46 protein-coding genes and 3 pseudogenes (1 of these 49 running past the window's edge) are annotated in these 57671 nt (G+C 71.4%); 21 read left to right on the plus strand and 28 right to left on the minus strand.

Going from position 1 to position 57671, the window contains the following annotated elements; translation table 11 throughout:
- Window positions 1–134 precede the first annotated feature (134 nt).
- The 6 genes from ACZ4VI_RS23095 to ACZ4VI_RS23120 form a co-directional block, all read right to left on the minus strand.
- The gene (locus ACZ4VI_RS23095; RefSeq protein ID WP_468001908.1) at window positions 135–1907 is read right to left on the minus strand and encodes an IucA/IucC family protein; all 1773 of its coding nucleotides are present in this window, start codon (window positions 1905–1907) and stop codon (window positions 135–137) included.
- Window positions 1904–2527: a GNAT family N-acetyltransferase gene (locus ACZ4VI_RS23100; RefSeq protein ID WP_468001910.1), complete on the minus strand. Its 624-nt coding sequence runs from the start codon at window positions 2525–2527 to the stop codon at window positions 1904–1906. Before ACZ4VI_RS23100 ends, ACZ4VI_RS23095 begins: the two co-directional genes overlap by 4 nt.
- Window positions 2524–3795, minus strand: a complete 1272-nt coding sequence (locus tag ACZ4VI_RS23105; protein WP_468001912.1) for a lysine N(6)-hydroxylase/L-ornithine N(5)-oxygenase family protein — start codon at window positions 3793–3795, stop codon at window positions 2524–2526. The genes ACZ4VI_RS23100 and ACZ4VI_RS23105 overlap by 4 nt, the downstream gene beginning before the upstream one ends.
- Window positions 3776–5236 carry a pyridoxal phosphate-dependent decarboxylase family protein gene (locus tag ACZ4VI_RS23110; RefSeq protein WP_468001914.1) on the minus strand — a complete coding sequence of 487 codons (1461 nt, stop codon included), beginning with the start codon at window positions 5234–5236 and terminating at the stop codon, window positions 3776–3778. Before ACZ4VI_RS23110 ends, ACZ4VI_RS23105 begins: the two co-directional genes overlap by 20 nt.
- Before the next feature lie 128 nt (window positions 5237–5364).
- Complete coding sequence (locus tag ACZ4VI_RS23115) at window positions 5365–6216, minus strand: siderophore-interacting protein (protein WP_468001916.1); 852 nt, start codon at window positions 6214–6216, stop codon at window positions 5365–5367.
- A 4-nt stretch (window positions 6217–6220) separates the two neighbouring features.
- Window positions 6221–7273 (minus strand): ABC transporter substrate-binding protein, encoded by a 1053-nt coding sequence (locus tag ACZ4VI_RS23120; protein ID WP_468001918.1) that lies wholly within the window; start codon window positions 7271–7273, stop codon window positions 6221–6223.
- Window positions 7274–7490: 217 nt separating this feature from the next.
- On the opposite strand from ACZ4VI_RS23120, the gene ACZ4VI_RS23125 reads away from it, so the two are divergent.
- Together ACZ4VI_RS23125 and ACZ4VI_RS23130 are read left to right on the plus strand one after the other, a co-directional pair.
- Complete coding sequence (locus ACZ4VI_RS23125) at window positions 7491–9089, plus strand: hypothetical protein (protein ID WP_468001920.1); 1599 nt, start codon at window positions 7491–7493, stop codon at window positions 9087–9089.
- Window positions 9086–9853, plus strand: a complete 768-nt coding sequence (locus ACZ4VI_RS23130) for a class I SAM-dependent methyltransferase (RefSeq protein WP_468001922.1) — start codon at window positions 9086–9088, stop codon at window positions 9851–9853. The genes ACZ4VI_RS23125 and ACZ4VI_RS23130 overlap by 4 nt, the downstream gene beginning before the upstream one ends.
- Before the next feature lie 81 nt (window positions 9854–9934).
- Here the strand turns inward: ACZ4VI_RS23130 and ACZ4VI_RS23135 are convergent, their stop codons facing one another.
- From ACZ4VI_RS23135 to ACZ4VI_RS23150, 4 genes are read right to left on the minus strand one after another with little or no spacing between them, the layout of a single operon-like run.
- On the minus strand, window positions 9935–11095 hold the full coding sequence (locus tag ACZ4VI_RS23135; RefSeq protein WP_468001924.1) for an acyl-CoA dehydrogenase family protein: 1161 nt from the start codon (window positions 11093–11095) through the stop codon (window positions 9935–9937).
- 8 nt (window positions 11096–11103) lie between these two features.
- Complete coding sequence (locus ACZ4VI_RS23140; RefSeq protein WP_468001926.1) at window positions 11104–12048, minus strand: hydroxymethylglutaryl-CoA lyase; 945 nt, start codon at window positions 12046–12048, stop codon at window positions 11104–11106.
- The gene (locus ACZ4VI_RS23145) at window positions 12045–13976 is read right to left on the minus strand and encodes an acetyl/propionyl/methylcrotonyl-CoA carboxylase subunit alpha (protein WP_468001928.1); all 1932 of its coding nucleotides are present in this window, start codon (window positions 13974–13976) and stop codon (window positions 12045–12047) included. The genes ACZ4VI_RS23140 and ACZ4VI_RS23145 overlap by 4 nt, the downstream gene beginning before the upstream one ends.
- A 14-nt stretch (window positions 13977–13990) precedes the next feature.
- Window positions 13991–15598, minus strand: a complete 1608-nt coding sequence (locus ACZ4VI_RS23150; protein WP_468001930.1) for a carboxyl transferase domain-containing protein — start codon at window positions 15596–15598, stop codon at window positions 13991–13993.
- Between the two features lie 98 nt (window positions 15599–15696).
- On the opposite strand from ACZ4VI_RS23150, the gene ACZ4VI_RS23155 reads away from it, so the two are divergent.
- Entirely contained in the window at window positions 15697–16287 is a 591-nt protein-coding gene (locus ACZ4VI_RS23155; protein ID WP_468001932.1) for an SACE_7040 family transcriptional regulator, read from the plus strand.
- Between the two features lie 68 nt (window positions 16288–16355).
- On the opposite strand, the gene ACZ4VI_RS23160 is transcribed toward ACZ4VI_RS23155, so the two are convergent.
- The 6 genes from ACZ4VI_RS23160 to ACZ4VI_RS23185 all read right to left on the minus strand — a co-directional run bounded on the left by ACZ4VI_RS23160 (window position 16356) and on the right by ACZ4VI_RS23185 (window position 22704).
- Window positions 16356–17396, minus strand: coding sequence for a TauD/TfdA family dioxygenase (locus ACZ4VI_RS23160; protein WP_468001934.1), 1041 nt, complete (start codon window positions 17394–17396; stop codon window positions 16356–16358).
- Window positions 17397–17465: 69 nt separating this feature from the next.
- Window positions 17466–18440, minus strand: a complete 975-nt coding sequence (locus ACZ4VI_RS23165; RefSeq protein WP_468001936.1) for a ThiF family adenylyltransferase — start codon at window positions 18438–18440, stop codon at window positions 17466–17468.
- Window positions 18437–19315: a hypothetical protein gene (locus ACZ4VI_RS23170; RefSeq protein WP_468001938.1), complete on the minus strand. Its 879-nt coding sequence runs from the start codon at window positions 19313–19315 to the stop codon at window positions 18437–18439. Before ACZ4VI_RS23170 ends, ACZ4VI_RS23165 begins: the two co-directional genes overlap by 4 nt.
- Entirely contained in the window at window positions 19312–20526 is a 1215-nt protein-coding gene (locus ACZ4VI_RS23175; RefSeq protein ID WP_468001939.1) for an acyl-CoA dehydrogenase family protein, read from the minus strand. The genes ACZ4VI_RS23170 and ACZ4VI_RS23175 overlap by 4 nt, the downstream gene beginning before the upstream one ends.
- A gap of 77 nt (window positions 20527–20603) precedes the next feature.
- Entirely contained in the window at window positions 20604–20924 is a 321-nt protein-coding gene (locus tag ACZ4VI_RS23180; RefSeq protein WP_468001941.1) for a hypothetical protein, read from the minus strand.
- A 334-nt stretch (window positions 20925–21258) separates the two neighbouring features.
- A complete protein-coding gene (locus tag ACZ4VI_RS23185) occupies window positions 21259–22704 on the minus strand; it encodes an MFS transporter (RefSeq protein ID WP_468001943.1) in 1446 nt (481 codons plus the stop codon).
- Between the two features lie 112 nt (window positions 22705–22816).
- On the opposite strand from ACZ4VI_RS23185, the gene ACZ4VI_RS23190 reads away from it, so the two are divergent.
- The 3 genes from ACZ4VI_RS23190 to ACZ4VI_RS23200 all read left to right on the plus strand — a co-directional run bounded on the left by ACZ4VI_RS23190 (window position 22817) and on the right by ACZ4VI_RS23200 (window position 25843).
- Complete coding sequence (locus ACZ4VI_RS23190) at window positions 22817–23239, plus strand: MarR family winged helix-turn-helix transcriptional regulator (RefSeq protein WP_468001945.1); 423 nt, start codon at window positions 22817–22819, stop codon at window positions 23237–23239.
- Window positions 23240–23562: 323 nt separating this feature from the next.
- Window positions 23563–24909, plus strand: a complete 1347-nt coding sequence (locus ACZ4VI_RS23195; RefSeq protein ID WP_468001948.1) for an AfsR/SARP family transcriptional regulator — start codon at window positions 23563–23565, stop codon at window positions 24907–24909.
- A gap of 142 nt (window positions 24910–25051) precedes the next feature.
- Entirely contained in the window at window positions 25052–25843 is a 792-nt protein-coding gene (locus tag ACZ4VI_RS23200; RefSeq protein WP_468001950.1) for a phosphatase, read from the plus strand.
- 4 nt (window positions 25844–25847) lie between these two features.
- Here ACZ4VI_RS23200 and ACZ4VI_RS23205 read toward each other — a convergent pair whose 3' ends face one another.
- From ACZ4VI_RS23205 to ACZ4VI_RS23220, 4 genes are all read right to left on the minus strand, one after another.
- Entirely contained in the window at window positions 25848–27026 is a 1179-nt protein-coding gene (locus ACZ4VI_RS23205) for a carboxylate-amine ligase (protein ID WP_468001952.1), read from the minus strand.
- Window positions 27027–27165: 139 nt separating this feature from the next.
- Window positions 27166–28029, minus strand: a complete 864-nt coding sequence (gene tesB / locus ACZ4VI_RS23210; protein WP_468001954.1) for an acyl-CoA thioesterase II — start codon at window positions 28027–28029, stop codon at window positions 27166–27168.
- Between the two features lie 3 nt (window positions 28030–28032).
- A complete protein-coding gene (locus ACZ4VI_RS23215) occupies window positions 28033–29190 on the minus strand; it encodes an acyl-CoA dehydrogenase family protein (RefSeq protein WP_468001956.1) in 1158 nt (385 codons plus the stop codon).
- A gap of 139 nt (window positions 29191–29329) precedes the next feature.
- On the minus strand, window positions 29330–30757 hold the full coding sequence (locus tag ACZ4VI_RS23220) for a PucR family transcriptional regulator (RefSeq protein WP_468001958.1): 1428 nt from the start codon (window positions 30755–30757) through the stop codon (window positions 29330–29332).
- Window positions 30758–30942: 185 nt separating this feature from the next.
- Between ACZ4VI_RS23220 and ACZ4VI_RS23225 the strand changes: the two genes are divergently transcribed.
- From ACZ4VI_RS23225 to ACZ4VI_RS23250, 6 genes are all read left to right on the plus strand, one after another.
- Window positions 30943–32439, plus strand: a complete 1497-nt coding sequence (locus ACZ4VI_RS23225) for a sodium:solute symporter family protein (protein WP_468001960.1) — start codon at window positions 30943–30945, stop codon at window positions 32437–32439.
- A gap of 85 nt (window positions 32440–32524) precedes the next feature.
- Entirely contained in the window at window positions 32525–33502 is a 978-nt protein-coding gene (speB, locus tag ACZ4VI_RS23230) for an agmatinase (RefSeq protein WP_468001962.1), read from the plus strand.
- 436 nt (window positions 33503–33938) lie between these two features.
- The gene (locus ACZ4VI_RS23235) at window positions 33939–35621 is read left to right on the plus strand and encodes a thiamine pyrophosphate-binding protein (protein WP_468001964.1); all 1683 of its coding nucleotides are present in this window, start codon (window positions 33939–33941) and stop codon (window positions 35619–35621) included.
- A 193-nt stretch (window positions 35622–35814) separates the two neighbouring features.
- Entirely contained in the window at window positions 35815–36240 is a 426-nt protein-coding gene (locus ACZ4VI_RS23240; protein WP_468001966.1) for a hypothetical protein, read from the plus strand.
- Window positions 36241–36317: 77 nt separating this feature from the next.
- Window positions 36318–40043 (plus strand): ABC transporter ATP-binding protein, encoded by a 3726-nt coding sequence (locus tag ACZ4VI_RS23245; RefSeq protein WP_468001968.1) that lies wholly within the window; start codon window positions 36318–36320, stop codon window positions 40041–40043.
- A 116-nt stretch (window positions 40044–40159) separates the two neighbouring features.
- The gene (locus tag ACZ4VI_RS23250) at window positions 40160–40567 is read left to right on the plus strand and encodes a hypothetical protein (protein WP_468001970.1); all 408 of its coding nucleotides are present in this window, start codon (window positions 40160–40162) and stop codon (window positions 40565–40567) included.
- A 103-nt stretch (window positions 40568–40670) separates the two neighbouring features.
- Here ACZ4VI_RS23250 and ACZ4VI_RS23255 read toward each other — a convergent pair whose 3' ends face one another.
- Window positions 40671–42140, minus strand: coding sequence for a hypothetical protein (locus ACZ4VI_RS23255; RefSeq protein WP_468001972.1), 1470 nt, complete (start codon window positions 42138–42140; stop codon window positions 40671–40673).
- Window positions 42141–42331: 191 nt separating this feature from the next.
- Here ACZ4VI_RS23255 and ACZ4VI_RS23260 point away from each other — a divergent pair, with 191 nt between their 5' ends.
- Window positions 42332–43783, plus strand: coding sequence for an aminopeptidase (locus ACZ4VI_RS23260; protein ID WP_468001974.1), 1452 nt, complete (start codon window positions 42332–42334; stop codon window positions 43781–43783).
- Between the two features lie 83 nt (window positions 43784–43866).
- Here the strand turns inward: ACZ4VI_RS23260 and ACZ4VI_RS23265 are convergent, their stop codons facing one another.
- The 3 genes from ACZ4VI_RS23265 to ACZ4VI_RS23275 all read right to left on the minus strand — a co-directional run bounded on the left by ACZ4VI_RS23265 (window position 43867) and on the right by ACZ4VI_RS23275 (window position 47380).
- Window positions 43867–44451, minus strand: a complete 585-nt coding sequence (locus ACZ4VI_RS23265; protein WP_468001976.1) for a hypothetical protein — start codon at window positions 44449–44451, stop codon at window positions 43867–43869.
- Window positions 44452–44538: 87 nt separating this feature from the next.
- Window positions 44539–46362 (minus strand): glycoside hydrolase family 3 protein, encoded by a 1824-nt coding sequence (locus tag ACZ4VI_RS23270; protein ID WP_468001978.1) that lies wholly within the window; start codon window positions 46360–46362, stop codon window positions 44539–44541.
- 106 nt (window positions 46363–46468) lie between these two features.
- The gene (locus ACZ4VI_RS23275; protein ID WP_468001980.1) at window positions 46469–47380 is read right to left on the minus strand and encodes a LysR family transcriptional regulator; all 912 of its coding nucleotides are present in this window, start codon (window positions 47378–47380) and stop codon (window positions 46469–46471) included.
- Window positions 47381–47481: 101 nt separating this feature from the next.
- Here ACZ4VI_RS23275 and ACZ4VI_RS23280 point away from each other — a divergent pair, with 101 nt between their 5' ends.
- Together ACZ4VI_RS23280 and ACZ4VI_RS23285 are read left to right on the plus strand one after the other, a co-directional pair.
- Window positions 47482–48402: an EamA family transporter gene (locus ACZ4VI_RS23280; protein WP_468001982.1), complete on the plus strand. Its 921-nt coding sequence runs from the start codon at window positions 47482–47484 to the stop codon at window positions 48400–48402.
- Between the two features lie 11 nt (window positions 48403–48413).
- Entirely contained in the window at window positions 48414–48974 is a 561-nt protein-coding gene (locus ACZ4VI_RS23285) for an AAA family ATPase (RefSeq protein WP_468001984.1), read from the plus strand.
- 210 nt (window positions 48975–49184) lie between these two features.
- On the opposite strand, the gene ACZ4VI_RS23290 is transcribed toward ACZ4VI_RS23285, so the two are convergent.
- Window positions 49185–50231: a LacI family DNA-binding transcriptional regulator gene (locus ACZ4VI_RS23290; protein ID WP_468001986.1), complete on the minus strand. Its 1047-nt coding sequence runs from the start codon at window positions 50229–50231 to the stop codon at window positions 49185–49187.
- A 157-nt stretch (window positions 50232–50388) separates the two neighbouring features.
- Here ACZ4VI_RS23290 and ACZ4VI_RS23295 point away from each other — a divergent pair, with 157 nt between their 5' ends.
- The 4 genes and pseudogenes from ACZ4VI_RS23295 to ACZ4VI_RS23310 form a co-directional block, all read left to right on the plus strand.
- On the plus strand, window positions 50389–51540 hold the full coding sequence (locus tag ACZ4VI_RS23295) for a Gfo/Idh/MocA family protein (RefSeq protein ID WP_468001988.1): 1152 nt from the start codon (window positions 50389–50391) through the stop codon (window positions 51538–51540).
- Window positions 51537–52688 (plus strand): dihydrodipicolinate synthase family protein, encoded by a 1152-nt coding sequence (locus ACZ4VI_RS23300; RefSeq protein ID WP_468001990.1) that lies wholly within the window; start codon window positions 51537–51539, stop codon window positions 52686–52688. The genes ACZ4VI_RS23295 and ACZ4VI_RS23300 overlap by 4 nt, the downstream gene beginning before the upstream one ends.
- The gene (locus tag ACZ4VI_RS23305) at window positions 52685–53521 is read left to right on the plus strand and encodes a sugar phosphate isomerase/epimerase family protein (RefSeq protein WP_468001992.1); all 837 of its coding nucleotides are present in this window, start codon (window positions 52685–52687) and stop codon (window positions 53519–53521) included. The genes ACZ4VI_RS23300 and ACZ4VI_RS23305 overlap by 4 nt, the downstream gene beginning before the upstream one ends.
- A 33-nt stretch (window positions 53522–53554) precedes the next feature.
- A pseudogene (locus tag ACZ4VI_RS23310) lies at window positions 53555–53629 on the plus strand (signal peptidase I); the annotation flags it as partial.
- 109 nt (window positions 53630–53738) lie between these two features.
- Here ACZ4VI_RS23310 and ACZ4VI_RS23315 read toward each other — a convergent pair.
- Entirely contained in the window at window positions 53739–55862 is a 2124-nt protein-coding gene (locus ACZ4VI_RS23315; RefSeq protein ID WP_468001993.1) for a calcium-binding protein, read from the minus strand.
- A gap of 491 nt (window positions 55863–56353) precedes the next feature.
- On the opposite strand from ACZ4VI_RS23315, the gene ACZ4VI_RS23320 reads away from it, so the two are divergent.
- Together ACZ4VI_RS23320 and ACZ4VI_RS23325 are read left to right on the plus strand one after the other, a co-directional pair.
- Window positions 56354–56575, plus strand: coding sequence for a hypothetical protein (locus ACZ4VI_RS23320; RefSeq protein WP_468002287.1), 222 nt, complete (start codon window positions 56354–56356; stop codon window positions 56573–56575).
- Window positions 56576–56624: 49 nt separating this feature from the next.
- Window positions 56625–56762, plus strand: a pseudogene (locus ACZ4VI_RS23325) (IS5 family transposase); the annotation flags it as partial.
- Window positions 56763–56825: 63 nt separating this feature from the next.
- Here the strand turns inward: ACZ4VI_RS23325 and ACZ4VI_RS23330 are convergent.
- A pseudogene (locus ACZ4VI_RS23330) lies at window positions 56826–57087 on the minus strand (signal peptidase I); the annotation flags it as partial.
- Window positions 57088–57220: 133 nt separating this feature from the next.
- Window positions 57221–57671, minus strand: partial view of an FAD-binding oxidoreductase gene (locus ACZ4VI_RS23335; RefSeq protein WP_468001995.1) — the end only. 950 nt of this gene lie beyond the right edge of the window; the window shows 451 of its 1401 coding nt (coding positions 951–1401); its start codon lies beyond the right edge, outside the window; the stop codon is at window positions 57221–57223.

Consider the following 57671-nt stretch of genomic DNA (forward strand, 5'->3'; position numbering starts at 1 on the left):
GTGCGCCCGGCTCTTTGCCGCCCGGGCCCGGGGGGGGAGGGGGGCGAGCCGAGGGGGGGCCCCCCGGGCCCCCCCCCCCCCCCCCCCCCCCCCCCCCCCCCCCCCCCCCCCCCCCCCCCGGACTGTGGGACGAACTACCTGGTGAACCGCGCGATCGGGTTCACCAGGTCGCCGACGAGCTGGAGGGCCGCCGACGGGTCCGCCAGGTCGACCATCTGCTTGTTGTTGCGCAGCTGGAGGCGGTTGAGCGCGGAGAGCGCGAAGGTCTCCGCGAACATGTCGTACTGCGCGAACTTCTCCGCCAGCTCCGGCTTCGACTCCTGGTAGGCGCGCACGCACGCCGCGACCGTCCGCCAGAAGTCGTCCTCGTCGAGCACGCCCTCCGCCGCCAGCGTGGCCGCGAAGAAGCGGAAGAAGCAGTCGAAGACGTCCGTGAAGATCGAGAGCAGCTTCATGTCCTCCGGGACCTCGGCGCGGATCCGCTCCACCGCCGGCGGCAGGACCGCGGCCGGGTCCATCACGCAGATCTCCTCGGCGATGTCCTTGAAGACCGCCCGCGCCACCGCGCCCCGCTCGTCGAGAACCAGGATCACGTTCTCGCCGTGCGGCATGTAGACCAGGTCGTACGCGTAGAAGCTGTGCAGCAGCGGCACCAAGTACGCGTCCAGATAGCCGCGCAGCCACTCCGTCGGAGCGAGCCCCGAGTCCTTGATCAGGGCGCCCGCGAACGACGCGCCCGCGTGGTCGACATGGAGCAGCGAGGCCATCGTCGCGAGCCGCTCGCCCGGCGCCAGGGAGGCCACCGGCGACTCGCGCCAGAGCGCGGCCAGCATCTTGCGGTAGGGCGAGTAGCGGTCGGTGGCCGCCTCGTACTCCAGGTGCCGGTAGCCGACCGCCGCCCGCTCGCGGATGATCGAGAAGCGCGCCGCGGCGAAGACGGAGTCGGCCTCGATCAGCCCGGCCAGCCAGTCGTTGATCGCCGGGGTCGCCTCCATGTACGCAGCCGAGAGCCCGCGCATGAAGCCCATGTTGATGACCGACAGCGCCGTCTTGACGTAGTGCTTGGCCGGATCCGCGGTGTTGAAGAAGGTACGGATCGACTGCTGCGCCAGATAGGCGTCGTCGCCCTCGCCCAGGTAGACCAGGCGCTCCTGCGCGACCTCGGCGGCGAAGGTGACCGACAGCTTGTTCCACCACTGCCAGGGGTGGGCGGGCATCAGCAGGTAGTCGGCCAGGTCCAGGCCCCGCTCGGCGAGCCTCTCGGCAAAGCCGTCGACGGCCTTGTCGCCCAGCTCGGCGCGGATGAACGCGTCGTACTCGATGTCCGTGCCGGCCGTGAAGGTGGTGCGGTCGCGGCGCGCGGCCAGCCAGATCAGGTGGACCGGGGTGGCGGCCTCGGGGGCGTAGGCGTGGTACTCGTCGACGCCGAAGCCGAGCCGGCCGTTGTTGGCGACGAAGCACGGGTGGCCCTCGGTCATCCCGGTCTCGATCGCCTGGAAGTCCGCGTTCGCCAGCTCGGCGGCGGTGACCCGGGGCTTGGCCGACTTGAACGCCGTACCGGACAGGGTGGAGGAGATCTCCTCCAGGTACACCGGCAGGATCTCGTCGCTCAGGCCGAGCGAGCCGCGCAGCTCGGTGATGAACCGCAGGGCGTCGAGCGGGAGGTGCTCGTCGCCGCGGTGGCAGCTGATCGACTCGGCGTGCACCTGCCAGTGGTCGAGCGCGTACCGGTCGGCGGTGAAGCGGTACTCGACGGTGCCGTCGTCGCTGAGGACCCGGTACCGGCTCTCCCCGAGCTCCTGCGGGTCGAGCAGGCGCTCGTGGGCGAACTCGGCGAGACCCTTGCGGATCAGCGCGCGGTTGGCCTCGGCCCAGCGGGCCGGGGTGAGGTGGGCGACGGGGTTCACTTGGACGCACCTCCGGCGAGCGAGCTCGTCAGGCCCGACCGGCTGTCTTTCGCGCCGGGGGTCCGGGGGTCGTCCCCCGGGAATTCGCTGTATATGCGCACTCCCACGGCGGCTTCGAACTGGGCCCGGGTGCAGAAGCTCAGCAGGGCCTTCTTCTCCGGCTTCTGGATCTCGCGCTCGGGCACGAAGCCGACGGCCTCGTTGAGCGCGTGCACGGCCGTGTTCCGCACGTCCGGCTCGACGACGACCCGCCGGGTCGCCGGATCGGCGAACAGCTCGCGCATCACGGCGGTGATGACCGTGCGGGTGAAGCCGTGCACGGGGGTGTCGGTGGGCGCGACGAGGAAGTGCATGCCGACGTCGCCCGGCTGCGGCTCGTACAGGCCGACCAGCTCCAGCTGGGAGGGGTCGTACTGCTCCATCAGGAAGGCGGGCACTTCGTCGACCAGGCCGATGAAGGCGTTGTGGTGCGGGTGGGCGGCGATCGCCATGTACTCGCGCTCGACGTCCTCCAGTTTCGCGTCCTGCATCATCCAGAAGGCGGCCTTGGGGTGCGTGACCCAGGGGTGGATCAGTTCGGCGTCCGCGAGCGGATCGAGGGGGCGGAAGCTGATGCTCATACGGCGAACTCCTGGAACGCGATGGTCTTCTCGACGGGGTAGTACTCGCGGCCCAGCATCGCTCCGATGATGTACGCGTTGCGGTACGCACCCATGCCCAGGTCGGGCGAGGTGATGGAGTGGGTGTGGACGCTCGCGTTCTGCAGGAAGACGCGGTTTCCCGTCGTGTCGATCGAGTAGTTGCGGGCCACGTCGAAGCGGCCCTGAGCGTCCCAGTTGAACCGGTCGCGGACCGGATCGAGGAAGGCGGGGACGGCGTACTTGTACCCGGTGGCGAGGATCAGGCCCTCGGTCTCCACCGTGAAGTCCTTCTCCTGCTCCTCCTGGTGGAAGCCGAGCGTGTACGTGCCGCTCGTGTCGTCGTACGCGGCCGAGTGCAGGGCCGAGTTGGTGAGCAGTCGGGTGGGAACCGGGCCGGCCAGGTTCTTCTGGTAGAGCAGATCGAAGATGGCGTCGATCAGCTCGCCGTCGATGCCCTTGAACAGGCCCTTCTGCTGGGTCTCCAGGCGGTGGCGGGTCTGCTCGGGCAGCGCGTGGAAGTAGTCCACGTACTCCGGCGAGGTCATCTCCAGGGTGAGCTTGGTGTACTCCAGCGGGAAGAAGCGCGGGGAGCGGGTCACCCAGTTGAGCCGGTAGCCGTGGACGTCGATCTCGGAGAGGAGGTCGTAGTAGATCTCCGCCGCGCTCTGGCCGCTGCCGACCAGGGTGATCGACTTCTTCTTCTGGAGCGCCTCCTTGTTCGGGAGGTAGCGCGAGTTGTGGATCAGGTCGCCGCCGAGGCCCTGGCAGGAGTCGGGGACGTACGGCGGGGTGCCGGTGCCGAGCACGAGGCGGCGGGCGCGGTACGTCTCCCCGGCCTCGGTCGTCACCACGTACTCCTCGCCGGCCTCGTCGTACGAGACGGAGGCGACGGTCGTGGAGAAGCGGATGCTGCGCAGCTTCCCGGCGGCCCAGCGGCAGTAGTCGTCGTACTCCGTGCGCAGCGGGTAGAAGTTCTCGCGGATGTAGAAGGAGTAGAGCCGGCCCTTCTCCTTCAGGTAGTTGAGGAAGGAGTACGGCGAGGTCGGGTCCGCCATCGTGACGAGGTCCGACATGAACGGCGTCTGGAGGTGGGCGCCTTCGAGGAACATCCCCGCGTGCCATGCGAAGTCCGGCTTGGACTCCAGGAAGAGGCCGTTCAGCTCGTCGATGGGCTCGGTGAGGCAGGCGAGGCCGAGGTTGAACGGACCGAGCCCGATGCCGACGAAATCAAGAGGCTGCGTGGACAAGGTTCTCTCCCAGGTACTGCTCGGCGTGGCCGGCGATCAGATCGAGGACGGCGGCGATGTCGGCCACGGTCGTCTCGGGGTTGAGCAAGGTGAACTTCAGGTACTGGCGGCCGTCGACCTTGGTGCCGGCGACGACGGCCTCGCCGGAGGCGAAGAGCGCCTTGCGGGCGTAGAGGTTGGCGCGGTCGATGTCCGCGGGCGAGGTGACGGCCTCGGGGATGTAGCGGTAGACGAGGGTGGAGAGCTGCGGCTCGACGACCACGTCGTAGCGGGGGTCGGCGGCGAGCAGCTCGAAGCCGGCGGCGGCCAGGTCGCAGACCTCGTCGAAGAGCTCGCCGACCCCGTCGGCGCCCATGACGCGCAGGGTCATCCACAGCTTGAGCGCGTCGAAGCGGCGGGTGGTCTGGAGGGATTTGTCGACCTGGTTGGGGATCTGCTCGGCGATCGTCCGACGCGGGTTGAGGTAGTCCGCGTGGTACGTCGCGTGGCGCAGGGTGGACCCGTCCCGGACCAGCACGGCGGAGGAACTCACCGGCTGGAAGAAGGACTTGTGGTAGTCGACGGTGACCGAGTCGGCCAGCTCGATGCCGTCCAGGAGGTGGCGGCGGGTGCGTGAGGCGAGGAGTCCGCAGCCGTAGGCCGCGTCGACGTGCATCCAGGCGCCGTACTCGGCGGCCAGGGCGGCGATCTCGTGCAGCGGGTCGATGGAGCCGAAGTCGGTGGTGCCGGCGGTGGCGACGATCGCCATCGGGGTCAGGCCCTCGGCGCGGCAGGCCTCCAGCTCGGCGGCGAGGACGACGGACTGCATCCGCTTGGTCCGGTCGACCGGGATGGAGATGACGGCGTCGGCGCCGAGGCCGAGGAGACCGGCGGACTTCTGGACGCTGAAGTGGCTGCAGTCGGAGGTGAAGACGCGGAGTTTCGTCAGATCCGTCGTCCTGGCCTCCTGCGTCCTGGCCTCCTGGCGGGCGAGGAGCAGGGCCTGGAGGTTGGACTGCGAACCGCCGCTGGTGAACACGCCGTCGGCGCCCGGGGCGAAGCCGATGCGGCCGGTGGTCCAGTCGATCAGCCTGCGCTCGATGAGGGTGCCGCCGGCGCTCTGGTCCCAGGTGTCGAGCGAGGAGTTGACCGCCGAGAGGACCGCCTCGCCGAGGACGGCGGGGATCACGACCGGGCAGTTGAGGTGGCCCAGGTAGCGGGGGTGGTGGAAGTAGACGGCGTCGCGGAGGTAGACGCTCTCCAGCTCGTCGAGGGCGGCGGAGGAGTCGCCCAGCGGCTTGTCGAGGTCGACGGCGGCGATGGTGGGGGCCAGCGCGGCGGGGGTGACGCCGGTGAACGGGCGTCGCGTCGTGGCGAGTTTCCTCGCCACCCGCTCGACTCCTTCGGTGACGGAGCGCCGGTAGCTCTCCGCCGTGGCGTCGTTGAGCAGGTGCGAGCGCATGGGGATGGTCCTCCGGACGGAAGAGGGGGCGAGGGGGGTTGCGATGCGTTAGTTAGGTTAGCCTAACCTAACTTCACGTCGCAATGACCCCCTCGCCCCCTCAGGGCACGGTGGTTACCGCGGCTCGGTCACTCCTCGGAGCCCTCCGGTTCGGGCGTCTCGCGCAGGGCGTCCTCGGACAGGCCCTTGCGCCAGTAGCCGACGAACGTGACCCGGCGGCGGTCGAGTTGACGGTCGCGTACAAAGTGGCGGCGCAGCTCCTTCACGGAACCGGACTCGCCCGCGATCCAGACGTACGGGGCCTCGCCGGGCAGCTCGGCGGCGCGCACCGCGTCCACGGCGGACGGCGCGCCCTCCTCCCGTACCAGCCAGGTGATGGTGGCGTCGGCCTCGGTCGCGAGCTCCATGCGGTCGCCGGAGTAGGGGACTTCGAGGTAGACGTGGGCGCGGGTCTCGGCCGGCAGCCACTCCAGGATGGCTGAGGCGGCCGGAAGCGCCGTCTCGTCCGCCCAGATCAGGACGGAGTCGGCGTCGTCCGGCAGTTGGAAGCGGACACCGGTGTTCGCGGGCGTCGCCGGGCCGAGGACGACCGCGCGGTCGCCGGGCTTGGCGGCCTGGGCCCAGCGGCAGGCGGGGCCGCCGTCCTCGTGCAGTGCGAAGTCGATGTCGACCTCGGCGGCGGGCTCGGTGCGCTGCTTGCGGACGGTGTACGAGCGCATCACGGCCCGCTCGTCGTCCGGCATCGCGCGCCAGGCGCCCAGGATCGCGTACATGTCCGGGTCGTCCAGCGGCGGCAGGACGGGGGCCTCCTGGCCGGGGTGCGGCAGGAAGAGGGAGAGCGACTGGTCGCGTCCGCCGGAGGCGAAGGACTTCAGGTCCTCTCCCGTGAAGGTGACACGGACCAGAGACGGGCCGAGCCGCCTCGTCCTGTCGACCTGGAGGGAGAAGAACTGGAACGGGGCGGTCTCGGCGTTCGTCATCGGGTCAGGACACCTTCTTCGCGTTCTCCAGGGCCTTGGCCAGGTCCTCCAGGAGCGGGGCGCACTTGGCGTACGAGTAGATCGGCTCGGTCACCCGCGGGATGACCTGGCCGGCCTTGACGGCGGGCAGCGCGGCCCAGGTCGGCTTGGCCTTCAGCGCCTCGGGCTGAAGGGCCGAGGTGCGGTTGTCGAGCATGATGATGTCGGCCTGGTACTTGTCGACGTTCTCCCAGCTCAGGCCCTCGAACCAGCCGCCCTGGTCCAGCTTCGTGGGCGTGACGACGGTGACGCCCAGCTCCTGGAAGTAGAGCGTGTCGGTCGGCCGGACCGGGGTGGAGACGTAGAACAGGTCGGGGGAGCCGGAGCCGATCAGGACCTTGATGTCCTTCTTGCCCTTGGCGGCCTGGCGGACGCGCTCGGCGGCGGCCTCGAAGCGGGCCTTGTCGTCCAGGATCTGCTTGGTCTTCACATCGGCGCCGAGGGCGGCGGCGAGGTCGGCGTGGCGCTGGAGCACCGCCGGCATGGACTTGTCGGCGGCCCACAGGGCGACGCTCGGGGCGACCTTGAGGATCTTGTCCTTCTGCTCGGCCGGGACGTACCAGAGGTCGTTCTTCTCCCACATGTCGGTGATGAGAAGGTCGGGGTTGAGCTTGAGGTACTCCTCGATCTTGAACTCGCCCCAGACGTTGCCGATGATCTTGACCTTCTTGACGTCGAGGTCGCCGGCCTGGACGTCGGGCGTCACCTCGCCCGTCTTCGGGTCCTTGACCGTGGTCGGGCCGAAGACGCCCTTGACCTCGATGCCGAAGTCCTTGAGGGCGGCGGCCGTACCGGTGAAGGCGACGATGTTCTTCGGGGTGGACTTCACCTCGACGGCCGTGCCGCGGTCGTCGGTGAACTTCCACGGTCCGGACTTCTCGTTGGCCGCGGCTCCGGCGGAGGAGCCGCCCTTGGTCTCGGTGCCACACGCGGCGAGCGCGGCGCCGAGACCGAGGGCGCCGCCGGCGGCGAGCAGGCCGCGACGGGTGAGGTGGTTGGCTCGGGCGTTGCTGGGCATGGCGAAGTCGCTTTCGGTACGTGCCGGGGGCCGGCCTGGTCTGGGGTAAGTCGAAGGTAGGTTAGCCTAACCTTAGAAGGATCAGTAGGGATGGTCCCGAGCGGACCGGTGTGAGGCCCACTACTTGTGAGGCCCACTACTCCTGACGAGCCGACGGACACCCCTTGCGCGGCGCGTCGCGTGACCGGTTGTGTGTGGCCGATTCAGGGTGGGCGGGATGACCACCCTCGACGCGACCACGCAGCCGCCGGACCCGCACGCCCGCCGCCCGCGCACCGCCGCCCCGCCTCCGCCCGGGTTGCCCTACTGGCCGGCGGGGCTCGCGGTGCTCTTCACCGCAGTCCAACTTGCCCTCGTCGTCCCCGGTTCCGGACTGGGCTGGGACGAGGCCGTCTACGTCAGCCAGGTCGGCGGCAACGCCCCGCCCGCGTTCTTCAGCGCGCCCCGCGCCCGGGGCATCTCCTACCTCGTCGCACCGGTGGCCGCCGTCACCGCTTCGACGACAGCGATCCGCGTCTATCTCGCCCTGCTGTCCGGGGCCGCCCTCTGGGCCGCGCTCCGGGTCTGGCGCGGGATCCTGCCCACGCGGGTGCTCACGGCGGCGGGCGTCCTGTTCGCCGGGCTGTGGATCACGCTGTTCTACGGCCCGCGCGTGATGCCCAACCTGTGGTGCGCGTTCGGCGCGTTGGCCGCCGTCGGCTGCTTCCTGCGCGCGACCGCCGGGCCCGGCACCGGGCGCCTCGGCCTGGTGAGCAGGTCCTCGGTCGGCGCCCCGGCGGGCAGGGCGGGGTCCCGAGGGTGGGTTGTGCTCGCCGGCCTTGGCGGCCTCGTCGCTGCCGTCACCCTGTTGCGGCCCGCCGACGGGCTCTGGCTCGCGCTGCCGCTCCTCGCCGCAGCGCTGCTTGTGCCCGCCTGGCGCCGCCGCCCGGCGGTACCGGCCGTGCTCGTCACCGGGCTGCTCCTCGGCGCCGCCCCCTGGATTGTCGAGGCGTACACGCACTTCGGCGGCCTCGCCGCCCGGCTGAAGCGCGCCGCGGAGATCCAGGGCAGCATGGGCTGGTACGTGTCCGTGGACGACCACGCGCGGGCGCTGGACGGCGACACCCTGTGCCGCCCGTGCGACGTGCCCTGGGATCACCCCGTCACGGCGGTGTGGTGGTTCCTGCTGCCCCTGGCCGTCATCGGCGGCATCGTCGCCGCGTTCCGGGCACGCCGTGGGGCCGCCGCCGTGCTCGCGACCGTGACGGCGGCCTCGCTCGCGGCTCCGTACCTGTTCACGATCGGCTACGCGGCGCCCCGCTTCCTGCTGCCCGCGTACGCGCTCCTGGCCCTGCCCGCGGCCGAGTGCGCCCTGTTCCTGCTCACCGCGCCGCGTCCCGCATGGCGGCGGGCGGCCACGACGCTGCTCGCCGCCGGCCTCCTGGGCCATCTCGCGGTGCAGTACGCCGTGCTCGACCGGGCCGTCACCAACAGCCGTACCTCCCGCGAGCAGTTCACCACGGTCGCGACCGCGCTGCACCGGCTGGGGGTACGCCCGCCCTGCATGATCAGCGGACAGGAGTACGTCCCGATCGCCTACTACGCGGGCTGCTCCTCCCGCCAGCCCGGCGGGCACGACGCGAGCATCACCCCGGACGGCATCGTCGCCGCCGCCCGCAGGATGCCGGTGGCCGTCATCGTGCCCGCCGGCGGCGAACCGCCCCCGTACGCCCGCGCCTGGCGACCCGTGCCCCTGCCGTCCGTCAAGGGCTGGAAACGCTACGACGCCTACCTCGACCCCGGTACGACCCCCACCCATGAGGAGGCCCCACGATGAACCGCGTCACTGCCAACCGCGCCCGGCTCGGCCACAAGCTCCGCTATGCCACCCGGCACCCGGAACGCGTCGTGCCGTATCTGCGCCGGCTCGGCCGGGACTGGCGGCTGCGGCTCACCACCCGCGACCATGTGGCCTACTACCGCGCCGTGATGAAGGCGGACATCGCCGAGAAGAGCCCGTCGGGCGCGGTGGGAAGCGCGGCCGAGGAGCGGTGGCTCGCACTCGGTGAGATGCAGTTCGACTACCTGGTGGGGCACGGGCTCAGGCCCGAGGACCGGATGCTGGAGATCGGCTGCGGCAATCTGCGTGCGGGCTGGCGCTTCATCGACCATCTGGACACCGGGCACTACCACGGCATCGACATCTCGCCCGAGATCCTCCTGGCGGCCGGCGACACCCTTGCCGCACGCGGACTCCAGGAGAAGCTCCCCCACCTCACCCTCGTGCGCGATCTGCGCCTCGAAGCCCTGCCCGCCGGGCACTTCACGGTGGTGCACGCGCACAGCGTGTTCTCGCACTCTCCGATCGAGGTCATCGACGAGTGTCTGGGCCACATCGCGCGCGTCATGGCCCCGGGGGCGTTCTTCGACTTCACCTTCAACCGCACCGAGGGCAGGGAACACCATGTCCTGCGCGAGGACTTCTACTACCGGGTGGAAACCCTGACGGAGCTCGCCGCCACCCACGGTCTCTCGGCGAAGTTCATGGAGGACTGGGAGCAGTTGGCCCACTTGCAGTCCAAGATGCGCGTCATGCGCTGAGCCGGATCGGGCCGGCCCGCCGCCCCGGGCACACAGGGGCGGCGGGCTGACGGCCTCAGGCGGGGCGGCGGGCCGACGGCCTCAGGAGGAGAGGCCCAACTCGCGGGCGATCAGCATCCGCTGGACCTCGCTCGTGCCCTCGCCGATCTCCAGGATCTTCGAGTCGCGCCACATCCGGGCCACCGGGTACTCGTTCATGAAGCCGTAGCCGCCGTGGATCTGGGTGGCCTCACGGGCGTTGTCGACGGCCACGGTGGACGAGTACAGCTTCGCCAGGGCCGCCTCCTTCTTGAACGGCTCGCCCAGCACCAGCCGGGACGCCGCGTCGCGCCAGCCGATCCGGGCCATGTGCGCCCGCATCTCCATGTCCGCGATCTTGAACTGGATGGCCTGGTTGTCGCCGATCGGGCGGCCGAAGGCGTGACGTTCCTTCGCGTACTTCACCGACTCGTCCACACAGCCCTGCGCGAGCCCGGTCGCAAGCGCCGAGATCGCGATCCGGCCCTCGTCGAGGATCCGGAGGAACTGCGCGTATCCGCGGCCCTCCTCGCCGAGCAGGTTCGCGGCGGGCACGCGGACGTCGTCGAAGGACAGCTCGCGGGTGTCCGAGGCGTTCCAGCCGACCTTGGAGTAAGGGGCGGCGACCGTGAAGCCGGGCGTGCCGGAGGGGACGATGATCGAGGAGATCAGCGGGCGGCCCTCGGGCGTGCGGCCGGTGACGGCGGTGACGGTGACCAGACCCGTGATGTCCGTACCGGAGTTGGTGATGAAGCACTTCGAGCCGTTGATGACCCAGTCGTCGCCGTCCCGGACGGCGGTGGTGCGGGTGCCGCCTGCGTCGCTGCCCGCGCCGGGCTCGGTGAGCCCGAACGCGCCCAGGATCTCGCCGCTGCACATGCGCGGCAGCCACTCCTGCTTCTGCTCCTCGGTGCCGAAGCGGTAGACCGGCATCGCGCCGAGCGAGACACCAGCCTCCAGGGTGATGGCCACGGAGGAGTCGACGCGGGCGAGCTCCTCGAGCGCGATGCCGAGGGCGAGGTAGTCGCCGCCCATACCGCCGTACTCCTCCGGGAAGGGCAGGCCGAACAGGCCCATGCGGCCCATCTCGCGGACGATCTCGTACGGGAACTCGTGACGCTCGTAGTAGTCGCCGATCTTCGGAGCGACGACGTCGTGCGCGAACTCCTCCACGGTGCGGCGGAGTTCCTCGTGCTCTTCGGAGAGCCGGTGGTCGAGGGACATGGCTTTCGTCACTCCTTGTGAGAGTTCGCCGCGAGCGCGCGGACGGTACGGGACGGGCTCGGTCGGCCCAGTTGTTCGGCCATCCACACGCTCGTGGCGGTGAGGGCGGCCAGGTCGACCCCGGTCTCGATGCCGAGGCCGTCGAGCATCCACACGAGGTCCTCGGTGGCGAGGTTGCCGGTGGCGCTCTTCGCGTACGGGCAGCCGCCGAGGCCGCCGGCGGAGGCGTCGACCGTGGTGACGCCGTGCTGGAGGGCGGCGAGGGTGTTGGAGAGGGCCTGGCCGTAGGTGTCGTGGAAGTGCACGGCGAGGCGGGAGGTGGGCACGCCGGCGTCGTCGAGGGCCGTCAGGAGTCTCCGTACGTGTCCGGGGGTGGCGACGCCGATGGTGTCGCCGAGGCTCAGCTCGTCGCAGCCCATCTCGGCGAGGGCCTTGGTGACGCGGACGACTTGCTCGACGGGAACGGCGCCCTCCCAGGGGTCGCCGAAGCACATGGAGAGGTAGCCGCGGATGCGGAGGCCCTGCTCTATGGCGCGGGTGACGACGGGCTCGAACATGGCGAGGGCCTCGTCGACGGTCCGGTTGAGGTTGGCCTTCGCGAAGGACTCCGTGGCGGAGGCGAAGACGGCGACCTCGCGGGCGCCGAGGGCGAGGGCGCGGTCGAGACCGCGCTCGTTGGGCACGAGCACGGGAAGCCGGACGGGGAGGCTGCTGACCTGGGGGAACAGCTCCTCGGCATCGGCCAGCTGGGGCACCCAGGTGGGGTGGACGAAGCTGGTCGCCTCGACGGTGGAGAGCCCGGCGGCGGCGAGCCGGCGGACGAACTCGGCCTTGGTGGCGGTCGGGACGACGGTCTTCTCGTTCTGCAGCCCGTCGCGCGGCCCGACCTCGTGGATCCGGACGCGGGCGGGGAGCGTGGGGTCGCTCACGGTCATGGGCAGGCCCGTGGTCATGATTCCTCCCTGGGAGTCACCACGGCGAGGATCTGGTCCATGGCGACGGTGGAGCCGGGGGTGACGTCCAGCTCGGTGACGGTGCCGGCGTGCGGGGCGGAGATGACGTGCTCCATCTTCATGGCCTCGACGACGAGCAGACTCTGCCCGGCAACGACCTCGTCCCCGACGGCCACCTTCACCACGGTGACGGTCCCAGGCATGGGCGCGGCAAGCGTGTCGGCCCCACCGTGCCGGGCGCCGGTGAGCGCGGCGGCGACGGGGTCGTGATCCTGCACGTGCCAGGAATCGCCGTCCCGGCCGAGCCAGTTGCTGCTGCGGTGGAAGGTGTGGACGATCCCGTCCAGCGTCACGGTGACCGAGGTGGCCGTGACCCGGGCGCCACCCGGTGCCTCGACCATCACGGGTTCGAGTCCCGCTACTCGTACGGGGAAGGGAAGGGGTGCCGGTTCGCCGCCCAGGCGCCAGCCGCTCGGCACCGAGAACGGGTCCGTCCAGCCGTCCTGGGGCGCCGGCGCGAGCTCCGCGAATCGTACGGCCGCCGCCGCCGCGTAGACCTCGTCCGGGACGCCCTGCGGGACCAGGCCCTCCGCCTCCCGTTCCACCAGGCCCGTGTCCAGGTCGCCGGTGGCCACGTCCGGGTGGGCCAGGAGGCGGCGGAGGAAGCCCGCGTTTGTGGGGACGCCCAGGGTGACCGTGTCTGCGAGGGCCGCGCGGAGGCGGCGGAGGGCCGTGGGGCGGTCTTCCGCGTGGACGATGACCTTCGAGAGCATCGGGTCGTAGAGGCTGCCGACCGCCGTGCCCTCGCTCAGGCCCGAGTCCGTCCGGACCCCGTCGCCCTGCGGCTCCCGCAGGGACAGGACCGTGCCGCCCGACGGAAGGAAGCCGCGCGAGGGGTCCTCCGCGCAGATCCTCGCCTCGATCGCCCAGCCGTCCAGCCGGATGTCGGACTGGGCGAAGGACAGGGAATCGCCCGCCGCCACCCGCAGCTGCCACTCCACCAGGTCGATCCCCGTGATCAGCTCCGTCACCGGGTGCTCCACCTGGAGCCGGGTGTTCATCTCCATGAAGTAGTACGAGGAGGGGTCCACGCCGGGCACGATGAACTCGACCGTCCCCGCGCCCACATAGCCGCACGAGCGCGCCGCCTCGACCGCCGCCGCGCCCATCTGCTCCCGGATCTCCGGGGTCAGGAGCACGCTCGGTGCCTCTTCGATGATCTTCTGGTGGCGCCGCTGGAGCGAGCACTCGCGCTCACCCAGGTGGACGACATTTCCGTGCCCGTCCGCCAGGACCTGGATCTCGATGTGCCGCGGGCGGTCGATCCACCGCTCCACAAGGAGCGTGTCGTCGCCGAAGGAGGAGCGTGCCTCCCGCCTCGCCGCGGCGATCTCGTCCGTCAGCACCGACAGGTCGCGGACCAGGCGCATGCCCTTTCCGCCACCGCCCGCCGACGGCTTCAGGAGCACCGGCGCGCCCAGTTCCCGCGCCGCCGCCTCCAGCTCAGGGTCCGCCGCGCCCGGCACCACCGGGACGCCGGCCGCCTTCACGGTCTCCTTCGCCCGGATCTTGTCGCCCATCAGGGAGATCGCGGCGGCCGGCGGGCCGATGAAGACCAACCCCGCCTCCGCGCACGCCCGCGCGAACCCGGCGTTCTCCGCCAGGAAGCCGTAACCCGGGTGCACCGCCTGGGCCCCGGTGCGCCGCGCCGCGTCGAGGAGCGCCTCCACCGACAGGTACGACTCCGAGGCCGGCGGCGGACCGATCCGTACCGCCGTGTCCGCCTCCCGTACGTGACGGGCCTCGGCGTCCGCGTCGCTGTAGACCGCGACCGAGCGGACGCCGAGCGCGCGCAGGGTGCGGATGACGCGGACCGCGATCTCGCCCCGGTTGGCCACAAGGACGGTGTCGAACATCTTCTGAGGCATCTTCTGAGGTCCCCTCACATCCGGAAGACGCCGAACTGGGGCTCACCCAGTGGCGCGTTGGCACAGGCCGTCAGGGCGAGGCCCACCACCTGCCGGGTCTCCATCGGGTCGATGACCCCGTCGTCCCAGAGCCGCGCCGTCGCGTAGTAGGCGTTGCCCTGGGTCTCGTACTGCGCGCGGATCGGGGCCTTGAAGGCCTCCTCGTCCTCCGCGCTCCACTCGTCGCCGAGCTGGTCCCGCTTGACCGTGGCGAGTACGGACGCCGCCTGCTCGCCGCCCATGACCGAGATCTTGGCGTTGGGCCACATCCACAGGAAGCGCGGCGAGTACGCCCGGCCGCACATCGAGTAGTTGCCCGCGCCGTACGAGCCGCCGACGACCACGGTCAGCTTCGGCACCCGCGTACAGGCCACGGCCGTGACCATCTTCGCGCCGTGCTTGGCGATGCCGCCCGCCTCGTAGTCCTTGCCGACCATGAAGCCCGAGATGTTCTGGAGGAACAGCAGCGGGATCCCGCGCTGGTCGCACAGCTCGATGAAGTGCGCGCCCTTCTGGGCGGACTCGGAGAACAGGATGCCGTTGTTGGCGACGATCCCGACCGGGTGGCCGTGGATCCGGGCGAAGCCGGTGACCAGCGTCTGCCCGTACTCGGCCTTGAACTCCTGGAAGCGCGAGGCGTCCACGATCCGCGCGATGACCTCCCGTACGTCGTACGGGGTACGGGAGTCCACCGGCACCGCGCCGTAGAGCCCCGCGGGGTCCACCTTCGGCTCCTCGACCGGCTCGACCGACCAGGGCAGCGCCCCGCGCGCGGGGAGGGTGGAGACGATGTTGCGGACGATCCGGAGCGCGTGGGCGTCGTCCTCCGCGAGGTGGTCGGTGACGCCGGACGTACGGGAGTGCACCTCGCCGCCGCCCAGCTCCTCCGCCGTCACGACCTCGCCGGTCGCGGCCTTCACCAGCGGCGGTCCGCCGAGGAAGATCGTGCCCTGGTTCCGTACGATCACGGCCTCGTCGCTCATCGCCGGGACGTACGCGCCGCCGGCGGTGCACGAGCCGAGGACCGCCGCGATCTGCGGGATGCCGGCGCCGGACATCCTGGCCTGGTTGTAGAAGATCCGGCCGAAGTGCTCGCGGTCCGGGAAGACCTCGTCCTGCATCGGCAGGAACGCGCCGCCGGAGTCGACCAGGTACAGGCAGGGGAGACGATTCTCCAGCGCCACCTCCTGGGCCCGCAGGTGCTTCTTCACCGTCATCGGGTAGTACGTGCCGCCCTTGACGGTCGCGTCGTTGGCGACGATCACGCACTCCCGGCCCGAGACCCGGCCGATGCCCGCGATCACGCCGGCCGCGGGCGCCGCGTCCCCGTACATCCCGTTCGCGGCGAGCGGGGCCAGCTCCAGGAACGGGGAACCCGGATCGAGGAGCGTGTCCACGCGGTCCCGCGGCAGCAGTTTGCCGCGCGCGGTGTGCCGGGCGCGGGCCTTCTCACCGCCGCCCAGCGCGGCGGCGGCGAGCTTGGCGCGCAGAGTCGCCGACAGCTCGTGATGAGCCGCCTCGTTGGCCTGCCAGGCCGCCGACGCGGGGTCCGCCGCGCTCGTCAGCACAGGTGCCTGCTGCATCCGTCGAGCTCCCTTGCTCGGTCGGCCGCTCGGTTAATGAGCGTTAACGTATGCAGTCAGGTTAACGAGCGCTAACGGGGTTGTCTAGAATCGAATCCATGACCACCAGCCCCACGCGGACCGACGCCCCGACGCGACGCGAGCAGATCCTCAAGGAGGCCGCGCGCCTCTTCGCCGAGCGCGGGTTCCACGGGGTGGGCGTCGACGAGATAGGAGCGGCCGTCGGCATCAGCGGCCCGGGGCTCTACCGGCACTTCCCCGGCAAGGACGCGATGCTCGCGGAGCTGCTGGTGGGGATCAGCGAGCGGCTCCTCGACGGCGGCAGGCTGCGGGTGACCGAATCGGACGGGGATCCGCGCGCCGTGCTCGGCTCGCTCATCGACGGGCACATCGACTTCGCCCTCGACGACCGGCCGCTCATCACCCTCCACGACCGCGAGCTCGACCGCCTCAAGGAGGAGGACCGCAAGCGGGTCCGGCAGCTCCAGCGGCAGTACGTGGAGCTGTGGGTGGGGGTGGTGCGCGAGCTGTACCCGGACGCGGGCGAGCCGGAGGTGCGGACCGCCGTCCATGCCGTCTTCGGCCTGCTGAACTCCACCCCGCACCTGGGCGTGCCGCTCGGCCGTACGGACATGGAGCGGCTCCTCAGCAACCTGGCCCACGGGGCCCTCGGCGCGCTGGCCTCCTGAACGGCGCTCCCCCTCGAACGTCGCTGCCACCCCGGGCCGGGGGTGCGGGCCCCAGCCCGGGCGCCCGGTCAGGCGGCGGTCAGCGTGGGCGCCGCGGCGGACGCGTTGACCGGGTTGTGGCTGCGGCCCTCACCGAGGTCGCCGAGGACCGGGCGCAGGTCCGCCAGGGCGAAGGAACGCCGCAGCCAGCGGTCCTCGCCGTCGTACCGCGGGGTGAAGCCGGTGCGGCCGTGGACGGTGCGCCGGTTGTCGAGGATGATCAGCTCGCCGGGCCGGAGGACGATGCCGCGCAGCGCGTCGAGCATGGCCCGCTCCAGCGCGGACAGCGCCGCGCGGGCCGCCCGGGTGACACCGACCGTGCCGTGGAAGTCGACCCGCAGGTCCGGATCGTTCTCCGGGCCGGAGAGCACGGGCATCGGCGGGGTGAGGACCTCGTGGTCGGTGTCGTGCACGAAGGAGCTCGAGAACCTGGTCCGGAACTCCGGGCGGCGCAACGCCTCGACGGTGTGCGGGTCGAGGGCCGGCAGTACGTCGCCGATCCCGCCGGTGACCGTGGCGGCGGCCCCGTCCCGGTCGCCGCGCAGGCAGATCAGGCTCAGGAAGTGCGGGGCGGCGGGGTGGAAGCCGTCCTCGGTGTGGAGCTCCAGGAGGATCGAGCCGCTGTTCTCCTGGCGCGTCTCGGCACCGCGCTTGGGGCTGACGTCCTGGACGAGGTTGCCGTTCTTCTCGTCGCTGTAGGAGATCGCGCGGCCCAGTACGGACATCACCATCAGCTGGCTGATCGTCGCCACCGCGACGTCGGCCCACGCGGGTTCGTCCTCCACCCGGTCCGGAGTGGCCGGCAGATCGCCCACGGGCAGACCGCGCAGCAGCAGCGTGCCGCTCTCGTTCCCCTTGTCGCGGAAGGAGATGAGGGCGCGGCGGACTTCGGCCGGCAGCGCGGCGGCGGCGATTTCGATCGCGTGCAGCAGGTCGGTGCTGTGCAGCGAATACCCCGAGTAATCCGCGGCGATCTCCAGGGCCGCCGCCTCGATGATGTCCGCTTCGGTCTCGCTCAGTACGATTCCGGTCGCGCGTGCGTCGGCGTACGGGAATTCCTTCTTTCTCATGCTTCCTTTCCTTTTCTGAACGTCCTTTTCTGAACGTCTACCGAGCGTCGTTTTCTGAACGTCCTTTTCCTACGCGGCCGAACCGGAACGGCGGCCGGCCCGGTAGACCGCCGCCGGGGCGAAGCCCCGCCAGGCCTGCTCGCGTGGCAGGTGCCGCAGGAACCGGGCCTTCTCCCAGTGCCGGCTCACCCGGTTGACGACCCGGCGGCCGGGCGTCAGGGCGATGTGGTGGACATCGACGGCGACCGTGCGCGGCACGTCCTCACCGGCCACCAGCTGGTTGACCATGTGCACGGCGAGCGAGCCGAACTGGGTCGCCGCCTCCGTCAGTTGCGGGACGCTGTAGTCGGGCCGGCCCAGGCCGTGGCGCAGTTCCCGGTACATCTCCCCCGGGATGTGTCCGCGCGGGGCGATCCGGAAGATCACTTCCCAGGTGCTCAGGCGCTCGGCGTCCTCGGGCAGCAGCTGACCGTCGAAGATCCGCCGGACGACGCGGTAGTCGAAGCACTGCGCCGCGAGCATGCCGGCCATGTCCCAGCCCGTCACCAGCGGCTTGCGCTGGCGGCAGGCCTCCTGGTGCAGGGCGACCTTGGCGAGCAGCCCCGCCGGCGTGGTCACGTCGACCCCGTCGACGACGACCTCCGCCCGGCGGACCAGCTCCCGGACGTTCTCCCGGGTGATGCCCTCCGGTACGACCTCGGCCCGGACGTGCGGGTTGATGGCGCGCAGGGCCGCCGCCCCCACCTCGGCCTTGTTTCGGCCGAGGTCGTCCACGGTGGCGTGCTGCCGGTTGAGGTTGTTGAGTTCGTACGTGCCGACGTCGGCGAGCACGAAGTCCCGGTAGCCCATGCGGCCCAGCGGCTGGACGGTGGCGCCACCGATGGACCCGCAGCCCGCGATGAGCAGGGGCGCGTGCCGAATCCGGTCCTGGACCTCGGCGGGGATCAGACCGCGGTTGCGCTGGGTCAGCGAGGCGTAGAACTCCTCCTCGGCCAGCTCGCGGGCCTCCGTGGGCGTCCCGATGTCGGGCAGACCGCCGCTCATGCCCTGGCCTCCTGGAACGCGGTGAGCCGTCCGCCGACCGACCCCGGCTCCCCGGACGCGAGGATCGCGTCGAGGTGGGCCAGGGTGGGCCTCAGCGCCGCTCCGTCGGTGAGGACGAAGGGGTAAGAGCGCTGCTCCTGGCTCCACATGGGCGCGAACAGGTCCGTGGGATCCGCGGGCTTCGCGGGCACGTCGAGCATCCGCGCGGTGAAGCCGAGCAGCCCCAGCTGCTGGATGGCCACGCCGGGCTTGCCGTCGCCGACGACGGCGGCGCCGTCCTCGGCCAGGGCCTGGACGCATCCCTCCGCCCACCCGCGGTACACCCACCAGGGGACGGACACGCCGGCCTGGGAGCGGTCCATCGCGTAGTCGCGGACCAGGCGCTTGCCCTCCCACACGCGCGTGGCCGGGGTGGCGGCGCCGAGGTGGTCGGCGAGCCGGAGCTCGTAGTCGCGTTCGACGACGAACGGCCGGTGGGCCTCGTCCCCGAGGAGGGTGCCCTCCGGGCTGCGTGTGCGGGCCAGCGTGCCGTAGCCGCGCAGGCGGCCGGTCTCCTCCTCGACGACCAGCGTGTGCTGGTCCTGGAGGGCGAGCTCGTCGTACGGCTCGGCGTCGAGTCCGCGCTCCGCGGCGACCTGCTCGTTGACCCAGCCCCGCTGGAGGTACTGCGCCAGCCGGAACCGGTACACGTCCGCGAGATACGGGGCGGGCAGCTGCTCGCCCCGTACGGTGAGGATGAGGAGCCCCTCGGGGCTGGCGGCGCGGAACAGCGGCTCACCCTCGATGCCCGCTTCCAGGTCGGGCAGGGTGATGGCCCGGGTGTCGTGCAGCAGCCGTACCCGGTAGTCGGCCTGGGAGGCGAGTGCGGTGGTCATCGGACCTCCGGCACGCCGAAGAGCTCGCCGGTGACGACCAGCGCGAGGGCCTCCGGGCTGCCTTCGTAGATCCGCGGGCCGTAGGCGTCGCGGAGCACCCGCTCCATGCCGTCCTCGCGCTGGAAGGCCGCGGCACCGATGAGGGCCATGGCGGCGTCGGCGTTGTCGATGGCGGCGCGGTCGGCGACCATCTTGGCGACGGCCGGCTCGTACGCCGGGGTGGGGATGACGGTGTCGGCCTTCAGCACGGCGTCGAGGTAGAGGGCGCGGGCGGCGGACACCCGGGCCGCCATGTCGGCGAGCTTGCGGGCGGACATCTGGTGCTCGAAGAGCAGCCTGCCGCCCTGCCTGCGGGTCCCGGCCCAGGCGACGGCACGGTCCAGTGCGTGGCGGGCGATGCCGGTGGCGACGGCGGCGCAGGTGACGCGGGTGAGGTTGCCGATGGCGACGTTCAGGTCCCAGCCGCCGTGCTCGTCACCGATCACGTTCTCCTCGGGCACGCGCGCGTTGTCGAGGATCAGCTCGCCGGCCGGGGCGGTGCGGTATCCGACCTTGTCGTGGATCTCGCCGCGGGTGACCCCGTCCTGCTCCAGCTCCGTGACGAAGCAGGTCAGGCCGGTGGAGCCGGGCGCGCCCTCCAGGTTCGCCATGATCGTGGCGTAGGTGGCGACGGGGGCGTTGGTGATGTAGCGCTTGGTGCCGGTGAGGAGGTACTCGCTGCCCGAGCGGCGGGCGACGGTCATCTCCTGGGCGTACGGCGCGTGCTGCGGCAGCACCAGGTCGGTCCCGTTGCGCTCCTCCGCCACGGCGTTGCACGCGAGGACGGGCTCCGGGCCGAGGAACTTGGGCAGGTACTTCTCCTGGAGCTCCGGCTTCTCGCAGATCAGCAGCGGGGTCTGGAACAGGCCGGTGGCGCCGAAGACCAGCGCCATGCCGGGGTCGGCGGCTGCCAGCTCCTCCAGGGTGAGGGCGATGCCGAGCTGGCTCAGGCCGAGACCGCCGAAGTCCCGGGGGATGGCCATGCGCAGCAGTCCGAGCGCGTGGCCCTTGCGGACGGTCTCCCAGTCGACCTGGCCCTTCTCGATGGCGTCGCGCTCGGCGGCGCCGGGGGCGACCTCGTCACGGGCGAAGGCGGTGACCTCGCGCAGGATGCCGGCCTCGGAGGAGTCGAGCAGCGGGTGGTCGGCCGGGTTGTGCTTGTACGTCGTCATGGTGATTCCTTGTCTGAGGGCTCGGCGCCCAGGGTTCGAGGGGTTCAGCGCCCAGGGTTCGAGGGGTTCGAGCGGTTTCAGCGCTCGAGGGCGAAGGTCGTCAGGGCCTGGCCGACGGCGAACGTCTGCATGACGGGGCCGCGGGCGGAGACCCGGCGGCTGGTCACGGTCCGCAGGAAGGTGCGGCGGCCGGCGGCGAGGTCCAGGAGGTCCCCGTACGCGATGCCGAGGACGTGGGTCGGCTCGGCCTCCGTCACGGCCCCCTCGGGGTCCAGGGTGAACTCGGCCGCGGGCTCGGAGATCACGAAGCGGACGGTGCTGCCGGCGGCCTGCCAGGCGGGGGAGCCCTGTGCGGCCGCGGACAGCGTGCGGGAGATCTCTTCGGGCGAGATGGCCATGAGCATTCCTTCGCTCTTCGAGGGTGGAATCAGTGGAATCAAGAGGTGAAAGCCGGCGGTGGGCTTGTGAAATGGATTCATCAAGGGCTTTTGCGGCGCCGCTCCATCGGATGATCTCGACGTTACCGATCAGTAGGGGGGCTGTCCAAGAAGTAAAGCGAGGTTCCACGCGGGGGGAATCGGCGTTCCACAAGCCGGTAATCGGCCGTCCATTGCGGGAGTTCAGGAAAGGGGTTCAGAGCCCCGGAAACGCCGAGTGGGCTTGCAGCCGGGGGAGCTGCAAGCCCACGTATGGGGGAGGGGGAAGGGAGGCCGGACGGCGCGCCCGTGGGGGCTATTCGGCCGGCTGGGCGTCCCGGGTCAGATGGCGCAGGACGAGCGCGATCAGGATGGCGACCGCGGCGCACACGGCCAGGGCGAGGAAGCCGTTCGCGACCCCGGACGTGGTGGCGTCCGGGACGGAGGCGCCCTTGTCGAGGCGGCCGTCCATCGTGGTGGCGAGGATGGTGCCGATCACGGCGATGCCCAGCGCGGCGCCGCTCTCGTTGAAGGTGTTCAGCAGGCCGGAGCCGACGCCCGACTCCTCCACCTTGACGTGCGCGGTGCCGATGCCGAACAGCGGGACGAAGCAGGCGGGGAGGCCCGCGCCGATGACGGCGAGGGCGACGATGGTCAGCCAGACGGCGTCGGTGCCGGCGGCGAGGACGCCCGCTCCGACGAGCTGGAGGGTGGCGCCGAGCGCGTACATCCCGCCCAGGCCGAGCTTGCCGGCCACGGCGGGCGCGACCATGGCGACGACGAGGGCCGCCAGACCCATGGGCAGCAGGGAGAGCCCGGTGGCGAAGGCGCTCATGCCGTGGACCTGCTGGAAGTACATGCTGGCGAGGAAGGAACTGCTGATCATCACGGCGGCGACCAGGAGCAGACCGATGCTCGACAGCCAGTAGGTGGGCTTGCGCAGCAGGTGCAGGGGGAGCAGCGGGTCGTCCTTGCCGAGCTCCATGAACGTCACCAGGGTGAGGAGGACTACCGCCGCGCCGAGGCTGATCCAGGCGTTGCGGTCCCCGAAGCCCTCGTGGAGGCGGATCAGGCCGAAGGACAGGGCGGCGAGTCCGGCCGTGGAGACGAGGGCGGAGGGGAGCCGGAGCCTGCGGTCCGAGCTGGTGCGGAGCGCAGGCATGCTGCGCAGTGCGCCGACGAAGGCGGCGACGCTCACGGGAAGGTTGATCAGGAAGGCCCAGCGCCAGCTGACCGCCGTGACGATCAGTCCGCCGAGCACGACGCCGATCGTCGCGCCGATCACGCCGAGGCCGCTCCACGCGGTCAGGGCGATCTTGCGCTGTTCCTCGTCCTGGTAGACCGCCAGGATGACCGACAGGGCGGCCGCGGAGAGCAGCGCGGCGCCGACGCCCTGGGCGGCCCTTCCGGCGACGAGCAGCTCCTGGTTCCCCGCGACGCCGCAGAGCGCGGAGGCCACGGCGAAGAGGGTCAGGCCGGAGAGGAAGGTGCGCCGCCGGCCGAACACGTCCGAGACGCGGCCGCCGAAGAGGAGCAGGCTGCCGAACAGCAGGACGTAGGCGCTGATGGTCCACTGGAGGGCCGTCTGGTCCGCGGGCAGGTCTCCTCCGATGGAGGGGAGGGCCACGTTCACGACCGTCGAGTCCAGCATCACCATGAGCTGAGCGACGCCGACCACCACCAAGGTGGTCCAGGGGGCCTTGGCCGGTGCGTGCTCAGGCGCCTGCTCGGTGGCGGGGGGTGCCAGCGTCTGCTCGGTCACCACGTCTCCGTTCTCCTGAAGTCTGATCCATGCGAATGCATCGAACGGCTCGGGACACTACATTCATTCGCACGCATAGACAACCCTGGAGAGTGAACCTAAGATCTGGGGGGTGACGGATACAGCTCTGACCGATCGATGGATGGCCATGGTCCGCGCCAGTGCGCAGATCGTTCAGGCCGCGGAACGTCAGCTCTCCGACCGGTACGGCCTGTGCGCCAGCGCCTTCGAGGTCATGGACGTCATGGCGCGGGAGGGCGACTGGATCCGGGCGGGGGAGCTGAGCACGCGCGCCTCCAGGAGCCAGCCCCAGGTCTCCCGTTTGCTGGCGCAGATGGTGAGCGCCGGGTACGCCGAGCGCAAACCTTGCGCCAATGATCGCCGGGGCTTCGACGTTCGCCTCACGGAGACCGGAAAGCACCTCTTCGCGCAATCCGCCGCCACGGTGGAGGAGTTGCTGCGTGAGCTGCTCGAATCGAGCCCGGAGGTCCGCGACGTCCTCGGGTCTCCCGTGGCGGGGCGTGGCGAAAAGTAGTTGCCCTCGGCACTTTTTCGTCTGGTAGCCTCCGGGGCGCCGGACGCCCCCGGATGCCCTTCACGATCGTGACGGCAGAAGTCGTGACAGCAGAAGTCGTGAGAGCAGAAAGGGGCGATCGACAGTACGGGGGAAGTCGGATCTGCGGGTACGCGGGTCCGCGGCATGGGCCCTGCGCGCCGCCCGCGCGCCGGGTCGGCGGTGTGCTGCCCCCGTTGGACCAGAGCACCGGCATGACCCCGGTGCGCGTACTTCCGCACGTAGTGCTTGATACGGGGGATCATGTGCTGAGCCAGTCCATTCCAAGACCGAAGAGCGCCGCTGTGCCGGGTGCCGGCCGCCTCGCCGCGCCCACCGCCACGATCCCCCCGCGGGTGGGACCGGGAGTCCTGGAGGACCTTCCGCGCGAACGCCTCTCCGTCATGACCGACCGTGGAGTCTCCTTCCGTCTGCTCGGTCCGCTGGAGATCACGACGGCACAGGGCCGGCTCCCGCTGAAGGGCAAGAGCCAACGGCTCGTCCTCGCCCACCTGTTGCTGAACGCCAACCAAGTGGTGTCCACCGCGGAGCTCATGAACGTGCTGTGGCCGGAGGGCACTCCGCCGGCCACGGCCCGGAAGGTGCTCCAGAACGCGATCTCGGCCCTGCGGGGAGTGCTGGCCCGCGGTGGAGTGCCCGAGCACGTCGCCTCCCTGGCCAGCCAGGGATCCGGATACGTGCTGAGGACGGCCCCGGAGAATCTCGACCTGACACGCTTCCGCCTTCTCGCGGACAAGGGCCGCAACGCCTTGACCGCCGGCCGGCCCGCAGAGGCGAGCCGTCTCCTGCGCGGTGCGTTACGACAGTGGCGGGGACGGGCGCTCCAGGAACTGGTCGACTCCGGCGCCGACTGGCCGGAGGCGGCGGCCATCGACGGAGCCTGGCTCCACGCCCTGGAGGACTACTGCGAGGCCGAACTGCTGGGCGGCCGACCTCACGAGGTGATCCACCGCCTGGAGGGCGTGGCCGCCGCGCACCCGTCCCGGGAGCGTACGCACCGGCTGCTGATGATCGCCCTGTACCGCTCCAGCCGGCGGGACGAGGCCCTCCGCGCGTACGAGAGACTGCGCCGGCGCCTCCGGGACGACTTCGGCGCGGACCCCGGCCTGGAGCTCCAGGACCTGCACAGCGCGATCGTCCAGCAGCTTCCGCTCCCGGGTCCGGACGAGGTCCCCGACAGCCGGAGCACCGCGCCGCGCACCCCGTCGGAGCCCGAACTGGATGTGCTCCACGCCCTGGTCGACCTGGTGGGGCGACAGCAGCGCCCGCACGTCGTGACGTTGACGGGCGACGCCGAGGAGCGCCAGGCCGCCGTGGTCGCCCAGCTGATGAGCGGGCTCCAGCGAGACGACCGGGCCGCCGTGTGGCACGTCCGGTCGGGTCCCGACGGCGCCGATCTCGCCCAGGACCTGCGGGCCGCCCTGCGGCGGGCCACCCCCGAGCGCCCCATGGTCGTCGTCGCCGAACGCCTGCACCACGCCGGGCGACTGGTGCCCCAGTGCGTCGGGGACATCGTCACCGCGGCGGGCCGGACCCCCCTGCTCATCGTCCTGACCGCCCGCACCGGATCCCACGGCGTCTGGCCGGGGTGGGACAAGGCCGTTCCCCGGTTCACCGCGATCACGGTCTAGGTCCGGGGGCCGGGTGCCGGGTGCCCGATCCCGGGGCGGGGCGATCGCCCCGCCCCGGGATCGGGACGGCAATCGCCGACCCGGGGCGGCGAGGGGCCGTGGCCCGGCACAAGAGGGGCCATGGCCCGGCACAATGGGGCGCATGCCGATACTCAGTCGCCCCGCCCTCGTCGAGCACCTTGTCCGGACCCGGATCGCGGGCGATGTCGCCACCCCGCGCGACAACAACCTCTCCCACTACCGCAAGCTCGCCAACGGCGACCGGCACTACTGGCTCGGCCTGGAGCTCGGCGACCGGTGGACCGACGAGCAGGACGTGCTCGCCGTGATGGCCGAGCGGTGCGGGGTGAACGACGACCCCGCCCACCGCACCGGCCAGGACACCATCGACCCCGAGCTGACCGTCGACGCCCTCGACCGGACGGCCGCGCGCCTGCGCAAGGCCGCCGCGGGGAAGGAGCGGGTGCTGTTCGCGACCGGGCACCCCGGCGCGCTGATCGACGTCCACAGCCGGGTCGCCGCCGCGCTGCGGGCCAGGGGCTGCGACATCGTACGGATCCCCGGCGGGCTCACCGCCGACGAGGGGTACGTCGTGCAGTTCGCCGACGTGGCCGTCTTCGAGCGGGGCGCGACCCTCTGGCACACCCATTCGCCGGAACCCATGAACGCGATTCTGAACGCCCTCGGCGAGGACGGCCGCCCGGATCTCGTCGTCGCCGACCACGGCTGGGCGGGCCGCGCGGGCCAGTGGGGCATCGACTCCGTCGGCTACGCCGACTGCAACGACCCCGCCCTCTTCATCGGCGAGGCCGAGGGCACGATGCAGGTCACGATCCCCCTGGACGACCACGTCCTGGACCCCCGGTACTACGAGCCGCTGACGGAGTACCTGCTGGACGCGGCAGGCCTCGCCACCGACGGGTCCGACGCCTGACGTCCTACGCGCCGACCCCGTGCGCGCTGTCCTGAGTGCCGACCACCACGGCATCCACCGCGTCCTCCAGGCGCTTGCCGCTCCGGTACGCCGTGTGCTGGCGTACCGCGCCGGTGCCATGGACCCACAGCAGCGTCAGCCATCTGAGCACCGTCCTGGCATCGCCCGTGGCCTCGAGATGGTGCCTCGTGTGCCGTAGCAGTGCCGTGACCATGTACGAGGCCGGTACGAGCCGGGGCGGCCCGCCCAGCGGTACGGTCAGGGTCTGCCCGGCCAGTCCGTCGCGAGCCGCCCGCCACAGCGCGGCGCGCAGGACGGCGTCCTCGACCGGTGGGGCCGCCCGTCCCTTGCGTACCTGTACGAGGGCGGCGGCCACCAGGGCACGGACAAGGAGCGTGTAGCCGACGGTGTCGCAGACGGTCGGCATGACGTCGGCGACCCTGATCTCGACGGTGGGCACATGCCTGGAGGGGCGGACGGACCAGTAGATCATGCCCGGGTCCAGGGCTGCCCCGCTGTCCACCAGCATCGAGACGGTCTGCTCGTAGTGTTCGACCGAGCGCAGATACGGGGGTGGCGTGGCCGTCGGCCAGCGGCCCCAGAGCATGGATCGCCAGCTGGCGTGGGTGGTGTCGCGGCCGTCGCAGAACGGTGAGTTCGTCGTCAGGGCGAGGAGTACCGGCGTCCACAGCCGCAGGTGGTTGACGACCTGTACGGCTTCCTCCCGGTCCGCGACACCGATGTGCACATGGCAGGCGTTCGCGCACAACTGCTCAAGGAGCGGTCCGAACCGGGCGGCGATGGTGTGATAGCGCGGCTTGTCCAGGACGGGAGGTGGTCCGGGGCTGCCGAGTGCGGAGGTGCCGGAGGCCACCAGCAGACAGCCGCGCTCGTGCGCCGCACGGGCCGTGCACCTCCGCAGCCGGGCGATCTCCGCACGCAGCTCCCGGGCGTTGCTGCACACGCCGCTGACCGTCTCCACCTGCGCCTGGGCCAGCTCGGCCACCACGTGCCGGACACCCGCCAGCCGGCCGGCCTCGGTGACCACCGCGTCCGCCGTGAGGGCAGGTTCGCGGGTCACGGCATCCGCCAGGACGAACTCCTCCTCCACCCCCATGGTCAGTCCGAGCCCCCCGTGCCGCACCGGCCACGCCTCGACGCTGCTCGCGCCAGACTCCCGCATGCCACCTCCAGCCCGCCGCAGAGCACGAAACGCCCACGCTGACCGACGATAGGCATCCTTCGCCGACCCCGGCAGACCTCGATGAGGCCACATGGCCGATTCCCTGCGCGGGCGGCCCCAAGGGCCGGTCTCTCAGGCCTTAGCCGCGCGGGACGCGGACGACGCCCTCCTGGATGACGGAGATCGCCAGCCGGCCGTCCTGCGTGTAGATCCGCGCCTGGCCCAGGCCCCGGCCGCCCGAGGCGGACGGTGACTCCTGGTCGTACAGCAGCCATTCGTCGGCCCGGAACGGGCGGTGGAACCACATCGCGTGGTCCAGGGAGGCCCCGACGACGTCGCCGACCGCCCAGCCGCCCCGCCCGTGGGCGAGCAGCACCGAGTCGAGCAGCGTCATGTCGGAGACGTACGTCGCCAGGCAGACGTGGAGGAGCGGATCGTCGGCCAGCTTGCCGTTCGTACGGAACCAGACCTGCGAGCGCGGCTCGCGCGGCTCCCCGACCGAGCCCCACGGCGGCACGTCGGCGTACCGCAGATCTACCGCGGCCCGCGCCTCGACCAGGCGCGCGGCCACGTCCGCCGGGAGGTGCCGGGGAAGCATCTCGGCGGCCGTCGGCAGGGACTCCGGGTCCGGCGCGGCGGGCATGTCGTACTGGTGCTCCAGGCCCTCCTCGTACGTCTGGAAGGACGCGGAAAGGTGGAAGATCGGCTGCCCGTGCTGGATGGCGACGACCCGGCGGGTGGTGAAGGAGCGGCCGTCGCGGATCCGGTCGACGCTGTAGACGATCGGCGCGCCCGGGTCCCCGGCGCGCAGGAAGTACGCGTGGAGGGAGTGGGCGAGCCGGTCATCGGGGACCGTCCGGCCCGCCGCCACCAGCGCCTGGGCGGCCACCTGGCCGCCGAAGACGCGGGGGACGACGGCGGAACGGGACTGTCCCCGGAAGAAGTTCCGCTCGATCTGCTCCAGGTCGAGCAGATCGAGCAGAGCGTCCAGAGCCTCGGGCACCGACTACAGGCCCATCGACTTCGCGATGATCGACTTCATGATCTCGCTGGTGCCGCCGTAGATGCGGTTGACGCGGTTGTCGGCGTAGAGGCGCGCGATCGGGTACTCGTTCATGTAGCCGTATCCGCCGTGCAGCTGGAGGCAGCGGTCGATGACGCGGTGCGCGACCTCGGTGCAGAAGAGCTTCGCGCTCGCGGCCTCGGCCGGGGTCAGCTCGCCGGCGTCCAGGGCCTCCAGGGCGCGGTCGGCGACGGCCTCGGCGGCGTCCACCTCGGCCTGGCAGGCGGCCAGCTCGAACTTGGTGTTCTGGAAGTGCGCGACCGGCTTGCCGAAGACCGTGCGGTCCGTGACGTACTGCTGCGCGAACCGGACGGCGGCCTTGGCCTGCGCGTACGCACCGAAGGCGATGCCCCAGCGCTCGGAGGCCAGGTTGTGGCCGAGGTAGTAGAAGCCCTTGCCCTCCTCGCCGAGGAGGTCCTCGACCGGCACCTTCACGTCGACGAAGGCCAGCTCGGCGGTGTCGGAGGTGCGCAGGCCGAGCTTGTCGAGCTTGCGGCCGATGGAGTAGCCCTCGGACTTGGTGTCCACGGCGAAGAGGGAGATGCCGAAGCGGCGGTCCTCGGCCGTCGGGGCGGACGTACGGGCACAGACGATCACGCGGTCGGCGTGGACGCCACCGGTGATGAAGGTCTTGGCGCCGTTGAGGACGTAGTGCGTCCCGTCCTCGGAGAGCTTGGCCGTGGTCTTCATGCCCGCGACGTCGGAGCCGGTGCCCGGCTCGGTCATCGCCAGCGCCCACATCTCCTCGCCGGTGACGAACTTCGGCAGGTACCGCTTCTTCTGCTCGTCGTCGGCCAGCATCTTGATGTAGGGCAGGGCGAGCAGCACGTGCACGCCGGAGCCGCCGAACTGCACGCCCGCGCGCGAGGTCTCCTCGTAGAGGACGGCCTCGAACTTGTGGGTGTCCAGGCCCGCGCCGCCGAACTCCTCGGGGACGTTGATGCCGAAGATGCCCAGCTCGCCGAGCTTGCCGTAGAACTCGCGCGGCGCCTGGCCCGCGGCGAACCACTCGTCGTAGACGGGGACGACCTCGGCCTCGATGAAGGCGCGGATGGTCTCCCGGAACGCCTCGTGGTCCTCGTTGAATACCGTACGGCGCACGAGCCGCCTCCTTCGGAGTCCCGTCCTACGGGTATCTGATATGCCTAAGCGCTTGCTCAGCCAAGTTACCCATCGGTTCGCGCCACTGTCCAGATCTTCGGCCCCATGGTTGCCCATATCACGTCGCCTCCTCGGCCGGTCACACACGGCCGAGGGCGAACCACAGCTCCATCCGTACGTCGGCGTCGTCCAGGTCCATGGCGAGGAGCGTGGCGCAGCGGGCGATGCGCTGGCGGACGGTGTTGCGGTGGATGTCCAGGGCGACGGCCGTGCGGTCCCAGTTGCCGTGGAGGGAGAGCCAGGTGCGGAGGGTCTCGGTCAGCGGCTCGTTGAGCGGCGCGAGGAGGGTCCGGGCGTACGCGGCGGCCTCCGCCTCGTCCATGAGCCCGCCGAACCCGGCGGGCCGGTGCCGTACGAGCGCCGTGCGGGCGGCCTCGGCCCTGCGCAGCGCCCGCGCGGCCTGGGCGTCGGCGGCGGCGAGGTCGCGGGCCTCGACGGGGGAGCTGACCCCGAGAGTCCAGCCGGGCTGCGGGGTGACGGGGGAGGCGGCGGGCAGCAGGAGCCGTACGTGGCCGGCGCCCGCCTCCACCAGCGACGTGCCCAGGGCCGCCGCCAGGCTTGGGGCCGCGAACGGGGTGTCGTCGCCGCCCCGCGCGTGGACGACGGTCCAGGGGCCCGGGCCGAGGGTCGGGGCGGCCTCCTCCGGTGGGGTGCCGAGGAGGAGGCGGACCAGGGCCGCGTCCCGGGCCGAGACGTCGGCGCCGCGGTGCGGGGCGGTCAGCAGCGAGAGCAGGACGACCGCGACGCCCGCGATCGTGTGGTCACCGGGCTCCCGGCTCTCCGTCGCGACCCCCAGGGTCAGCCCGTCGCCGCCGCCCAGCGCGTACGCGGCGAGCCGCAGCCCCTCGCCCTCGCCGCTCGCGGAGGCCGGGCCGCCGGGCCGGGGGCCCACCACCCCCGCCAGCTCCCTGAGCGCCTGGGACACCGCGCCCGGAAGTTCCCGGCCCGCCGCCGCGTACGGGCTGCCGTCCGCCGCGTAGAGCACCGCGCGCCCGCCGAGCCGGGACGCGAGCGCGCCGAGGACCGCCGGGACCGGCGCCGGCCTGGCCGCCGCCGCCGCGAGCGACTGCTGGGCCTCGGTCACCCGGCGCAGCTCCCGGTGGCGAGCCTCCGCCATCAGCCGCCACACCGCCCTGGCCACCGCCGTGAACGGCGTGTCCTGCGGCACTTCGAGCAGCGGAAGACCGTGCCGCTCGCACGCGGAGACCAGGGCCGCGGGCACCGTGTCGTACACCGGCGCGACGCCGAAACCGAGCGCCGCCGCCCCCGCCTCAACCACCCGCTCGACGTAGTGCTCCGGATCCGTGAGCTGCACGCCCGCCGTCATCAGCAGCTCGCCGCCGAGCAGATACGGATACGGGTCCGCCATCTCGGAGGTGTGCACCCAGTGGATGGCGGTCTCGCCCGGGCCGGCCAGGAGCCGCAGCCCGAGGTCCTTGCGGCTCAGCAGGGCGGCCAGAGAGACGGGTGGGGCGGGTGGTGTCGACGTGGGTTCCTGCGCGGGCATCGCTATGGACCTTTCGTACATCGCACCGGGCTGGCAGTGGATGAAACATACGCTTCAGCGTCGCTTTCCGGCCACCTAACCTCATGCCATCCAGCGGCCGCGGGTACGGGCGGATGTCCCCGCGATCAGTCACTGGAGTCACTCCACCGCACGACACGCCACCGAAGTGAACGAGGGAGGGCCCCATGGCCGTCGACTACACAGTGATCGTCCTGTACTTGGCCGGCATGCTCGCGATGGGCTGGTGGGGCATGCGCCGCGCCAAGTCCAAGAGCGAGTTCCTGGTCGCGGGCCGCCGGCTCGGGCCCTGGATGTACTCCGGGACCATGGCCGCCATCGTCCTCGGCGGCGCCTCGACGATCGGCGGTGTGGGCCTCGGCTACAAGTACGGCCTCTCCGGCGCCTGGATGGTCTTCACCATCGGCCTCGGCCTGCTGGCGCTGAGCGTCTTCTTCTCCGCCCGCATCGCCCGGCTGAAGGTCTACACAGTCTCCGAGATGCTCGACCTGCGCTACGGCGGCAGGGCCGGCGTCATCTCGGGCGTGGTCATGTGGGCGTACACGCTGATGCTCGCGGTCACCTCGACCATCGCGTACGCCACGATCTTCGACGTCCTCTTCGACCTGCCCCGCACGCTCGCGATCGTCCTGGGCGGCGCCATCGTCGTCGCGTACTCGACCCTCGGCGGCATGTGGTCCATCACCCTCACCGACATGGTGCAGTTCGTGGTGAAGACCGTCGGCGTGCTGATCCTGCTGCTGCCCATCGCCGTGATCAAGGCCGGCGGCTTCGCCGAGATGAAGGCCCAGCTGCCCACCGAGTACTTCGCGCCGCTCGGCATCGGCGGCGAGACGATCTTCACGTACGTGCTGATCTACACCTTCGGCATGCTCATCGGCCAGGACATCTGGCAGCGGGTCTTCACCGCCCGGACCGACAAGGTCGCCAAGTGGGGCGGCACCGTCGCCGGTACGTACTGCCTCGTGTACGCCCTGGCCGGCGCTGTCATCGGCACCGCGGCCAAGGTGCTCTACCCCAAGCTGCCCAGCGCCGACGACGCCTTCGCGACCATCGTCAAGGAGCAGCTGCCGATGGGTGTGCGGGGCCTGGTCCTCGCCGCCGCGCTCGCCGCCGTCATGTCGACCTCCTCCGGCGCGCTGATCGCCTGCGCCACCGTCGCCAACAACGACATCTGGTCGAGGCTGCGCGGGCTGACCACCGCAGGCGCCGGCAACGGCGGCGAGGACCACGACGAGGTGAAGGGCAACCGCCTCTTCATCCTGCTCATGGGCATCGCCACGATCGCCATCGCCATCGCCCTGAACGACGTGATCCAGGCGCTGACCGTCGCGTACAACCTGCTGGTCGCCGGCCTGCTCGTGCCGATCCTCGGCGGCCTGCTGTGGCGCCGCGGCACCGTGCAGGGAGCCCTGGCCGCGGTCACCGTCGGCGGCCTGTCCGTCATTGGCCTGATGTGGTCTTACGGAATCTTGGCAAATGAGCCTGTTTACTATGGTTTGTTGGCTTCGCTTGCCGCGTATGTGATCGTTTCCCTGGCGACCCGCCCGACGGACGCCGCCGTGCTCGCGAACTGGCGGGCCCGGCTGGCGGGCCAGGACACCCCGCTCGACGCCGACGACCCGACGACGCCGGAGACCGTGCCGGCTGCCGCGACCGGCTGACCGCACCGCAGACTCCCGGTCGGGCCCCGAGACGACCCTCGGGCCCCGACCGGAAACCACCGATACACCCCAGGAGGACCCGACCATGAGCAGCAGCGACCAGAACGCATTCCGCGGCCCGATCGACTCGTCCCGCATCCCGCGGTACGCAGGGCCTGCGACGTTCGCCCGGCTGCCGCGACTCGACGAGGTCGGCACCGCCGACGTCGCCGTGGTCGGCATCCCCTTCGACAGCGGTGTCTCCTACCGCCCCGGCGCCCGCTTCGGCGGCAACGCCATCCGCGAGGCCTCCCGCCTGCTGCGCCCGTACAACCCGGCGCAGGACGCCTCGCCGTTCGCCCTGGCGCAGGTTGCCGACGCCGGTGACATCGCCGCCAACCCCTTCAACATCAACGAGGCCGTCGAGACGATCGAGGCCGCGGCGGACGACCTGCTCGCGACCGGCGCCCGCATGATGACCCTCGGCGGCGACCACACCGTCGCGCTGCCGCTGCTGCGCTCGGTCGCCAAGAAGCACGGCCCGGTCGCGCTGCTGCACTTCGACGCGCACCTCGACACCTGGGACACGTACTTCGGCGCCGAGTACACCCACGGCACGCCGTTCCGCCGGGCCGTCGAGGAGGGCATCCTCGACACGTCCGCCCTGTCGCACGTCGGTACGCGCGGTCCGCTGTACGGCAAGCAGGACCTCACCGACGACGAGAAGATGGGCTTCGGCATCGTCACCTCGGCGGACATCTACCGCCGCGGCGCCGACGAGGTGGCCGACCAGCTGCGCCAGCGCATCGGCGACCGCCCGCTGTACATCTCCATCGACATCGACTGCCTCGACCCGGCCCACGCCCCCGGCACCGGCACCCCGGAGGCGGGCGGCATGACCTCGCGCGAACTCCTGGAGATCCTGCGCGGCCTGTCCTCCTGCAACCTGGTCTCGGCGGACGTCGTCGAGGTGGCCCCGGCGTACGACCACGCGGAGATCACGGCGGTCGCGGCCTCGCACACGGCGTACGAACTGACGACGATCATGTCCCGCCAGATCGCGGCGGCCCGGGACGCGAACTAGACCCCGAGGGCCCCGGCCCGGCCAGTCACCGGGCCGCCCGGCCGCGGCTACCGCCTACCGCCGGGGGCGGCGGCCGCCTCGGCCCAGCCCACCGCCGTGGGGACGGCAGCCCACCGGCCACAGCCCACCGCCGTGGGGCGGCAGCCACCGGCCGCCGCCCCCGGGCACAGCCCACCGGCTGCAGCCCGCAAGCCCGGCGGCCGCCGACCCGCCGCCGGCCGTCAGTCCGTCTGCCGACCCGCCCGCCCGGTCCGGCTCGGCCTCGCCGCCTGTCGGCGGGGGCGGCCGGGCAGGCGGACCGCGACGGTGCGAGCTAGCGCGGCATACTCACCGTGCGGGGGCGCCACCGCCCCGCGTGCCGCACCGCGTGCCGCGGCGCGCCGCCGCCCCGCGGGCCGTATCCGATCCGCCAGCCACACCCGCGAGGGGACCGTTCATGACCCACGACCACGACCTGGTCCTGCGCCCCACCGCCGCGCAGACCGCCGCCGCCCTCAATCCGCCCGCCGGGCGCAACGGCGGGGACCTCGTCGTCGAGACGCTTGCCGGGCTCGGTGCGACCACCGTGTTCGGGCTGCCCGGGCAGCACGCGCTCGGGATGTTCGACGCGCTTCGCCGGTCGAGCCTGCGGTACGTCGGGGTGCGTGTCGAGAACAACGCGGGTTTCGCGGCCGACGCGTACGGCCGGATGACCGGCGAGGCCGCCCCGCTGCTGCTCTCCACCGGCCCCGGGGCGCTGATGTCCCTCGCCGCGCTCCAGGAGGCGGCGGCGGCCTCCGCGCCCGTCCTCGCTATCGGCAGCCAGGTCCCGGTGGCCGGGCTCGGTGGCGGGCGGCACGGTTACCTCCATGAGCTGCGCGACCAGCAGGCGTCCTTCCGGGACATCGTGAAGTCCGTGCACACCGTCCGTACGCAGTCGCAGATCCCCTCGGCGATCGCGGCGGCCTGGGAGTCGGCGCTGACCGCCCCGCACGGCCCGGTGTGGGTGGAGATCCCGCAGGACGTGCTGCTCGCGGAGACGTCCCTGCCGGTGGTGACGGCGATGGACGCGACGCCCGAGGAGGTCGTGCCGCGCCCCGAGCTGACGGCGGTCGCGGCGCACCTGCTGGCGAACGCCGAGCGGCCCGCGATCATCGCGGGCGGCGGAGTCGTACGCTCCGACGCGTCCGGCAAGCTGCGCGCGCTCGCCGAGCGGATCGACGCGCCCGTGGTCACCACCTTCGGCGGCAAGGGCGCCTTTCCCTGGGAGCACCCGCTGTCGCTCCAGTCCTGGCTGGAGGACCGGCACACCACCGACTTCCTGGAGGACGCGGACGTCCTGCTGGTCGTCGGCTCGGGCCTCGGCGAGCTGTCCTCGAACTACCACACGTTCGCCCCGCGCGGCCGGGTGATCCAGATCGAGGCGGACGCGGGCAAGCTGGAGTCCAACCACCCGGCCCTCGGTATCCACGCGGACGCCCGCCTCGCGCTCCAGGCGCTCCTGGAGACGGTGGAGGTACGGGAGGACCCGACGGCCCCGGACCGCGTGAAGGCCGTCCTGACGAAGGTCAGGGACCGGATCGCGGCGCAGGACCTCGGCCTGGAGCAGCGGATCGTGGCGGCGGTGCGGGAGGCGCTGCCGGACGACTCGCCGAGCTTCTGGGACATGACGATCCTGGCCTACTGGGCCTGGTCGGCCTTCGACGCCCGCCACCCGAACACCATGCACTCGGCCCAGGGCGCCGGCGGCCTCGGCTACGGCTTCCCCGCCGCCCTCGGCGCGGCGGCGGCCGACCCGACCCGCCCGGTGCTCGCGGTCTCGGGCGACGGCGGCGCGATGTACTCGATCGCGGAGCTGGCGACGGCGAAGCAGTACGGCTCGAACGTGACGTGGCTGATCGTCGACGACGGCGGCTACGGCATCCTGCGCGAGTACATGACGGACGCCTTCGGCGAGGCGACGGCCACCGAACTGACCCGCCCGGACTTCGTCGCCCTCGCGGAATCCTTCGGCGTCCCGGCGGTCCGCACGACCCCGGAGTCCCTGACGACGGACCTCACCAAGTCCCTGGCAACCCCGGGCCCCTCGGTGGTGGTCCTCCCGGCCCTGCTGCGGATGTTCGAGCCGACGCACCTCTGATCAGCGAGGACGCGCCCGAGGCCACGCACGCATCACCGGTCGGTGACTGTGCGTGGTCTCGGGCGTCCTTGTTCGTACCATCAAGTAGGCATATTCTTTTGGCATATGCGGCCATTTGGAGGAGTCGCAGGACCTCAGTCGACTACATACGGTAATCATCGCAGCCTGAGTTTCCCTATCGAGGTGAAGCCTCATGCGTCGTCACTCACCCTTCCTGCTGCCCGCAGGGGTGGCCATCGCCCTCGTGGGCTTTCTCGCCCCCTCCGCCGAAGCCGTCAGTCCTCACTTCGTCGGCACTCCCTCCGTGACCACCTCCGGTAGCACCCTGACGGTCAAGGGCAAGGAAGCCGGCCTCGGCAACCAGCAGTCCGTCGACCTCTCGGTGACGGCTGAAGCGCAGTGCGTCAACCGCGGTAAGCAGGAGCCGCAGGCCGAGAACAAGGAGGGCTTCGGGGCCACTCAGACGGTTCCGGTCCAGAACGGCAAGGCCAACTTCACCATCACGGTCACCGCCACGTTCCAGCCGAAGTGCAGCCCGCCGATGACCCTGGTCTGGAGCAATGTCCTGATCGAGGACACCGGCAACGACATCTCCGTGTTCCTGCCCGGTCCCTTCTAGTTCGCTCCCGTGGGATGAAATCCCACCCCGTCCGCGTTGGTGCCTTCCGGTAGAGCAGGACGAACGGGAGGCATCACGTGGCCGCGGCGGGGCAGGAACAGCAGGGGTGGGCGCGCAGGCTCGCCGGGTATGCCTGGCGGTACAAGGCCAACGTCGTGCTCGCCCTCGGGTCGTCCCTTGCCGGGATGGCCGTCCTCGCACTCGTGCCGCTGATCACCAAGGTGATCATCGACGACGTCATCGGCGCCAAGACCCGGTCCCTCGCCGTCTGGACCGGGCTTCTGATCGGCGCGGCCCTTGTCGTCTACGGCCTCACCTACATCCGCCGCTACTACGGCGGCCGCCTCGCCCTCGACGTCCAGCACGACCTCCGTACCGAGATGTACGGCACCATCACCCGGCTCGACGGCCGGCGGCAGGACGAGCTGTCCACCGGGCAGGTCGTCGGGCGGGCCACCAGCGACCTCCAGCTCATCCAGGGCCTGCTCTTCATGCTCCCGATGACGATCGGGAACATCCTGCTCTTCCTGATCTCCCTGGCCGTCATGGCCTGGCTCTCCCTCCCCCTCACCCTCGTCGCCCTCGCCGTCGCCCCCGCCCTCTGGTTCATCGCCAAGCGCAGCCGCACCCGCCTTCACCCCGCCACCTGGTACGCCCAGGCGCAGGCCGCCGCCGTCGCCGGGGTCGTCGACGGGTCCGTGACCGGCGTCCGCGTCGTCAAGGGCTTCGGGCAGGAGGACCAGGAGACCGGGAAGATCCGCGACGCCAGCCGCAAGCTCTTCGCCGGCCGTATGCGCACCATCCGGCTGAACTCGAAGTACACCCCCGCCCTCCAGGCCGTCCCCGCCCTCGGCCAGGTCGCGGTCCTCGCCCTCGGCGGCTGGCTCGCCACCCGCGGCCAGATCACCCTCGGCACCTTCGTCGCCTTCTCCTCCTACCTCGCCTCCCTCATCGGCCCCGTCCGCATGCTCGCCATGGTCCTCACCGTCGGCCAGCAGGCCCGCGCCGGCGTCGACCGCGTCCTGGAGCTCATCGACACCGAGCCGGTCATCAAGGACGGCACGAAGGAGCTGCCGGCGGACGCCGAGGCGACCGTCGAGTTCGACGACGTGAGCTTCGCGTACGAGGAGGGCCGGCCCGTCCTCGACGGCTTCTCCCTGGAGATCCGCTCCGGCGAGACCGTCGCCGTCGTCGGCTCCTCCGGCAGCGGCAAGTCCACCGTCTCCCTCCTCCTCCCGCGCTTCTACGACGTCACCCACGGCGCCGTCCTCGTCGGCGGCCACGACGTGCGCGAGCTGACCCTCGACTCCCTGCGCGCCGCCATCGGGCTCGTACCCGAGGACAGCTTCCTGTTCTCCGACACCGTCCGCGCCAACATCGCGTACGGACACCCCGACGCCACCCAGGAGCAGATCGAGACCGCCGCCCGCGCCGCCCAGGCGGACCGTTTCATCGCCGAGCTGCCCGACGGCTACGACACCAAGGTCGGCGAGCACGGCCTCACCCTCTCCGGCGGCCAGCGCCAGCGCATCGCCCTCGCCCGCGCCATCCTCACCGACCCCCGGCTCCTCCTCCTGGACGACGCCACCTCCGCCGTCGACGCGCGCGTGGAGCACGAGATCCACGAGGCCCTCGCCTCCGTGATGGCCGGCCGCACCACCCTCCTCATCGCCCACCGCCGCTCCACCCTCGGCCTCGCCGACCGGATCGCCGTCCTGGACGACGGCCGGCTCTCCGACATCGGCACCCACGAGGAGCTGGAGCGGCGCTCCGCGCTCTACCGGCGGCTCCTCACCGACCCCGACGAGCTCGGCGGCGTCTCCCCCGGCCACATCGCCGCCGTCGCCGCCGACGACATGCCCGAGGACCGCACCCTGCGCGCCGAACTCGACGCCGAGTTCGACGCCGAGCGCGGCATCACCCCCACCCTGTGGGTACGGGAGGAGGACGCGGCCGAGGAGTCCTCGGCCCCCGGAGCCACCCCCGAACTCCTCGCCGCCGTCGAGGCGCTGCCTCCGGCCACCGACACCCCCGACGTCGACGAGGTCCGCGCCGTCACCCCCGAGGACCACTACGGGCTCCGCCGCCTGCTGCGCGGCTTCGGGCTCCCGCTCCTCATCAGCCTCGGCCTCGTCGCCGTCGACTCCGGCATGGGCCTGCTGCTGCCCGTGCTGATCCGGCACGGCATCGACGACGGCGTCAACAAGCTCGCCATGGGCGCCGTCTGGGCCGCCTCCGCGCTCGCCCTGGCCACCGTCGTCGTGCAGTGGTTCGCCCAGACCTCCGAGATCAGGATGACCGGCCGCACCGGCGAACGGGTCCTCTACGCCCTGCGCCTGAAGATCTTCGCCCAGCTCCAGCGGCTCGGACTCGACTACTACGAGCGCGAGCTGACCGGCCGCATCATGACCCGGATGACGACGGACGTGGACGCGCTGTCCACGTTCCTCCAGACCGGTCTCGTCACCGCGTTCGTCTCCGTCACGACCTTCTTCGGGATCATGGGCGCGCTGCTCGTGCTCGACGTCCAGCTCGCCCTGGTCGTCTTCGCGACGCTCCCGGTCCTCGCCCTCGCCACGTACTACTTCCGCCGCTCCAGCGTGAAGGCGTACGAGCTGGCGCGGGAGCGGATCGGCGTCGTCAACGCCGACCTCCAGGAGTCGGTCTCCGGCCTCCGGATCGTGCAGGCCTTCCGCCGCGAGCGCTCGGGCGCCGCCCGGTTCGCGGCCCGCAGCGACGAGTACCGCGAGGCGCGCGTCCGCGGACAGTGGCTGATCTCCGTCTACTTCCCCTTCGTCACGCTGCTCTCCTCCCTGGCCGCGGCGGCCGTGATGATCGTCGGCGCCAACCGGATCGACGCCGGCACATTGACGACGGGCGCCCTGGTCGCGTACCTCCTCTACATCGACCTCTTCTTCGCCCCCGTGCAGCAGCTCTCCCAGGTCTTCGACGGCTACCAGCAGGCCACCGTCTCCCTGAAGCGCATGCAGGAACTGCTCCAGGAACCGACGTCCACCGCCGCCGCGCCCGAACCCGTGGAAGTGCCGTCGCTGCGCGGCGAGATCGCCTTCGAGGACGTGTCGTTCGCGTACGGCTCGGAGGAAGAGGCCCTGACCGGCATCGACCTGCGGATCCCCGCCGGGCAGACCGTCGCCTTCGTCGGCGAGACCGGCGCCGGAAAGTCCACCCTGGTCAAGCTCGTCGCCCGGTTCTACGACCCCACCTCCGGCCGGGTCACCGCCGACGGCACCGACCTCAGGGACCTGGACCTCACCGCGTACCGCCACCGGCTCGGCGTCGTCCCGCAGGAGGCGTACCTCTTCGCCGGGACAGTCCGCGACGCCATCGCGTACGGCAGGCCCGACGCGACCGACGCCGAGGTCGAGGCGGCGGCCCGCGCGGTCGGTGCGCACGACATGATCGCGACCCTGGACGGCGGCTACCTCCACGAGGTCGCCGAACGCGGCCGCAACCTCTCCGCCGGCCAGCGCCAGCTGATCGCCCTGGCCCGCGCCGAGCTCGTCGACCCGGACATCCTGCTCCTCGACGAGGCCACCGCCGCGCTCGACCTGGCAACCGAGGCCCAGGTCAACCAGGCCACCGACCGCCTCGCCGGCCGCCGTACGACGCTGGTCGTCGCCCACCGCCTCACCACCGCCGCCCGCGCGGACCGGGTGATCCTCATGGCCGACGGCCGCGTCGCCGAGGACGGCACGCACGACGAACTGCTCGCACGCGGCGGCCGGTACGCCGAGCTCTGGCGCGCGTTCATCGGCGAGGAGGAGCCGGCGACGGCGGTCTGAGGGGGATGGACGGCGGTCTGAGCGCGGTCGACTGCGGTCCGAGCGCGGTGAAGGCAACCGCACAGGCCTCCGCTGCGTCGTACGCATGTACGGCAGGGAGTCGGGAGGGGATCCACGTGTTCGGTGGGAACGGCGTGACGGCGCGCGGCACACGGCTGCTCCGGTATCTGCTGGCGGTACTGCTCACCGCCGGCGCCCTCACCCTCGCGGGGCCGGGGGTCGCGGGCGCCGATGCCGCCTCGGTGTGCAGCGGGCGGCCCAGCAAGACCGTCACCTTCGCCACGGGTGAGCTGCGCCTCTACCGGAGCCGGCAGTACGTCTGCGCCCTCACCGTCGCCAAGAACCCCGGCGCCCGCCGCGCGATGTCCGTCTCCCTCCAGCCCCGCGGCGGCCGGCCCGCCGTCGACAGCGGCCGCTTCACCCGCCAGGCCGGCCCCGTCACCGTGCACGCCCTCAACCGCTGCGTCCGCGCGACCGGTTCGGTCGCCGGGCGGAGCGGGTCGACGGGCTGGGTGCTCTGCTGACCCTGACCCGTAAATGAAGCAGCGCCCGAGCCGGCCGAGGCCAACGCGGGCGCCGCGTAGCGGGGGAGAGGGGGGACCCCGCCTGCTTCCTAGAGGTTGCTACCTAGGGGGTGATGCTGAACAGCATCCGCTGGCCGGGATGTTCGGTGACCGTCCAGATGTGATCCGGCGATCCGGGCCAGACGGAGAAGTCCTCGACCCCGATCGCGGACGTCCGGCGAGCGGACGTCTCGACGAGTCGCCCGGTGCTGGTGTCGGGCCTGGCGACGAGCACCCTGCCGTTCGACGAACCCCGGCTCTGGCTGAGGTAGTAGGTGCCGTTGATGACCGCGCCGCCCTGGATCCCGCCGTTGTCGGTGTAGGCCGTGTTGTACGGAACGCGGTAGGCCTCGTCGGCTGCCCAGTATCCGTAGCCGTTCAGAGCCGGTGTTCCGCCGCTGGTGTTCATCGGCCGGCGGATGACCCTGCCGGTGGTGTACGCGTCAGTGACCTTCGCCTTCTCGCACCACTCGCCGGTGGTGATGTGCCGCACGGTCGAGCTGCGGTCGAGGCTGGCCCAGCTGGTCTTCGGCGTGACGTCCGAGGCCGTGCAGGTCTTGTCGTTGTCCTGCATGTCGCACGGCGTGCCCGGCGGCGGCTCGACCGTGTCGCAGGCGGAGTTGGTCCATCCGTCGCTCTGCGGAAGGATGTAGCGGTAGCCGTGGGCGTGGTACACGCCGTCCTGCCTGCCGATGGCGGTCTTCGACGTACCCCACTGGCCGGCGGGCAGAGCCCCGAGGTCGATGATGTTGCGCAGGTCGAAGACGCGGAAGCCGCGGTTGGTGTCCGCCACGTACAGGTAGTAGCCGTACCAGACCATTCCGCCGGCGTGCAGCGAACCGTACTGGCGCGTACTGCTCGAGTAGTGCTGCGACGTGCGCACGCTCATGTAACTGGCGTTGCCCGAGGCGTTGATGAACGGGTACACCAGCAGGACGTGGGCGTACTTTCCGGTGCTGGAATCGATGAAGGAGACGCGGACACCCTTGCGTTCGGTGTTCAGTCCGTCGGCGTCCATGTCGTCCGGCGTCTTGTCGCCGTTCCAGTCGTCTTTGTTGTACCAGGTCACCATCATGGGCCTGTGGGCCGCCGGGTCCCACCCGGGCGAAGGATCGCCCCAGGTCTGGTCCTCGTCGGCATCGGCGACGCTGGTCACGCCCTGCGGCCACCACTCGGAGGTGGCGGGGTCGCCGTTGTCCGCGCTGTCGAAGCAGAAGCTCTTGGCGAATCCCTGCGGGATCGTGCCGGCCTCGGTGGCCGCCGCGTTGCAGACGCCACTGCTCCACGTGCCCGTGCGGCCCGTCGTCTGCGCCTGCTGCAGAAGCGAGTTCACGCCTATGTTGGGCAGGTCGGCGTTCAGTCTGTCGACCCGGCCCTGGAGTTCGGCCTTGTTGGAGAGCGGCCGCAGCTCGAAGTTGCTCAGCTCGAGACCGGGATCGGCGGCGGCCTGCGCCGGTGCGGATGTCGCCAGAAGTGACGCTGCGACGGTCGCCATGAGCGCCACCATCGCCCTCACCTTGTAACTCCTCGTCATGCGTTTCCTTTCGCGATTTGCCATGCACATGGCCTGCGGGAGTTTAGGTGACGGCTGCAACCGCTCGCGGAGGGGGTCCCTCCGGATCGGCGACGGCGACCGCGATGTCCCGGTGGGACCAACTGGGTCTGGCGGTACGCACGTTGCCCCCGCTAGGTTCGCGACACCGTTGTGAACCAAGGGGAGGGTGAATGCGCAAGTCGCTGAGATGGCTGATGTCGCTCACGGTGCTCATAGGCACCGTCGGAGCGAGCGGCGCGGCTACCGCCGCGGAGCAGGCCTCCGGCAGCCCGGCCACGGTCGCTGACAGCGCCGTCGGCACGGACATCAAGGACCGCATCCTGGCGATCCCCGGGATGAGCCTGATCGAGGAGAAGCCGTACGCCGGCTACCGCTTCTTCGTCCTCGAGTACACCCAGCCGGTCGACCACCGCCGCCCGTGGAAGGGCACGTTCAAGCAGCGGCTCTCGCTCCTGCACAAGGACACGGACCGCCCGACCGTCTTCCACACCAGCGGCTACGGGCTGAACACCAACCCCAGCCGCCGCGAGCCCACCCGGATCGTCGACGGCAACCAGGTCTCCATGGAGTACCGGTTCTTCACGCCGTCCCGCCCGCAGCCCGCCGACTGGTCCAAGCTGGACATCTGGCAGGCCGCGAGCGACCAGCACCGCATCTTCACCGCCCTGAAGAAGATCTACGGGCAGAACTGGCTGTCCACCGGCGGCAGCAAGGGCGGTATGACGGCGACGTACTACGAGCGCTTCTACCCCCGTGACATGGACGGCGTCGTCGCGTACGTGGCGCCCAACGACGTGGTCAACAAGGAGGACTCGGCCTACGACCGGTTCTTCGAGACCGTCGGGACCAAGGAGTGCCGCGACCGCCTCAACGCGATGCAGCGCGAGGCGCTGGTCCGCCGCGAGCCGCTCCAGAAGAAGTACAAGGAGTGGGCCGAGTCCGAGGGCGCGACCTTCAACACCGTCGGCTCCCTCGACAAGGCGTACGAGGCCGTCGTCCTCGACTTCGTCTGGGGCTTCTGGCAGTACTACGGCGAGGACGTCTGCGCCGACGTGCCGGAGGCGGCCACCGCGAGCGACGACACCGTCTACGAGACGATCGACGCCTACTCCGGCTGGACCTTCTACACCGACCAGGGCCTGGAGCCGTACACCCCGTACTACTACCAGGCGGCGACCCAGCTCGGCTCGCCCAGCATCAAGCTGCCGCACCTGGACGGCCTGACCCGCTACGGCTACCAGCCGGCGCGGAACTTCGTGCCGCGCGAGATCCCGATGCAGTTCGACCCGTCGGCCATGCGGGACGTCGACACCTGGGTCCGCAACAACGCGAACCAGATGCTGTTCGTGTACGGCGGCAACGACCCGTGGGGAGCCGAGCCGTTCCGCCTCGGCAAGGGCGCCCGTGACAGCTACGTCCTCACGGCCCCCGGCGCCAACCACGGAGCCAACGTGGCCGGTCTCGTCGAGGACGAGCGCGCCAAGGCCACGGCGCGCATCCTCGCCTGGGCCGGGGTCGACGCCCCGGCGGTCGCGGCCGGACAGCCGCTGGCCTCCTTCGACGCCGGCCTCGACAAGCCTGCGGACGACGAGCTGAACCGGGAGCACGGCGTGCGCCCGTAAGCACGCGACGTACGTCCCTACGCGCCCGGCGGCCCCTACAGCCGCCGGGCGCGGTCACCGGCCTCAGCCTCACGGCCGCCGCCTCACAGCCGCCGGGCGCAGCCCACCGGCCGCTCCCCGCCCAGCGCCACGAACAGCGCCGTCGAGGGCGGGCAGCGGTCCCGGCTCGTGACCGCCGACGCGACCCGGAACGCGGGCGGACCGGCCCCCGAGCCGTCGCAGGCGGTCTCCTTCACCCGGCCCTCGCGCGAGGACGAGACACAGTCCCCGACGATCGTGTGCGGACCGCCACCACGCCCGGGGTCGCCCGGATGCGGCGGTTCCAGATTGCGCATGCAGGCGTATCCCCGCGGCACCGAGCCGTCGCCGGTCGCAGCGATGTGCAGCACGAAGTCCGTGGTGGGCGGGCACACCGGACCGCCCGAAGTGGGACCCTCGTACCGCGTCGCCACCTGCGCGACGGCCTTCTCGCTCGTACAGGAGACCTCGCGGAACACCTTTCCCCGGGTGGAACAGTCCCCGGGCCCCAGGAACACCGCCCCGTGGTCGAAGGGCGAACTCGTGTACGTGACGGGCCCCGGCGGCCGTACGTCCGAAGCCTGCTGACATCCGGTCAGAGCGAGCAGCGCCAACCCGACCGAGCCCACCCCGCTCCTGAGAGCGCGCATGAAAAGCCCCCCGATCTCCGAGTCCAGCGTGCCCGCCGGGGCGGGGCGCACGCCAGGGAGAACGGGGGGTCCGCGTCGCGGGTTACGTCACGGGTAGGACAGGCCGTGGCCGACCGGGTACAGCACCTTCGTCGGATCGTCCGCGCGCTGGACGGGGACGGGCAGACGGCCCTGCGGCCGGGCGTGGCCCGTGAGGACCCGGACCGCGGCCCGCAGTTCGACATCGGTCCAGGAGTAGGCGGCGAGGGTGGCCCGCTGGCCGGTGAGCCGGGCGATGTCGTACGGGTTGCGGATCGCGATCGTCACGACGGGCACCCCGGTCGCGACGAGTCGGTCGACGAGGGTGCGCTGCGGGCTGGTCGCGGAGACGTTGTACGTGCCGACGATGACCACGTCCTTGCCGGCCGCGGCCGCCACCGCCTCCTCGATCCTCGCCGCCGTCGGCGTGATCCCGGTGGACAGGGCCGTGGCGGTGAAGCCGAGTTCGGTGAAGGCGGCGGCGAGCGTGGTGGTCGGGGGGCCGGTGGTGCCCGACGGCGAGGCCGGATCGGCGCCGACGACGAGCACGTTGCCGTGAGTGAGCCGGCTGATCGGCAGGAACCCGCCCTCGTTGAGGAGCAGGGTGGTGGTCGCCTCGGCGATCCGGTCGGCGTGGGCCAGATGGGCGGCGGTGCCGACCGTACGGTCCACTCCGGCGGCGGTGACGTACGGCTGCCGGAACAGCCCCAGTTTGGCCTTGAGGCGCAGGATGCGGAGGATCGATTCGTCGAGCCGGGCCTCGTTCAGTTCGCCGTCCTTGACGGCCTTGAGGACCGCGTTCCAGGCGATGTCGAGCTTGGGCGGGTTGAGCAGCTGGTCGACGCCCGCCTTGAGCGCGAGGACGGGCACGCGCTCGTCGCCGTACTTCGTCCGTACGCCCTCCATGCCGAGGGAGTCCGTCACCACCACGCCGTCGTAGCCGAGTTCCTCACGCAGGATGCCGGTCAGAATGGGGCGGGAGAGCGTCGCCGGGTCCTCGCTCGGGTCGAGCGCGGGGACGACGATGTGCGCGGTCATGATCGAGTCGATGCCGGCGGCGATCGCGGACCGGAACGGCGGGGCGTCGAGCTCGGCCCACTGCGCGCGAGTGTGCGTGATGGTCGGCAGGCCGTAGTGGCTGTCGACGGCGGTGTCGCCGTGGCCGGGGAAGTGCTTGGAGGTCGCCGCGATTCCGGCCTGCCGGTAGCCCTTGACCTGGGCCGCCACCAGGCCGGCGACGGCCTGCGGGTCGGAGCCGAAGGAGCGGACGCCGATGACGGGGTTGGCCGGGTTGACGTTGACGTCGGCGACGGGCGCGTAGTTCTGCCGGATGCCGACGGCGGCCAGCTCGGCGCCCGCGATCCGGGCGGCCGCGCAGGCGTCGGAGCGGGAGCCTCCGGCGCCGAGCGCCATCGCGCCGGGGAGCAGGGTGGCGGGCTCGCCGACCCGGCAGACGATGCCGTGCTCCTGGTCGGTGGAGATGAGGGCGGGGACGGGCGTGGGCTGCGCGAGGGCGGCCCGCTGGATGCCGTTGGAGAGGGCGGCGATCTGGTGCGGGTCGCGGGTGTTGTGGGCCCAGGTGAAGTAGATGACGCCGCCGACGTGGTACTTCTCGACGAGTTCGGCGGCGGTGCGGACGCCGATCTCCTTGAGGTTGGAGTCGATGTCGGCCTGGTCGGGGGCGGTGGCGGAGTGGCCGTACACGCGCATGACGAAGAGCTGGCCGACCTTCTCTTCGAGGGACATGCGGGAGATGAGCTGCTGGAGGCTCCGGTCGTCCCGGTCGTCGGAGTCCGCGTGGGCGGGACTGGTGCTCACCCCGGTGACGGCGGCGGCTGCCGCGGCGGCGGTGACGGTGAGGAGGGTGCGTCGGGAGGGGGCGCGGTGGTGCACTGATGCTCCTTCCGGCCGTGCAGGATTGACGGAAGTGGTGAAGGAAACTTCCAAGGTGCAACGGATAGCCCGAAAGTAACTGCCAGGTCAAGGATCCGCGCAAGGATCAGCCGGTGTGGGACACCTGGGGCCAGAGCTCCTGGAGCGTGCGGACCGTCTCGGTGATCGCGGGGCGGCGGGCCGCGCCCGTGCGCCACAGCGCGTGAAGCCGGCGCATCGGCATCGGGTCGAGCCGGACCGGGCTCACCTCCGGCGGTAGCGTCCCGCGCCCGAGGCGCGGCACCAGCGCGATCCCGAGACCCGCCGCGACCAGGGCGACCTGGGTGTGGTTCTCCTCCGCCTGGTGGACGATGCGCGGCTCGTAGCCGGTGGCCCGCAGGGTCTGCATCAGCCAGTCGTGGCAGACCGTCCCGGGCGGCTGGGCGATCCACCGCTCGTCCGCCAGCTCCTCCCGCCGTACCGACTCCCGCGCCGCCAGCGGATGGCCGCGCGGTACGAGGACGTCGCACAGGTCGTCGCCGATCACCGCCTGCTCCACCCCGGGCGGGGTCGGCATGGGTGCGATGTCCCAGTCGTGGGCCACGGCGAGGTCGATCACGCCGCGCGTGACGAGCTCGACCGAGATGTGCGGGTCGACCTCCGAGAGGCGGGCGTCGAGGGCGGGGTGACGGGCCGCGAGCTCGGCGAGGACCCGCGGCATCAGACCGCGGGCGGCGCTCGCGAAGCAGCCGATCGACAGGCGCCCGGCGGGCAGCCCGCGCCGCTCTTCGAGACGTACCTCCGCCTCCTCGACGATCGACAGCAACTGCTGTGCTGTAGCGGCCAGTTGGTGCGCCTCGTCGGTGAGCCGCACGCCCCGGCCCTGGCGTTCGAGGAGGGTCGTACGGGTCTCCCGCTCCAGCTTGGCGATCTGCTGGGAGACGGCCGACGGGCTGAAACCGAGGGCGGCGGCAGCGGCGCCCACCGAACCGTGGACGGCGACGGCGTGCAGGGCGCGCAGGCGCGCGAGATCGAGCATGGGCGGGCCCCTCGGCGGGAGTTGGATGAAGTGTTGCTTCATCCAACCATGAAGAAATCCGTGCTGGTGCTACACGGTCGTCGTGGGTGACGCTCTCTCCCATGCGCCCTGCCCACATCGCCCTGGCCGCGCTCGTCGCCGCCGTCTGGGGAGTCAACTTCGTCGTCATCGAGATCGGCCTGGACCACTTCCCGCCGCTGCTCTTCAACGCCCTGCGCTTCCTCGGCGCCGCGCTTCCCGCCGTGTTCCTCGTCGGCCGCCCGAAGGTCGCGTGGAAGTGGATCGTGGGGGTCGGTCTCGTCCTGGGCGTCGCGAAGTTCGGCCTGCTCTTCACGGGCATGAACCTCGGCGCCCCGGCCGGGCTCTCCTCGCTGATCCTCCAGATCCAGGCCGTGTTCACGGCCGTGTTCGCCTTCGTCGCGCTCGGCGAACGGCCCGGGGAGGTGAAGATCGCGGGCATGGCGGTCGCGCTCGCCGGCATCGGTGTCGCGGCGGTGGACGAGGGCGGCTCGGGCCCGCTCGTCGGCTTCGCGCTGTGCATCGCGGCGGCGGCCTGCTGGGGCGTCTCCAACGTCCTCACCCGCAAGGCGTCCCCGCCCGACGCGCTCAACTTCATGGTCTGGGTCAGTACGGTGCCCGTCCTGCCGCTCCTCGCCCTCTCGCTCCTCCTGGAGGGACCGGAGCGCGACCTCGAGGCGCTGCGCGGGCTCGACTGGACCGGGGTGGGCGTCATCGTCTACGTAGCCTGGATCACCACCGTGTTCGGCTTCGGCGCCTGGGGCTGGCTACTGCGCCGCTACCCGGCCTCCTCGGTGGCCCCCTTCTCGCTCCTGGTCCCGGTCTTCGGCATGTCCTCGGCGGCCCTCTTCCTGGGCGAGGGCATCTCGGCCCTGCGCTGGTGCGCGGCGGCGCTGCTGGTGGGGGGAGTGGCGCTGACGTCACTGGCGCCGACGCGGGCGAGGGCGGAGGCTGTCGCCGAGGCCGCTCCCGCCGGAGCCGTAAGCCGTACACCCGTCCGTTAGGGTCCTGACCCATGGACCTGGTACCCATCGACCGTGAACCCGCCCCCGGGGCCGTGCTCCTGAGCGGCATCCCCGGCAGCGGAAAGTCGACGGTCGCGGCGGCCCTCGCGGCCCGGTTCGCGAGGTCCGCGCACATCGAGGTGGACGCGCTCCAGGAGCTGATCGTCAGCGGGTGCCACTGGCCGACGATGGACGGCGACCCCGAGGCGGACCGCCAGATCTTCCTGCGCGCCCGGAACGCCTGCCTGCTGGCCGACAGCTTCACGGCCGCCGGCTTCCTGCCCGTCGTCGACGACGTGGTCGTCCGCCGCAGCCACCTCGACTTCTACCGGACAACCCTGAAGGCCCGCCCCTTCCACACGGTCTTCCTCGCCCCCGGCCCGGACAAGGCCTGGGAACGCAACAACGCCCGCGACAAGCGCCTGACGACGAACTGGGCGCCACTGGACGCGGCGATGCGCGAGGAACTCTCGGGCGAGGGCACCTGGATCGACAACGCGGCCCTGTCGGTGGAGGAGACGGTGGACGCGGTGCTGACCGCGACGGGCCTGGAGGCGGAAGCGGGCGCGTAGTCCCGCGCCACACGAAGCCGCCCGCGCCCGCCGCCCGCCCACGCGGGCCCCGCCCCCGTCAGCCGTGGGCGTGGGAGTTGGGGTGTGCCCGGGCCGTGCCGGGCTACGGGTGCCCGCGTGGGCTCCGCCCCCGTCGGCCGTGGGCGTGGGAGTTGGGGTGTGCCCGGGCCGCGCCGGGGCACGGGCGCCCGCGTGGGCCCCGTCCCCCCGTCAGTCGCGCGGCCGCGCCGTTGAATCCCGTACCAACAGCTCCGCCGGGATCGTTGTCACTCCGCCCGGTGGGGGTTCCTCCGTGCCCACCGCCAGGCGGCCCGCCCGCGCGCCCGCGTCGTGGAGTGGGAGGCGTACGGTCGTCAGGGCCGGGACCGCGTCGACCGAGAACGGGAGGTCGTCGAAGCCCGCCACCGAGACGTCCTCCGGGATCCGCAGCCCCCGGTCCCGCAGCGCCGCGCACGCGCCCAGCGCCACCGTGTCGTTCGCCGCAACGATCGCCGTCAGCGACGGGTCCCGGCGCAGGAGTTCGAGCGTCGCGTCGTAGCCCGAGCGCCGGTCGTACCCCCCATGCACCGTGGGCCCCTCGGCCACCCCCGCCGCCGCCATCGCGTCCCGGTGGCCCTCCAGCCGGTGCCGGGTCGTCGTCCGGTCCGCCGGCCCCGCCACGTACCCGATCCGCTGGTGCCCGAGCGACAGCAGGTGCTCGGCGAGCCGCCGCGCCCCCGCCCGGTTGTCGAAGGTGAGCGCCGCGGCGCTCGCGTCGCCCGTCACCGGCGGCCGGCCGCACAGCACGATCCGCGTCCCCGCGTCCGTCAGCTTGGCGAGCTTCGCCGACACCGCCGCCATGTGCTCCGGGTCCTCCAGGGACCCGCCGGTCATGATGACGGCGGCGGCGCGCTGCCGCTGGAGCAGGGTCAGGTAGGTGAGTTCGCGCTCGGGCGAGCCGCCCGTGTTGCAGACGACGGCCAGCTTCTCGCCCCCGGCCCGCCCCCGCGCCCCTTCCCCGATCGCGCTCTGCGCCGCGCCCGCCATGATCCCGAAGAAGGGGTCGGCGATGTCGTTGACGAGGATGCCGATCAGATCCGAGGTGGCGGCGGCGAGCGAGCTCGCGGGCCCGTTCAGGACGTAGTCCAGCTCGTCCACCGCCCGCAGCACCCGCTCCCTGGTCGACGCGGCGACCGGGTAGTTGCCGTTCAGGACGCGGGAGACGGTGGCGGGGGAGACCTGGGCACGCGCGGCCACATCCGCCAGCGTGACGGTCATCGCGTACCTCCGGGGTGGGTCGGGGTGAGTCGGGGAGTAGGGGCGCGCCGGGGAGAGTCCGGAAGACCTCTTGTCCGGTGTGTTGTCGGCAGGCTAGCGTCTCCGTTCGTAGAAAGCGCTTTCTGTATGAGAGTACGCACGTGATGGAGGCACCTTCGTGACACGCAGGACAGTCCGTATCGCCATGAACGGCGTCACCGGACGCATGGGCTACCGCCAGCACCTCGTCCGCTCGATCCTCGCCCTGCGCGAGCAGGGCGGCCTCGACCTCGGCAACGGCGAGACACTCTGGCCCGAGCCCGTCCTCGTCGGCCGCCGCGAACACGCCCTGCGCGCGCTCGCCGAGCGCCACGGCCTCACCGAGTGGTCCACCGACCTCGACGCCGTCCTCGCGGACGAGACCGTCGAGATCTACTTCGACGCCCAGGTCACCTCCGCACGCGTCGAGGCGATCAAGAAGGCCGTCTCGGCGGGCAAGCACATCTACACCGAGAAGCCCACGGCGACGGACGTGGCGGGCGCCCTGGAACTCGCCCGTCTGGCCCGGGACGCCGGCGTCAAGCACGGCGTCGTCCAGGACAAGATCTTCCTGCCGGGCCTGCTCAAGCTGAAGCGCCTCATCGACGGCGGCTTCTTCGGGCAGATCCTCTCCGTGCGCGGCGAGTTCGGCTACTGGGTCTTCGAGGGCGACTGGCAGGACGCCCAGCGCCCCAGCTGGAACTACCGCGCCGAGGACGGCGGCGGCATCGTCGTGGACATGTTCCCGCACTGGGAGTACGTGCTCCACGAGCTCTTCGGCCGGGTCACCAGCGTCACCGCGCACGTCGCCACCCACGTCCCGCAGCGTTGGGACGAGCACGGCAAGCCGTACGCCGCGACTGCCGACGACGCCGCGTACGGCATCTTCCAGCTGGAGGGCGGGGCGGTCGCCCAGATCAACTCCTCCTGGACCGTCCGCGTCAACCGCGACGAACTCGTCGAGTTCCAGGTCGACGGCACCCACGGCTCGGCCGTCGCCGGCCTCCGCAACTGCCGCGTCCAGCACCGCTCGGCCACGCCCAAGCCGGTCTGGAACCCGGACATCCCGGCGACCGAGTCCTTCCGCGAGCAGTGGCAGGAGGTCCCGGACAACGCCGAGTTCGACAACGGCTTCAAGGCCCAGTGGGAGCTCTTCCTGAGGCACGTCGTCCTCGACGAGCCGTACCACTGGGACCTGCTGGCGGGCGCGCGCGGCGTGCAGCTCGCCGAGCTGGGGCTGCGCTCGTCGGCCGAGGGCCGGCGCCTGGACGTCCCGGAGGTCACCCTGTGATCCGCCTTCCCGATCCCTCCGGCGGCGTACGGGAGTACAGCCCGCGCCCGGCCCGCCCCCCGGCCCCCACGGGCGGCGCCCTGACCTCCCGTACGGTCTTCTCCGCCGCCCATGTCGTGGCCGACCCGTACGCCGACACCACCCCCGACGGGCCCGCCGCCGTCGACTGGGACGCGACGCTCGCCTTCCGCCGCCACCTCTGGGCCCACGGCCTGGGCGTGGCGGAGGCCATGGACACCGCCCAGCGCGGGATGGGCCTCGACTGGGCGGGCGCGGCGGAGCTGATCCGCCGCTCGGCGGCGGAGGCGAAGGCGGTGGGCGGCGCCATCGCGTGCGGCGTCGGCACGGACCAACTGATCGTCCCTGCCGACCTTATGACGGTCCGTAAGGCGTACGAAGAGCAGCTCGCCCTCGTCGAGGAGAGCGGCGCCCAGCCGATCCTGATGGCCTCACGCGCCCTCGCGGCCACGGCCCGTGACCGGGACGACTACATCGACACGTACACCCATCTCCTCCGCCAGGCGAGCGAGCCGGTGATCCTGCACTGGCTCGGCCCGATGTTCGACCCTGCGCTCGACGGCTACTGGGGATCGGCCGACCTCGACACCGCGACCGACACGTTCCTGGAGGTCATCGCGGCCCACCCGGACAAGGTCGACGGCATCAAGGTCTCCCTCCTCGACGCGCAGCGCGAGATCGGCCTGCGCCGCCGCCTCCCGGAGGGCGTCCGCTGCTACACGGGCGACGACTTCCACTACCCCGAGCTGATCGCGGGCGACGACCAGGGCTTCAGCCACGCGCTGCTCGGCATCTTCGACCCGCTGGGCCCGCTGGCGGCGGAGGCGGTACGCATCCTCGACACCGGTGACGCCAAGGGCTTCCGGGAGCTCCTCGACCCGACGGTGGACCTGTCCCGCCACCTCTTCCAGACCCCGACCCGCTTCTACAAAACAGGCGTCGTCTTCCTCGCCTGGCTGGCGGGCCACCAGGACCACTTCACGATGGTCGGCGGCCTGCAGTCCGCCCGCTCGCTGCCGCACCTGGCGCGGGCGTACGAACTGGCGGACGGGCTGGGCCTGTTCCCGGATCCGGAGTGTGCCGAGTCCCGGATGAAATCCCTGCTCACGGTCCACGGAGTCCCGCAATGACCGACCTTTCCCGCTTCAGCATCAACCAGATGACGGTGAAGCAGCTGTCGCTGCCGGAGCTGGTGGAGCAATGTGTACGGCTCGGCGTCCCGGGCGTGGGCCTGTGGCGGGAGCCGGTCGAGGAGTACGGGGTCGAGGCGGCGGCCAAGCTCGTACGGGACGCGGGCCTGACGGTCACGTCGCTGTGCCGGGGTGGTTTCTTCACGACGGACTCGTGGCTCGACTCCAACCGCGCGGCGATCGACGAGGCGGCCGTGCTGGGCACGGACACCCTGGTCCTGGTCTCGGGCGGCCTCGCCCCGGGCAGCCGTGACCTGGCGGCCGCCCGTGCCCGGATCACCGAGTCGATCGCCGAACTCGCCCCGTACGCGGGGGAGCGGGGCGTCCGCCTGGCGATCGAGCCGCTGCACCCGATGTACGCGGCGGACCGCTGCGCGGTCTCCACCCTGGACCAGGCCCTGGAGATCGCCGAGCGCTTCCCGTCCTCGCAGGTCGGCGTGGTGGTCGACACGTACCACATCTGGTGGGACGACCGCGCCCCGGCGGCGGTCGCCCGGGCGGGCGAGGCGGGCCGTATCCACGCCTTCCAACTGGCCGACTGGACCACCCCCTTGCCGGCCGGAGTCCTCAACGGCCGGGGCCAGCTGGGCGACGGCGCGATCGACATGCGCTGGTGGTGCGAGATGGTGCACGCGGCCGGCTACAGGGGCCCGATCGAGGTGGAGCTCTTCAACGACGAGCTGTGGGCGAGGGACGGGGTGGAGGTCCTGGAGGAGACCGCAGCCCGGTATGTACGGGAGGTGGGCCAGGGCGTGTGTCGAAAGCGCCGATAGCGAGTACGAGACCGGTTGCCGGCGTTCGACCGCGTGAATGACAGCGTGTACGTGGGCAACGCGGGCAAGGATGCGGCACTGGCCCGAGGATGGCTCCTCAGCCGCTTCCTCGGCCGCTTCCTCGGCCGCTTCAAGTACGTCGGCGGGCGGAGCGCGCCCGGGCCGTTGGGCCTGGGCGCGCTTCTGAGGTCCGGCGGTGCGTATCAGCGTTTCGGGGTCAGCAGCTTGTCGCCGTGTCGCCGGAGTCCACGGTGCAGCTGTCCACGCCGGGGCCGCCGTTGGTCGTGTCGTTGCCGGACACCCCGTCGACCGTATTGATCGAGTCCTGGCCCGATCCGCCGAGCACGGTGTCGGTGCCCGCACCTGGGTCGATCGTGTCGTTGCCGGATGCGCCGTCGGAGCTGTCGTCGCCGGGGCCGCCATACAGGAAGTCGCTGCCCGCGGCACCTTCGAGGTTGTCGTTGCCGCTGCTCCCACGGAGGATGTCGTTGCCGGACCGGCCGCGTAGGGTGTCGTTTCCGCCGAGTCCGCAGATGACGTCGTTGCCGCTGGTGCCGTTGAGGGTGTCGTTGCCGGGGGTGCCGATGATGGTGCAGCCGTGCAGGTTCTGGACGCTGGTTGTCGAGGTGGCGGAGTTGTTGCCCGGTACCCGGTCCTCCTCCGAGCCCGCGACCGAGGTGGTGTTGTTGAGCGTGCCGGTGCCCTGCGGTTCCACAGTGATGGTGACGGTGACCTTGCCGGCCGCGTTCACGGTGCCCAGTTGGCAGGTCACGGTGGCGGCGAGGTCGCAGGTGCCCTGGGTGGTCTCGGCCGAGAGCGGAACCACTCCGGCCGGGAGGGTGTCGGTCAGCACCACGTTGTGGGCGGCCTCAGCGGGGTCGCCGGTCACGGTGAGGGTGTAGGTGAGCGGGTCGCCGAGCGCCACGGGGTCGGGCGAGTCGCTCTTGGTGACCGCGAGGTCGGGGGTCGGGTCCGCCTCGTAGCGGGCCGTGCCGAAGCCGACGGAGCCCGGACCGGAGATCGGAGGCCCGGCGGAACCGGTCGCGATGATGCGGTTGTCGGCGTCGAGGGCCACAGCATTGGCCCGGTCGTCCTCGGTCAGCGGCAGGTTGGTGACCACGACCCCGTCCCCGCCGCCGAAGGCGTTGTCGGGCACGCCGGTGGTCAGGTGCCGGGTGACCGCGAAGCGGAAGAACTGGGGAAAGGTTTCGACGTAGCCGGCGGTGACGATCTTCCCGTCGGGCTGCAGCGCCACGGCGTTGGCCTGGTTGAAGTCGCCTTCGGCATCGGTGTTCACCTTGCCGTCGCCGCCTCCGAACGCCGGGTCCAGGGAGCCGTCGGTGAGGTAGCGGGCCAGCCCCAGGTCTGCGCCGGAGACGGTGACCCGGCCCGCCACCACGAGCTTGCCGTCCGGCTGCAGCACGATCCCACGGCCCTCGTCGAAGGCCCCGCCGAAGTCCGTGGTGACCTTCGCACCGGTTCCGAAGCTGTCGCCAGGGGTGGTGTCGTCCACACTGCCGTCGTCGAAGCTGCCGTCGCTGTTGAGACGGACCAGCCGGAAGTCGGACGACGAGCTGATCCCGCTCGTCACACCGCCGGCTACGACGATCTTTCCGTCAGCCTGGATCACCAGGCCGAATGCGCTGCTGGCGCCGAAGGTCAGTTCGGGGGTGACCACCCTGCCGTCACCACCGCCGAAGGCCGGGTCGGGGACGCCTTGGGAGTCCGTGCGCAGCACGGCGAAATCGGACTCGCCGCCGCCGGAGGCCGTCCCGGCCGCCACGATCCCTCCGTCCGGGAGCACGGCCAGCCCTGTTGCCGTCTCAGGGGCAAATCCGTTCAGGACGTTGACGGTGAGTGTGCCGTCGCCGCCGCCGAAGTCCGGGTCGGGGGTGCCGTCGCTGAGATACCGGGCGAAGGCGAAGTCGATGCCGGTTGTATTGCCGGCGAACGCGCTTCCGGCAAGGAGGATCTTGCCGTCGGGCAGCAGCACGACGGCGTTGGCGACGTCGCGCCCGCCGGTGAAGTCGGTCCGTACGATCCCGTCACCGCCACCGAAGTCCGGGTCGAGGCTGCCGTCGTCGAGGTACCGGGTCATCGCGAAATCGGCGGTGGCCCCGGTCCCGTCCTCGGCGCTGCCGACCACGACGACCTTCCTGTCGGGCTGTACGGCGACCCCGCTCGCCGAGTCGGGGCCCGTACCAATGTCCGTGACCACGATGCCGTCGCCCCCGAACGTGGGGTCCAGATCGCCCGGCGCCGCATACCCGGCCGAGGCAGGGGCCAGCGCGGTCGCCACGGCCAGCGCGGCCACGCCGAGTGTCCTTCTCCACCTGCTCAACACGTACTCCTTCGCCCTCATCACCACGTCGCTGCCGGAGTCAGCGTCGTCGGCGATAGTGGCGGGCGATAGTGACACGCCGAAGCCGTACACCCCATGTGCGGCATATGGCGGCTCGATGGGGGCCGAACACTGGCGGGACCGCCGCCACGTACCACCTCGGGTTGTACGTGGCGGCCACGAACACGACCGCCGCCAGAGCCTCGCGGTCACCTGCCGCTCGGCGACCACCAACGCCACGAGGGATACGAGCGATGAATGATCTCGGTCATGGGGCGGGGAGATCTGCCGTGGGGCCGGATCTATGACCTGTTCCGCCGATGGCAGCGGGACGGCATCTGGCACCGCGTCCTCACCCGGCTCCAGCCTCTGGCCGACGCGAATGGCGCGATCACGTGGGACCTGAGCGTCGACTCCTCGGTGTGCCGCGCCCATCAGCATGCGGCCGGGGCCCGCAGCAGGGCGACCTGCAGAAGGAACCGCCGGGTGGCGTGTTCACCGAGCCCGTTGATCACGGGCTGGGACGCTCGCGCGGCGGGTTCACCACCGAGCTGCACCTGGCCGTCGAGCAGGGCCAAAAGCCCATGGCGATCGCGGTCACAGCAGGGCAGCGCGGGGACTCGCCGCAGTTCGAACCCGTGCTGGAGAAGGTCCGCGTGCCCCTTATCGGGCCGGGCCGGGCCACGGATCCGCACCAGTCGCGTCCGCGCTGACAAGGCGTACGCCTCCCGCAAGAACCGCCCCCACCTGCGCCGCCGCGGGATCCGATGCACCATCCCCGACAAAGCCGACCAGGCACGCAATCGCCAGAAGCTCGGCCCCCGCGGCGGCCGACCGCCGCACTTCGCCCCGGCCGACTACCGCGGGCGCCACACGGTCGAGTGCGGGATCAACCGCCTCAAGACACACCGCGCCGTCGCCACGCGATACGGCAAGCTCGCGGTCCGCTACGAGGCGACCGTCATCACCCTGTTCCTGCAGAAGTACGCTGCGGCCGGGCAGTTCGACGCGAAAGCGGCCGCTGATGAGGGCCAGGAGAGCTGTGCGTTTCTCGGCTCTCACCCACTGCGATCGCTCATCGGCACAGGGGGGGACGCCCCATTTGATCTCTACGGACTCGCTGTGGCGGACGCAACCCCGCCACGTCCTTGAAGCGGCCGAGGAGCCATCCTCGGGCCAGTGCCGCATCCTTGCCCGCGTTGCCCGGGTACACGCTGTCATTCACGCGGTCGAACGCCGGCAACCGGTCTCGTACTCGCTATCGGCGCTTTCGACACACGCCCTGGTGCTCTGACTCGTGAGCGGCCAGGACGTCGGGGTGTCTCACGCGCCTTGGCCGGAGGGTGCACTGTTGGGTGTCACCGCGGGCCTGGCCGGATGTTCGCGTTCAGGCGGAGGAAGTTGGCGGGATCGTAAGTGTTCTTGAGGGACACCAGCCGCTCGTAGTTCCCGCCGTAGGCCGCCCGCACGCGCTCCTCGCCCTCTTCTCCCAGGTTGTTCACATACTCGGCTCCCAGAGAGAAGGGGCTCACCATGTCCCACCACCGCCGGACCCACTGCATCTGCGTCTGGAGGTCTCTGGGGCCGGTCCAGATGGACGCGGCGAAGTTGTCGTACTGCGCGTTCCGGGGACGGAAGGCCGTGGCGGATGGATCGATGCGGCTGACGGCACCGCCGTATTGCTGGAAGACGATGAGGGACCTGGGGGACGGGACACGGGCGAAGTGGTCCACCGTGGCCTCCACGGTGTCGTCGGCGATCCGCTCCAGGAAATGGGACTTCCAGTAGTAGTTGAGACCGGTGGGGAAG

Source organism: Streptomyces sp. NPDC029169 (assembly GCF_055563935.1).

Coding starts and splice junctions, on each gene's coding strand:
- ACZ4VI_RS23100 (WP_468001910.1), bottom strand. CDS start 2,527: ATGAGCATCAGCTTCCGCCCCCTCGATCCGCTCGCGGACGCCGAACTG.
- ACZ4VI_RS23110 (WP_468001914.1), bottom strand. CDS start 5,236: ATGCGCTCGCACCTGCTCAACGACGCCACGGCGGAGAGCTACCGGCGC.
- ACZ4VI_RS23115 (WP_468001916.1), bottom strand. CDS start 6,216: ATGACGAACGCCGAGACCGCCCCGTTCCAGTTCTTCTCCCTCCAGGTC.
- ACZ4VI_RS23120 (WP_468001918.1), bottom strand. CDS start 7,273: ATGCCCAGCAACGCCCGAGCCAACCACCTCACCCGTCGCGGCCTGCTC.
- ACZ4VI_RS23125 (WP_468001920.1), top strand. CDS start 7,491: ATGACCACCCTCGACGCGACCACGCAGCCGCCGGACCCGCACGCCCGC.
- ACZ4VI_RS23130 (WP_468001922.1), top strand. CDS start 9,086: ATGAACCGCGTCACTGCCAACCGCGCCCGGCTCGGCCACAAGCTCCGC.
- ACZ4VI_RS23135 (WP_468001924.1), bottom strand. CDS start 11,095: ATGTCCCTCGACCACCGGCTCTCCGAAGAGCACGAGGAACTCCGCCGC.
- ACZ4VI_RS23140 (WP_468001926.1), bottom strand. CDS start 12,048: ATGACCACGGGCCTGCCCATGACCGTGAGCGACCCCACGCTCCCCGCC.
- ACZ4VI_RS23145 (WP_468001928.1), bottom strand. CDS start 13,976: ATGCCTCAGAAGATGTTCGACACCGTCCTTGTGGCCAACCGGGGCGAG.
- ACZ4VI_RS23150 (WP_468001930.1), bottom strand. CDS start 15,598: ATGCAGCAGGCACCTGTGCTGACGAGCGCGGCGGACCCCGCGTCGGCG.
- ACZ4VI_RS23155 (WP_468001932.1), top strand. CDS start 15,697: ATGACCACCAGCCCCACGCGGACCGACGCCCCGACGCGACGCGAGCAG.
- ACZ4VI_RS23160 (WP_468001934.1), bottom strand. CDS start 17,396: ATGAGAAAGAAGGAATTCCCGTACGCCGACGCACGCGCGACCGGAATC.
- ACZ4VI_RS23165 (WP_468001936.1), bottom strand. CDS start 18,440: ATGAGCGGCGGTCTGCCCGACATCGGGACGCCCACGGAGGCCCGCGAG.
- ACZ4VI_RS23170 (WP_468001938.1), bottom strand. CDS start 19,315: ATGACCACCGCACTCGCCTCCCAGGCCGACTACCGGGTACGGCTGCTG.
- ACZ4VI_RS23175 (WP_468001939.1), bottom strand. CDS start 20,526: ATGACGACGTACAAGCACAACCCGGCCGACCACCCGCTGCTCGACTCC.
- ACZ4VI_RS23180 (WP_468001941.1), bottom strand. CDS start 20,924: ATGGCCATCTCGCCCGAAGAGATCTCCCGCACGCTGTCCGCGGCCGCA.
- ACZ4VI_RS23200 (WP_468001950.1), top strand. CDS start 25,052: ATGCCGATACTCAGTCGCCCCGCCCTCGTCGAGCACCTTGTCCGGACC.
- ACZ4VI_RS23205 (WP_468001952.1), bottom strand. CDS start 27,026: ATGCGGGAGTCTGGCGCGAGCAGCGTCGAGGCGTGGCCGGTGCGGCAC.
- ACZ4VI_RS23220 (WP_468001958.1), bottom strand. CDS start 30,757: ATGCCCGCGCAGGAACCCACGTCGACACCACCCGCCCCACCCGTCTCT.
- ACZ4VI_RS23225 (WP_468001960.1), top strand. CDS start 30,943: ATGGCCGTCGACTACACAGTGATCGTCCTGTACTTGGCCGGCATGCTC.
- speB (WP_468001962.1), top strand. CDS start 32,525: ATGAGCAGCAGCGACCAGAACGCATTCCGCGGCCCGATCGACTCGTCC.
- ACZ4VI_RS23235 (WP_468001964.1), top strand. CDS start 33,939: ATGACCCACGACCACGACCTGGTCCTGCGCCCCACCGCCGCGCAGACC.
- ACZ4VI_RS23240 (WP_468001966.1), top strand. CDS start 35,815: ATGCGTCGTCACTCACCCTTCCTGCTGCCCGCAGGGGTGGCCATCGCC.
- ACZ4VI_RS23255 (WP_468001972.1), bottom strand. CDS start 42,140: ATGACGAGGAGTTACAAGGTGAGGGCGATGGTGGCGCTCATGGCGACC.
- ACZ4VI_RS23260 (WP_468001974.1), top strand. CDS start 42,332: ATGCGCAAGTCGCTGAGATGGCTGATGTCGCTCACGGTGCTCATAGGC.
- ACZ4VI_RS23265 (WP_468001976.1), bottom strand. CDS start 44,451: ATGCGCGCTCTCAGGAGCGGGGTGGGCTCGGTCGGGTTGGCGCTGCTC.
- ACZ4VI_RS23275 (WP_468001980.1), bottom strand. CDS start 47,380: ATGCTCGATCTCGCGCGCCTGCGCGCCCTGCACGCCGTCGCCGTCCAC.
- ACZ4VI_RS23280 (WP_468001982.1), top strand. CDS start 47,482: ATGCGCCCTGCCCACATCGCCCTGGCCGCGCTCGTCGCCGCCGTCTGG.
- ACZ4VI_RS23285 (WP_468001984.1), top strand. CDS start 48,414: ATGGACCTGGTACCCATCGACCGTGAACCCGCCCCCGGGGCCGTGCTC.
- ACZ4VI_RS23290 (WP_468001986.1), bottom strand. CDS start 50,231: ATGACCGTCACGCTGGCGGATGTGGCCGCGCGTGCCCAGGTCTCCCCC.
- ACZ4VI_RS23305 (WP_468001992.1), top strand. CDS start 52,685: ATGACCGACCTTTCCCGCTTCAGCATCAACCAGATGACGGTGAAGCAG.